General features: G+C 65.1%; 49 protein-coding genes (2 of these 49 only partly in view). 22 read left to right on the top strand and 27 right to left on the bottom strand.

Annotated elements, in window-relative coordinates; genetic code table 11:
- The 5 genes from fabD to KW832_RS14940 form a co-directional block, all read right to left on the bottom strand.
- Nucleotides 1-759 carry the 5' portion of an ACP S-malonyltransferase gene (gene fabD / locus KW832_RS14960; protein ID WP_121505748.1) on the bottom strand. 192 nt of this gene lie to the left of the window's left edge, so the window shows 759 of its 951 coding nt (coding positions 1-759); its start codon is at nt 757-759; its stop codon lies off the left edge, out of view.
- 60 nt (nt 760-819) lie between these two features.
- Nucleotides 820-1,797 carry a beta-ketoacyl-ACP synthase III gene (locus KW832_RS14955; RefSeq protein ID WP_121420773.1) on the bottom strand — a complete coding sequence of 326 codons (978 nt, stop codon included), beginning with the start codon at nt 1,795-1,797 and terminating at the stop codon, nt 820-822.
- On the bottom strand, nt 1,797-2,852 hold the full coding sequence (gene plsX / locus KW832_RS14950) for a phosphate acyltransferase PlsX (RefSeq protein ID WP_121505747.1): 1,056 nt from the start codon (nt 2,850-2,852) through the stop codon (nt 1,797-1,799). Before plsX ends, KW832_RS14955 begins: the two co-directional genes overlap by 1 nt.
- 108 nt (nt 2,853-2,960) lie before the next feature.
- A complete protein-coding gene (gene rpmF, locus KW832_RS14945) occupies nt 2,961-3,143 on the bottom strand; it encodes a 50S ribosomal protein L32 (RefSeq protein WP_005794249.1) in 183 nt (60 codons plus the stop codon).
- Nucleotides 3,144-3,254: 111 nt separating this feature from the next.
- Nucleotides 3,255-3,803 (bottom strand): DUF177 domain-containing protein, encoded by a 549-nt coding sequence (locus KW832_RS14940; protein WP_121420774.1) that lies wholly within the window; start codon nt 3,801-3,803, stop codon nt 3,255-3,257.
- Between the two features lie 25 nt (nt 3,804-3,828).
- Between KW832_RS14940 and KW832_RS14935 the strand changes: the two genes are divergently transcribed.
- The 3 genes from KW832_RS14935 to KW832_RS14925 all read left to right on the top strand — a co-directional run bounded on the left by KW832_RS14935 (nt 3,829) and on the right by KW832_RS14925 (nt 6,409).
- Nucleotides 3,829-4,428: a Maf family nucleotide pyrophosphatase gene (locus KW832_RS14935; RefSeq protein ID WP_218300545.1), complete on the top strand. Its 600-nt coding sequence runs from the start codon at nt 3,829-3,831 to the stop codon at nt 4,426-4,428.
- A complete protein-coding gene (locus KW832_RS14930; protein ID WP_218300544.1) occupies nt 4,425-5,228 on the top strand; it encodes an SAM-dependent methyltransferase in 804 nt (267 codons plus the stop codon). The genes KW832_RS14935 and KW832_RS14930 overlap by 4 nt, the downstream gene beginning before the upstream one ends.
- A gap of 80 nt (nt 5,229-5,308) precedes the next feature.
- The gene (locus KW832_RS14925; RefSeq protein WP_218300543.1) at nt 5,309-6,409 is read left to right on the top strand and encodes a toxin-antitoxin system YwqK family antitoxin; all 1,101 of its coding nucleotides are present in this window, start codon (nt 5,309-5,311) and stop codon (nt 6,407-6,409) included.
- 151 nt (nt 6,410-6,560) lie between these two features.
- Here the strand turns inward: KW832_RS14925 and KW832_RS14920 are convergent, their stop codons facing one another.
- From KW832_RS14920 to KW832_RS14905, 4 genes are all read right to left on the bottom strand, one after another.
- On the bottom strand, nt 6,561-7,607 hold the full coding sequence (locus KW832_RS14920) for a S49 family peptidase (protein ID WP_176886645.1): 1,047 nt from the start codon (nt 7,605-7,607) through the stop codon (nt 6,561-6,563).
- Between the two features lie 92 nt (nt 7,608-7,699).
- Entirely contained in the window at nt 7,700-8,077 is a 378-nt protein-coding gene (locus tag KW832_RS14915; protein ID WP_055395307.1) for a Rieske 2Fe-2S domain-containing protein, read from the bottom strand.
- Between the two features lie 27 nt (nt 8,078-8,104).
- Complete coding sequence (locus tag KW832_RS14910; protein ID WP_055395306.1) at nt 8,105-8,779, bottom strand: HAD family hydrolase; 675 nt, start codon at nt 8,777-8,779, stop codon at nt 8,105-8,107.
- 25 nt (nt 8,780-8,804) lie between these two features.
- Entirely contained in the window at nt 8,805-9,806 is a 1,002-nt protein-coding gene (locus tag KW832_RS14905) for an RluA family pseudouridine synthase (protein ID WP_176886646.1), read from the bottom strand.
- A gap of 600 nt (nt 9,807-10,406) precedes the next feature.
- Here KW832_RS14905 and KW832_RS14900 point away from each other — a divergent pair.
- The 4 genes from KW832_RS14900 (at nt 10,407) to queF (ending at nt 16,392) form a co-directional block, all read left to right on the top strand.
- The gene (locus tag KW832_RS14900) at nt 10,407-13,538 is read left to right on the top strand and encodes an Rne/Rng family ribonuclease (protein ID WP_218300542.1); all 3,132 of its coding nucleotides are present in this window, start codon (nt 10,407-10,409) and stop codon (nt 13,536-13,538) included.
- 217 nt (nt 13,539-13,755) lie between these two features.
- The gene (gene yaaA, locus KW832_RS14895) at nt 13,756-14,541 is read left to right on the top strand and encodes a peroxide stress protein YaaA (protein WP_218300541.1); all 786 of its coding nucleotides are present in this window, start codon (nt 13,756-13,758) and stop codon (nt 14,539-14,541) included.
- A 33-nt stretch (nt 14,542-14,574) separates the two neighbouring features.
- Complete coding sequence (locus KW832_RS14890) at nt 14,575-15,489, top strand: 2OG-Fe(II) oxygenase (RefSeq protein WP_176886649.1); 915 nt, start codon at nt 14,575-14,577, stop codon at nt 15,487-15,489.
- A 57-nt stretch (nt 15,490-15,546) separates the two neighbouring features.
- Nucleotides 15,547-16,392 carry an NADPH-dependent 7-cyano-7-deazaguanine reductase QueF gene (queF, locus tag KW832_RS14885; protein ID WP_218300540.1) on the top strand — a complete coding sequence of 282 codons (846 nt, stop codon included), beginning with the start codon at nt 15,547-15,549 and terminating at the stop codon, nt 16,390-16,392.
- Between the two features lie 25 nt (nt 16,393-16,417).
- Here queF and KW832_RS14880 read toward each other — a convergent pair whose 3' ends face one another.
- From KW832_RS14880 to KW832_RS14830, 11 genes are all read right to left on the bottom strand, one after another.
- Nucleotides 16,418-16,684, bottom strand: coding sequence for a hypothetical protein (locus KW832_RS14880; RefSeq protein ID WP_121505738.1), 267 nt, complete (start codon nt 16,682-16,684; stop codon nt 16,418-16,420).
- 100 nt (nt 16,685-16,784) lie between these two features.
- A complete protein-coding gene (locus KW832_RS14875; protein WP_218300539.1) occupies nt 16,785-18,344 on the bottom strand; it encodes a PAS domain-containing methyl-accepting chemotaxis protein in 1,560 nt (519 codons plus the stop codon).
- 240 nt (nt 18,345-18,584) lie between these two features.
- Complete coding sequence (locus KW832_RS14870) at nt 18,585-19,073, bottom strand: tetratricopeptide repeat protein (protein WP_121420787.1); 489 nt, start codon at nt 19,071-19,073, stop codon at nt 18,585-18,587.
- A 151-nt stretch (nt 19,074-19,224) separates the two neighbouring features.
- A complete protein-coding gene (locus KW832_RS14865; protein ID WP_218300538.1) occupies nt 19,225-20,007 on the bottom strand; it encodes an anti-sigma factor domain-containing protein in 783 nt (260 codons plus the stop codon).
- Nucleotides 20,004-20,639 (bottom strand): sigma-70 family RNA polymerase sigma factor, encoded by a 636-nt coding sequence (locus KW832_RS14860; RefSeq protein WP_218300537.1) that lies wholly within the window; start codon nt 20,637-20,639, stop codon nt 20,004-20,006. The genes KW832_RS14865 and KW832_RS14860 overlap by 4 nt, the downstream gene beginning before the upstream one ends.
- A 117-nt stretch (nt 20,640-20,756) precedes the next feature.
- Nucleotides 20,757-21,995: a DNA polymerase IV gene (locus KW832_RS14855; RefSeq protein ID WP_121505733.1), complete on the bottom strand. Its 1,239-nt coding sequence runs from the start codon at nt 21,993-21,995 to the stop codon at nt 20,757-20,759.
- Nucleotides 21,996-22,159: 164 nt separating this feature from the next.
- A complete protein-coding gene (locus KW832_RS14850; protein ID WP_218300536.1) occupies nt 22,160-23,845 on the bottom strand; it encodes a thiamine pyrophosphate-binding protein in 1,686 nt (561 codons plus the stop codon).
- Nucleotides 23,846-23,879: 34 nt separating this feature from the next.
- A complete protein-coding gene (locus KW832_RS14845) occupies nt 23,880-25,106 on the bottom strand; it encodes a pyridoxal phosphate-dependent aminotransferase (protein ID WP_218300535.1) in 1,227 nt (408 codons plus the stop codon).
- On the bottom strand, nt 25,103-26,020 hold the full coding sequence (locus tag KW832_RS14840; RefSeq protein ID WP_218300534.1) for an amino acid ABC transporter substrate-binding protein: 918 nt from the start codon (nt 26,018-26,020) through the stop codon (nt 25,103-25,105). Before KW832_RS14840 ends, KW832_RS14845 begins: the two co-directional genes overlap by 4 nt.
- Nucleotides 26,021-26,139: 119 nt before the next feature.
- Nucleotides 26,140-27,336 carry an FAD-binding oxidoreductase gene (locus KW832_RS14835; RefSeq protein ID WP_218300533.1) on the bottom strand — a complete coding sequence of 399 codons (1,197 nt, stop codon included), beginning with the start codon at nt 27,334-27,336 and terminating at the stop codon, nt 26,140-26,142.
- A gap of 23 nt (nt 27,337-27,359) precedes the next feature.
- The gene (locus KW832_RS14830) at nt 27,360-28,895 is read right to left on the bottom strand and encodes an aldehyde dehydrogenase family protein (protein ID WP_218300532.1); all 1,536 of its coding nucleotides are present in this window, start codon (nt 28,893-28,895) and stop codon (nt 27,360-27,362) included.
- A 244-nt stretch (nt 28,896-29,139) separates the two neighbouring features.
- Between KW832_RS14830 and KW832_RS14825 the strand changes: the two genes are divergently transcribed.
- The gene (locus KW832_RS14825) at nt 29,140-30,051 is read left to right on the top strand and encodes a LysR family transcriptional regulator (protein ID WP_218300531.1); all 912 of its coding nucleotides are present in this window, start codon (nt 29,140-29,142) and stop codon (nt 30,049-30,051) included.
- A 207-nt stretch (nt 30,052-30,258) separates the two neighbouring features.
- Nucleotides 30,259-30,969 carry a hypothetical protein gene (locus tag KW832_RS14820; RefSeq protein WP_255577762.1) on the top strand — a complete coding sequence of 237 codons (711 nt, stop codon included), beginning with the start codon at nt 30,259-30,261 and terminating at the stop codon, nt 30,967-30,969.
- A gap of 86 nt (nt 30,970-31,055) precedes the next feature.
- On the opposite strand, the gene KW832_RS14815 is transcribed toward KW832_RS14820, so the two are convergent.
- The 5 genes from KW832_RS14815 to KW832_RS14795 all read right to left on the bottom strand — a co-directional run bounded on the left by KW832_RS14815 (nt 31,056) and on the right by KW832_RS14795 (nt 34,878).
- Entirely contained in the window at nt 31,056-31,562 is a 507-nt protein-coding gene (locus KW832_RS14815; protein ID WP_370633151.1) for a hypothetical protein, read from the bottom strand.
- Between the two features lie 206 nt (nt 31,563-31,768).
- Nucleotides 31,769-32,437: a hypothetical protein gene (locus KW832_RS14810; protein WP_218300529.1), complete on the bottom strand. Its 669-nt coding sequence runs from the start codon at nt 32,435-32,437 to the stop codon at nt 31,769-31,771.
- A gap of 35 nt (nt 32,438-32,472) precedes the next feature.
- Nucleotides 32,473-33,156: a CPBP family intramembrane glutamic endopeptidase gene (locus KW832_RS14805; protein ID WP_218300528.1), complete on the bottom strand. Its 684-nt coding sequence runs from the start codon at nt 33,154-33,156 to the stop codon at nt 32,473-32,475.
- A 208-nt stretch (nt 33,157-33,364) separates the two neighbouring features.
- On the bottom strand, nt 33,365-33,997 hold the full coding sequence (locus KW832_RS14800; protein WP_055400642.1) for an N-acetyltransferase: 633 nt from the start codon (nt 33,995-33,997) through the stop codon (nt 33,365-33,367).
- Between the two features lie 32 nt (nt 33,998-34,029).
- On the bottom strand, nt 34,030-34,878 hold the full coding sequence (locus KW832_RS14795; protein WP_055400641.1) for an IclR family transcriptional regulator: 849 nt from the start codon (nt 34,876-34,878) through the stop codon (nt 34,030-34,032).
- Between the two features lie 285 nt (nt 34,879-35,163).
- Between KW832_RS14795 and KW832_RS14790 the strand changes: the two genes are divergently transcribed.
- From KW832_RS14790 to KW832_RS14755, 8 genes are all read left to right on the top strand, one after another.
- The gene (locus KW832_RS14790) at nt 35,164-36,270 is read left to right on the top strand and encodes an ABC transporter ATP-binding protein (RefSeq protein WP_218300527.1); all 1,107 of its coding nucleotides are present in this window, start codon (nt 35,164-35,166) and stop codon (nt 36,268-36,270) included.
- Nucleotides 36,267-37,139, top strand: a complete 873-nt coding sequence (locus KW832_RS14785; protein WP_218300526.1) for an ABC transporter permease — start codon at nt 36,267-36,269, stop codon at nt 37,137-37,139. The genes KW832_RS14790 and KW832_RS14785 overlap by 4 nt, the downstream gene beginning before the upstream one ends.
- Before the next feature lie 4 nt (nt 37,140-37,143).
- Nucleotides 37,144-37,938, top strand: coding sequence for an ABC transporter permease (locus KW832_RS14780; protein WP_218300525.1), 795 nt, complete (start codon nt 37,144-37,146; stop codon nt 37,936-37,938).
- 15 nt (nt 37,939-37,953) lie between these two features.
- The gene (locus tag KW832_RS14775; protein ID WP_121422813.1) at nt 37,954-38,250 is read left to right on the top strand and encodes a (2Fe-2S)-binding protein; all 297 of its coding nucleotides are present in this window, start codon (nt 37,954-37,956) and stop codon (nt 38,248-38,250) included.
- Nucleotides 38,247-39,647: an NAD(P)/FAD-dependent oxidoreductase gene (locus tag KW832_RS14770; protein ID WP_218300524.1), complete on the top strand. Its 1,401-nt coding sequence runs from the start codon at nt 38,247-38,249 to the stop codon at nt 39,645-39,647. Before KW832_RS14775 ends, KW832_RS14770 begins: the two co-directional genes overlap by 4 nt.
- The gene (locus KW832_RS14765) at nt 39,644-40,801 is read left to right on the top strand and encodes an FAD-binding oxidoreductase (RefSeq protein WP_121420802.1); all 1,158 of its coding nucleotides are present in this window, start codon (nt 39,644-39,646) and stop codon (nt 40,799-40,801) included. Before KW832_RS14770 ends, KW832_RS14765 begins: the two co-directional genes overlap by 4 nt.
- A 50-nt stretch (nt 40,802-40,851) precedes the next feature.
- Nucleotides 40,852-41,922: an ABC transporter substrate-binding protein gene (locus KW832_RS14760; protein ID WP_218300523.1), complete on the top strand. Its 1,071-nt coding sequence runs from the start codon at nt 40,852-40,854 to the stop codon at nt 41,920-41,922.
- Between the two features lie 180 nt (nt 41,923-42,102).
- Entirely contained in the window at nt 42,103-43,155 is a 1,053-nt protein-coding gene (locus KW832_RS14755) for a c-type cytochrome (RefSeq protein WP_121505719.1), read from the top strand.
- 434 nt (nt 43,156-43,589) lie between these two features.
- Here KW832_RS14755 and KW832_RS14750 read toward each other — a convergent pair whose 3' ends face one another.
- Nucleotides 43,590-44,909 (bottom strand): tol-pal system YbgF family protein, encoded by a 1,320-nt coding sequence (locus KW832_RS14750; protein WP_218300522.1) that lies wholly within the window; start codon nt 44,907-44,909, stop codon nt 43,590-43,592.
- A gap of 14 nt (nt 44,910-44,923) precedes the next feature.
- Nucleotides 44,924-45,463 carry a hypothetical protein gene (locus KW832_RS14745; protein ID WP_218300521.1) on the bottom strand — a complete coding sequence of 180 codons (540 nt, stop codon included), beginning with the start codon at nt 45,461-45,463 and terminating at the stop codon, nt 44,924-44,926.
- Between the two features lie 182 nt (nt 45,464-45,645).
- Here KW832_RS14745 and KW832_RS14740 point away from each other — a divergent pair, with 182 nt between their 5' ends.
- The 5 genes from KW832_RS14740 to KW832_RS14720 form a co-directional block, all read left to right on the top strand.
- Nucleotides 45,646-51,618: an MG2 domain-containing protein gene (locus tag KW832_RS14740; RefSeq protein ID WP_218300520.1), complete on the top strand. Its 5,973-nt coding sequence runs from the start codon at nt 45,646-45,648 to the stop codon at nt 51,616-51,618.
- 52 nt (nt 51,619-51,670) lie between these two features.
- Nucleotides 51,671-52,039: a hypothetical protein gene (locus KW832_RS14735; RefSeq protein ID WP_055400618.1), complete on the top strand. Its 369-nt coding sequence runs from the start codon at nt 51,671-51,673 to the stop codon at nt 52,037-52,039.
- Nucleotides 52,032-54,446, top strand: a complete 2,415-nt coding sequence (gene pbpC / locus KW832_RS14730; RefSeq protein ID WP_218300519.1) for a penicillin-binding protein 1C — start codon at nt 52,032-52,034, stop codon at nt 54,444-54,446. Before KW832_RS14735 ends, pbpC begins: the two co-directional genes overlap by 8 nt.
- A gap of 84 nt (nt 54,447-54,530) precedes the next feature.
- On the top strand, nt 54,531-56,816 hold the full coding sequence (locus KW832_RS14725) for a diguanylate cyclase domain-containing protein (RefSeq protein ID WP_218300518.1): 2,286 nt from the start codon (nt 54,531-54,533) through the stop codon (nt 56,814-56,816).
- A gap of 240 nt (nt 56,817-57,056) precedes the next feature.
- Nucleotides 57,057-57,423 carry the beginning of an L-lactate dehydrogenase gene (locus KW832_RS14720; protein WP_370628713.1) on the top strand. The gene runs 797 nt beyond the window's last position, so 367 of the gene's 1,164 nt are visible here — the first part of the coding sequence; the start codon lies at nt 57,057-57,059; its stop codon lies beyond the right edge, outside the window.

The following is a 57,423-nucleotide window of genomic DNA, read 5'->3' as shown; positions in this document are numbered from 1 at the left end:
GTAGAGCGCGTCTCGGATCGCATCAGCATCCTGTTGCACCGCGACATCCACATTGTTCAGAACCGGAGTCTGGGGCGCAGCAAGCGCCACATCCGCCAGCGCCAAGCGCAGCTTCTCAGCGGCAGGCTTCATCAGGCTGGAGTGAAAAGGGGCAGACACCGGCAATGGCAGTGCGCGCTTGGCACCTGCCGCCTTGAGCATTTCGCAGGCCTTTTCGACGCCGGCCTTGGTGCCCGCAATGACCGTCTGGACGGGGTCGTTGAAATTGACAGCCTCAACCACTTCTGCCGTTCCCACACCGAACGAGGCCACTGCCTCGGCACATCCTGCGATGACCTTGGAAGCCTCCATCCCCAAGATGGCAGCCATGGCGCCAGTGCCGACCGGCACGGCCTCCTGCATGGCAGCTGCACGCAGGCGCACCAGAGGCGCCGCCTGGGCCAGCGTCAACACACCTGCGGCAACCAGCGCCGAATACTCGCCCAGAGAATGCCCCGCAACAGCGACCGGGGCTGCACCACCTTCTGCACGCCAGACACGCCATGCAGCCACCCCAGCCACCAGCATCACCGGCTGCGTGTTGGTGGTCAGGGCCAGCGCCTCCTTGGGACCTTCCTTGATCAGCAGGCCGATGTTTTCACCCAGGGCATCCGAGGCTTCCTGCACGGTCTGGGCCACCACCGGGTGATCACCCCATCCGTCGAGCATGCCCACCGATTGCGAGCCTTGTCCCGGAAAGACAAATGCAAAAGACTTCATGAAAAATCCAGAAATATGATTGAAATTGATGCCTAGCGCTTATCCAGCAAGCGCCAAAAGCTATAACTTCAGGAGCACCGCGCCCCAGGTAAAGCCGCCGCCCACACCTTCGAGCAGCAGGGTCTCACCCTTTTTGACTTGGCCCGTACGCACCGCATGGTCGAGCGCCAGGGGAATGGAGGCTGCCGAAGTGTTGCCATGCTGGTCCACCGTGACCACCACCTTGTCCATGGACAGCTTGAGCTTGCGGGCCGTGCCCTGCATGATGCGGATATTGGCCTGGTGTGGAATCAGCCAGTCAATATCGGCCTCGGTCAGCCCCGCCTTGGCCAGCACCGCATGCGCGGCCTTCTCCAGCACGCCCACCGCCAGCTTGAAGACAGCCTGCCCGTCCATCTTGAGGACGGGGTCCCCCAGGACCTTGCCACCCGACACGTTGCCGGGCACACACAGGATGCCGACATGCTTGCCGTCGGCATGCAGGTCGCTGGACAGGATGCCCGGCGTTTCCGACGCCTCCAGCACCACGGCACCCGCACCATCACCAAACAACACGCAGGTCGTGCGGTCATTGAAATCCAGAATACGGCTGAAAACTTCTGCCCCAATGACCAGCGCGCGGTTGGCAGCACCCGTCTGGATCATGGCATCCGCCACGGACAGGGCATAGACAAAACCGCTGCACACCGCCTGCACATCAAACGCAGGGCAACCATTGGCTCCCAGCTTGTTCTGCAATATGCAGGCAGCCGAGGGAAACACCATATCCGGGGTGGACGTGGCCACGATGATCAGATCAATGTCGGTCGGCAGAAGGCCCGCCGCCTGCAAGGCATTGCGCGCAGCCTCCAGGCCCAGATCGCTGCAGGCAACATCAGGCGCTGCAAAGTGGCGCGCGCGGATGCCGGTGCGCTCCACGATCCACTCATCTGAGGTTTCGATGCCGCGCTGGGCCAGTTCAGCCACCAGATCAGCGTTGGTCAGCCGGCGCGGGGGCAGGTAGCTGCCGGTGCCGGTAATGCGGGAGTAGCGTCTCATCAATGTGTCATCGTCGCCGCAACGCCAGGCTGGGGCTGGGCATCCGCAGGCACCAGAAGCGGCGCTGCGTGCGCAATCCGGGTCCGGACGCGGTCGAGCAGGTTGTTGCGGGCTGCATCATACGCCCGGTTCAAAGCCTGCTCGAACGCCATTGTGTCAGCCGACCCATGGCTCTTGAACACCAGCCCGCGCAGCCCCAAGAGCGCCGCGCCGTTGTAACGGCGGTAGTCCATGCGCTTCATGAGCGCTTTTAAGATCGGATACGCGGTGATCGCAGCGATTTTAGTGAAAATGTTGCGGGAGAACTCCGTTTTCAGGGCGCCAATGATCATTGATGCCACCCCTTCACTGGCCTTGAGGGCCACATTGCCCACAAATCCGTCACATACCACGATGTCAACAGTGCCCTTGAAAATGTCATTGCCTTCAACATTTCCATAAAAATTCAAATCACCGGAATTGGCTGCAGATCGCAGCAATTCACCGGCTTTTTTGATTACTTCACTACCTTTGATCGCCTCTTCACCGATATTGAGCAAACCGACGGTGGGCTCCCCGCCATCCCGAAGGACCGATACCAAGGCAGAGCCCATCACGGCAAACTGCAACAAATGCTCGGCGGAACAATCCACATTCGCCCCAAGGTCCAGCACCGTGGTGGCACCACCTGCGGCGTTGGGCAATTGCGTCGCAATGGCGGGGCGGTCGATGCCGTCCAGCGTCTTGAGGAGATACCGGGCAATAGCCATCAGCGCGCCGGTATTGCCTGCCGAAACGGCCGCAGAGGCCGCGCCATCCTTGACCTGCTGAATCGCCACGCGCATGGAAGAATCTTTCTTCTTGCGCAGAGCCACCTCGACAGGATCATCCATGGCCACCACTTCGGTAGCAGGAATGATCGTGGCACGGTCGTGCGAAAACGATTGCAGACGATCCACCAGGCCGACGAGCAGCAGGCGGGCATCAGGGTGTGTATCGAGAAACTGGCGGCACGCCGCGAGCGTGACGCGGGGGCCATGGTCGCCCCCCATGCAGTCAACAGCCAGTGTGATCATGGGCGACTTGTCCGGCCGGCCAGGAGGGCCGGAAAAATAAATACGACGGTCAAAACAAAGGCCCGCGCTACGGTTTCAGTAGCAACGGGCCTTTGGATGGGGCGAAGATCAGGCTTCAGACTTGTTCTTCAGCACCTGACGGCCACGGTAGAAACCGTTGGGGCTGATGTGGTGACGCAGGTGCGTTTCACCGGTGGTGGGTTCCACGGCAATGCCTGGCACATTCAGGGCATTGTGCGAGCGGTGCATGCCGCGCTTGGAGGGGGACTTTTTGTTTTGCTGAACGGCCATGATGGCTCCTGATCTGGAATAGGTTGGTAAAAACGCGATCAGCCCAAAAAGACACGATGGGGTTCGCGTGAAGCCCACGATTATAACCCAAATGATTTTTGGGTCGTCCAATCAGCCCTTGTTGTCTTTGCGCAGTGCGGCCAACGCCGCAAAAGGATTGGGCTTTTCGTCGTTGGCTTCCTCAAAATCGTCGTCCGAAGAAGCCAGTGGTACTGCGGTAGGGCACTCGTCGTGTTTGGGCACCACGGGCAAGGCCATCAGCAACTCATCCTCAATCAGCTCGTGAAGGTCAAACTCGCGGCTCATGGCCAGCAGGTCTTCTTCGCTTTCGTCGTCCAGAGCCTCTGCGGTGGCCTCGTCGGCCACGAAGCGAAACTCACGGTCCACCTCCAGCGGCACATCCACCGGCGTCATGCAACGCTGGCATTCCATGGGGAAGCTCGCAGTAACCTTGATATGCAGCCAGACTTGGCCCATGCCGCCCAGCGCCGTGCGCACTTCGCCCACAGCCTCCCAGTCCACCATCAGGTCCGGGTGCAGGCCCTTGGCCTCCTGGGCCAGGCGTTCGTACTTCAGCAGTGAATCGTGGCCCGCCAGCCGACCGCCCGCCTGTGCAAAGGCTTTCACGTCGAGGCGCTGGGGGGAGAATTCCTTGGTCATGGCGGCAGTGTAAGAGAATCGGCGCATGCATCAATCCCCCCCCCTGAAACGCCCTCTGGTATTGGGCTCCACATCGCGGTATCGGCGTGAATTGCTAGAGCGGTTGAACCTGCCTTTTGACGTCACGGCCCCGGAGGTGGATGAGACCCCCCTGCCCGGCGAAGCCCCTCGCTCATTGGCCTTGCGCCTGGCGCTGGCCAAGGCACGCGCCGTGGCGCAACTCCACCCCGATGCGGTGGTAATCGGCTCCGACCAGGTTGCCGACCTCGCTGGCGAGCCCCTGGGCAAGCCCGGCCACCACGAGCGTGCGGTGGTGCAACTGCGCCAGATGCGCGGCCAGACCGTGGTGTTCCAGACCGCCGTGGCCGTGGTGTGCGCCGCGACGGGTTTCGAGCAGATCGACCTGGCCCCGGTGGAGGTGAAATTCCGTGAGCTGTCTGACGCGGAAATCGAGCGCTACCTGCGCGCCGAGCAACCCTACGATTGCGCCGGCAGCGCCAAGAGCGAAGGCCTGGGCATTGCGCTGCTGGATGCCATCCACAGCGACGATCCCACAGCCCTCATCGGACTGCCTTTGATCCGCACCTGCCGCATGCTGCGCGCGGCAGGCTTGGTGCTGCCATGACAAATCCCCCCACCGAACCGCGCTCTGGCGCTCGCAAGGGCACGCTTTATCTCGTGCCCGCCCCCCTCGACTTTGGCTGCGACACCCAGGTCCCGCTGCAGAATGCCTTGCCCTCGGCCACCCTTCAGACGGCTGCACGGCTGACCCAATGGGTGTGCGAGAACGCCAAGAGTACACGCGCCTACCTCAAACGCATCGACGCACTGCACCCCCTGGCAGCCCCCCTGCAGCAGCAGCAGATCACCGAGCTTCCCCGCGAAGTCCACAAAAAAGGCGACCATGGCGACAAGGGATCAGCCCCGTTCGACGCACGCCCGCTGCTCGCAGCGGCACTGAATGGGCACGACATGGGGCTGATCAGCGAGGCGGGCATGCCAGCCGTGGCCGACCCCGGTTCGTCCGTGGTGCGCGCGGCACACGACCTTGATATCCCCGTTGTGCCTCTGGTGGGCCCTGTGTCGCTGCTGCTGGCGCTGGCGGCCAGCGGATTGAACGGGCAAAACTTTGCGTTTGTCGGCTACCTGCCCCAGGACAGCCAGGAGCGCATCCAGCGTATCAAGGAGCTGGAAAGCCTGGCCCTCAAGACAGGACAGACCCAGCTTTTCATCGAAACTCCCTACCGCAACGCCGCCCTCTGGCAGGCCCTGGTGCAAACGCTGCAGCCCCACACCCGCCTGGCGCTGGCCAGCGGGCTGACGCTGCCCGACGCACGCATCCGCAGCCAGCTCGTGCGGCAATGGCGCCAGCAACCCACGCCCCCAGACAACCGCACCCCTGTCGTGTTTGCTATGGGCCGCTGAGCATGAACCGTCTATTCACTATATTTTTTATAGCTGTTAGCGCTTATGGTTCAGGCGCTGAGGCCATTATTCGTTGTGAATTGAATGGCAAACCCATCAATATTTCCAACGGTTCCGAAACCGCCGGCCAGTCCGGGCTGGTGCGCTGCCGCGAAGAAGACACCGGCCACCTCCAGCGCGAGCAGGAACTGCGCGACGGAAAGTTCGTGGGCCTGGAGCGCATGTTCGACCGCGAAGGCCGCCTGCAGCGCGAACGCACGGTCAACGAACGCGGCAACAGCCACGGCCGGGTGGCCGAGTTCTGGCCCAACGGCCAGGTGCGGCGCGAAGAAACCGCCGACAACGGCCGCACCCAGGGGGCCGTGAGGCGCTTTGACGCCACCGGCCGCGTGGAGCGCGTGTCGTTCCACGGCGGCGGGCAGGAGCTGTTCTATGTGGAAACCAACAGCAAGGGCCAGCCCACACGCCTGTTCTGCCCGCGCACCAGCGTGCTGCCCGACGACCGCAAACTCTGCGGCTTCGACGGTGCCACTGACACCCTGCTCCATGCAGACAACGGCGCCAAAACCGCGCAGCTGCACTACGACCAGGGCCGCCTGCTGAACGCGACCGAATGGACCCGCGACGGCATCGTCGCCGCCCAGCAACTCGTGGTGGACGGTCGGCGTGTGCACCGCAGCTTCACCACCGAGGGCGGCAAAAGTGTGCTGCGCGAGGAACGGGTGTTCGCACCGGACGAGCGCACACTGCGCGATACGCGGGGATCGCTGTTCAGCGCCAAGCGCTACGGCGCATCCGGCCAGCTGATCGAGCAGCGCAGTTTTGCCGATGGGCGGGAGGTGCAGGTCGAGCGCTGGTACCTCAACGGATCGGTGCGAGAGCGCAGTACCTGGACCGGCGCCGGTGAGCAGGCGCGCGTGCAGCGCGAGATGTACCGTGACGATGGCAAGCTGGCGCGGCGCGAACAGCTCAATGCCGAGCAATGGCCCGTGGGCACGCAGCAGGCCTTTCACGACAACGGCCGGCTGGCGATTGAAGAACAGTATTCAGCCCCCGATGCCCGGGGACGCACACGCCTTACGGCCCGCAAGCAGTGGGACGAGACGGGCAAGCTGGTGGCCGACGACACCATCCTGGAAGACGGCTCGCGCCAGCGCAAGGCGGGCGGGCTGGACAGCTAAAAAACACCCTCCTGCCAGCCCTCGGAGGCCCGGCACGACAGGATGCGTCACACCACGTACCGGCCACGCAGGCCCAGACGCAAAAAGCCCCGTGTGGAATCTCCACCCGGGGCTTTTTTTGTGCATGGCCCAAAGGCCACGTCGGACGGTGTCAGCGCAGCTGAGGTCCTGCCACGGCCAGTGACTTCACGGCGCCCACACCAATCGCCGCGCCAAAACGCTTGACCAGCCGTTCCGCCACGTTGTCGCGGCGGGTGTAGTCAATGATGTCTTCGGCCTTCACCACCTCGCGGGCCACATAGTCCAGGTTGCCCAGCTTGTCGGCCAGGCCCATTTCCACGGCCTGCTGGCCGGTCCAGAACAGGCCACTGAAGGTGTCGGGCGTGGTCTTGAGGCGGTCACCACGCCCGGCTTTCACCACGGCAATGAACTGCTGGTGGATCTGGTCGAGCATGGTCTGCGCGTAGGCACGCTGCTTTTCGGTCTGCGGGCTGAAGGGGTCGAGAAAGCCTTTGTTCTCACCCGCGGTGAGCAGGCGGCGCTCCACGCCCAGTTTTTCCATGGTGCCGGTGAAGCCGAATCCGTCCATCAGCACACCAATGCTGCCCACGATGCTGGCCTTGTCCACGTAGATGTCGTCCGCTGCAGCGGCAATGTAGTACGCCGCCGAGGCGCAGGTTTCTTCCACCACGGCGTAGATCGGCTTGTTGTGCTTGGCCTTCAAACGAACAATTTCGTCATTGATGATGCCGGCCTGCACCGGGCTGCCGCCGGGGGAGTTGATGAGCAGCACCAGGGCCTGCGAGCCTTCGTCCTCCAGTGCGCTGCGCATGGCGGCCACCACGAACTCGGCACTGGCCTCGGCGCCGCTGGCGATCTCACCTTTGATGTCCACCACCGCCGTATGGGGCGTGCTCTTGCTGGCACTGGGCGATGCCTGGCGCAGGGCCGCAAAGGCAACTGCGGCAATCAGCACCAGCCATGCCAGGCGGAAGAAGATCTTCCAGCGGCGGGCGCTGCGCTGTTCTTGGAGGGCGGAGAAGGCCAGCTTTTCCAGCGTGGCGCGCTCCCAGCCGGGTTCACGCGATGAGTCGCTCACAGATGCTCCTGAATTTGTAGCTGCTTGCGCCCACAGGTCGGGCGCGGGATTACTTTTTGGGTCAAAACCCGAAGAGCCGGGCTGCTGGGGGTCTGTCATGTCGTACGTCCTGGGCACTGCAACACTGCCGCCCGCGCACCGCACTGGCTGGCACCAGGCGACAGCACATAAGGGTAATTCATCTGGATTTTCTAGAACTCTACGGGTTGCAGGTTGTAGGCAGTATGCCAGTGCACCACACCATCGCTTTCGGACAAAGCAATTTTCACCAGCCCGCCGCGGCACGGGCCGCCCGCGCACTGGCCGGTGCTCGGCAGGTAGGCGGCCCCGTGGGTGGCACACAGCAGCCAGTGGCCCGTGTCGTCAAAAAAGCGGTCCGGCTGGTAGTCCATCTCCATGGCCACATGGGTGCAGCGGTTCAGGTAGGCATGCGGCAGGCCCTGGTAGCGGATCGCAAAGGCCCGGCAGGTCTGACCTGCGTACTGCACATCAAACGGAACCGCCAAGCCCCCATCGACGAGGTCGGCACTGTTGCACAGCGCAATGGGCTGATCGGGTGGTGTGGTCATGGGCTCGTCCCGCTCCAATATCCGGCGTCACGCGTTGTGCAGCAGCCAATCGTGCAGCTCGCGCACCGAATGCACGACCGCCAGCGGCTGGAGCGCGTGAAAGGCGTCGGGCTCATGGGCGCCATAGCTCACCCCCACGCTCGCACAGCGTGCGTTGACCGCCATCTGCAGGTCGTGGGTGGTGTCGCCAATCATCAGCAGGCGCTCCGGCGCCACGTCAAATTCGGCCATCAGCTCCTGTAGCATCAGCGGGTGCGGCTTGCCAGCGGTCTGGTCGGCGGTGCGCGAGCCGTCGAACACGCCGCGCAAGTCCACCGAGTGCAGCGCATCGTCCAGCCCGCGACGGCTTTTGCCCGTGGCCACGGCCAGCAGGTGGCCGCGTTCACGCAGGTCGTTCAGCAGGGGCAGTACGCCGTCGAACAGGCTCAGGTCGTCCTGGTGCTGGATGTAGTGGAAGCGGTAGCGGTTGCCCAGCTCGGTGTACTTTTCGGGTGGCACATCCGGCGCCGCATGGGCCAGGGCCTGCATCAAGCCCATGCCAATCACATAGGCCGCCTCTTTGTCGGTGGGCACGGTGCCACCCACGTCACGCACCGCCGCCTGGATGCAGCGCACGATGATGGCGGTGGAGTCGAACAGGGTGCCATCCCAGTCAAAGGCGATGAGGTCGAAGCGGCGCGGACGGAAGTTTTTGGCAGACATGGAGGGGGTTCTTCGCGCAGGATCGTCAGGCAGGGGACACAAAATCAGCCAGCTCGGGGGGCAGCTCGGCAATCAGCTGCACACGCTCGCCCGAAGCGGGGTGATTGAACTGTAACCGCCATGCGTGCAGGAACATGCGCTTCATCGAGAGCTTCTGAAGGCGCTTGTTGAGGTCAAAGTCGCCGTATTTGTCGTCCCCGACGATGGCGTGGCCCTGGCTGGCCAGGTGCACACGAATTTGGTGGGTGCGACCGGTCTTGATGGTCACCTCCAGCAACGACATGGCGGGCAGGCCCTGCGCAGCGCGCGCGGGCACGGTGCTGCGCACCTTGACCAGTGTGATGGACCGCATGCCATCCGGGTCGTCGGCCGTGGTCACACGCACGCGGCGCTCGCCGTCGGCCTGCAGGTATTTGTGCAGGGGCAGGTCGATGACTTTTTTGTTGGCAGGCCAGGTGCCCGTGACCAGTGCCAGATAGGTCTTTCCCGTTTCTCGCTCGCGGAACTGGTCCTGCAGGTGGGTAAGCGCTGACCGCTTCTTGGCCACCAGCAGGATGCCCGAGGTGTCGCGGTCCAGCCGGTGCACCAGTTCCAGGAACTTGGAGGCCGGCCGCGCCTGGCGCAGCTGCTCGATCACGCCAAAGCTCACCCCGCTCCCGCCATGCACCGCTACACCGGCAGGTTTGTCGATGGCGATCAGGTGCTCGTCTTCGAGCAGGATGGGGAATTCGCGCGCGGGCGCCGGGCGCTCGGCCTTCTCGGCCACCTTGTCTGAAATTCGAACAGGAGGCAGGCGCACCACGTCACCGGCTTCCACGCGGGTGTCGGCACTCACGCGGCCTTTGTTGATGCGCACCTCGCCGCTGCGGATGATGCGGTAGACATGCGTTTTAGGCACACCTTTCAAGTGGCGTATCAAAAAGTTATCGAGCCGCTGGCCTGCGGAGTCAGCATCCACTTCCACCAGGCGGGCTGCGGGAAGCCCCCCAGGGGCGGCGGGCGGTTTGGCCCCTATAATGTGTTTCACCTGCGCGTTGTTATGTAAGTGGTTGATTTGTCTGGAGTTTAGTCCACACAGCCCTTGCCCCTCGTGCAGGCAGGTCGATGCCAGCGGGCGTCGTGCGCGCAGATTGCAGGCCAGATGCCTGTGGTGGCCAGCACGCCGTGCGGCGGGCTGACAGATTGAAACACTGATACGGAATCCCCCAAGCTGGCAGATGTTCCCTACCCGGGCGCAGCCTGCCAGCGGATCTAAGCGAGCATGTGGTTGTTGATGGCATGGATGGTGACCCTGTGGCGGAGGCTGCGGCCTTTGGCTGCATGCTCAAAATCGCCCTCAGCGCACAGCCAGCAAGCGCAACCAGCTACTCTTTTGCTAGCAAAACTGCGTTCCTACCACTCGCCCCCATCCACGCGCCCCTGCCTCCCGATGCTGCGCTAGAGCGCGGCAGATCATTGGCATCCCCGGCAATTCCCTTCGTTTCGATGCGTCAGTCCAGGCATTCACAGCTCCTGTAGAGCTTGTTGTATTGGTTTGGAAACTGTGGGCGGCAGCCCGCGCAGCCCTCTCCGTGGGTCACGGTTGGCTGCTCCGCTGCTGTCCGCGAAACACTGAAGGAATCGCATCATGAAGCGGATGCTCATCAACGCCACGCAGCCCGAAGAACGGCGCCTGGCCATCGTCGACGGACAAAAACTCCTCGACTACGAAATCGAAATCGAAGGGCGCGAACAGCGCAAGGGCAACATCTACAAGGCCGTCGTCACGCGCGTCGAGCCCTCGCTGGAAGCCTGTTTTGTGGACTACGGCGAAGACCGCCATGGCTTCCTGCCGTTCAAGGAAATCTCGCGCAGCTACTTCACCCCCGGTGTCTCGCCCAGCCAGGCGCGCATCAATGAGGTGATCAAGGAAGGCCAGGAACTGCTGGTTCAGGTTGAAAAGGAAGAGCGCGGCAACAAGGGCGCGGCCCTGACCACCTTCGTCTCGCTGGCCGGCCGCTATGTGGTGCTGATGCCCAACAACCCCCGGGGCGGTGGCGTATCGCGCCGCATCGAGGGCGAGGACCGCGCCGAGCTCAAGGAGGCGATGGACCAGCTCGAATACCCGAACGGCATGTCCATCATCGCGCGCACCGCCGGCATTGGCCGCACCGCGCCCGAGCTGCAGTGGGATCTGAACTACCTGCTCAAGCTCTGGAATGCCATCGACGGCGCCGCCAAGGGTGGCAAGGGCGCCTTCCTGATCTACCAGGAATCGAGCCTGGTGATCCGCGCGATCCGCGACTACTTCAACAACGACATCGGTGACATCCTCATCGATACCGACGACATCTACGAACAGGCACAGCAGTTCATGGCGCACGTCATGCCCGAGCATGCCGCCCGCGTGAAGCGCTACCGCGACGACGCCGCCCTGTTCAGCCGCTTCCAGATCGAGCACCAGATCGAATCGGCCTACGCCCGCACCGTGCAGCTGCCCTCGGGTGGCGCCATCGTGATCGACCACACCGAAGCGTTGGTGTCCGTGGACGTGAACTCGGCCCGCGCCATCAAGGGCGGCGACATCGAGGAAACCGCCACCCGCACCAACCTGGAAGCTGCCGACGAAGTGGCCCGCCAGATGCGCCTGCGCGACCTGGGCGGCCTGATCGTGATCGACTTCATCGACATGGAGGAGAGCAAGAACCGCCGCGAAGTGGAAAACCGCCTGCGCGACGCGCTCCGCCAGGACCGCGCCCGCGTGCAGTTCGGCACCATCAGCAAGTTCGGCCTGATGGAAATGAGCCGCCAGCGCCTCAAGCCCGCCTTGAGCGAAGGCTCGTCCATCCCCTGCCCTCGCTGCGGCGGCTCGGGCCACATCCGCGACACCGAATCGTCGGCCCTGCAGATCCTGCGCATCATTCAAGAAGAATCGATGAAGGACAACACGGCCGCCGTGCACTGCCAGGTGCCGGTGGAAGTGGCCTCGTTCCTGCTGAACGAGAAGCGCACCGAGATCGCCAAGATCGAACTCAAGCAGCGCGTGGCCGTGCTGATGGTGCCCAACAAGACGCTGGAAACCCCCAACTATCGCCTGGAGCGCCTCAAGCACGACGACCCGCGCCTGGACCACATCGAAGCCAGCTACAAGCTTGCTGAAGAGGTGGAAGACCCCACGGCCGTGACGCGCCGCTCGCAAGAGCCCACCAACAAGCAGACGCCGGTGATCAAGGGCGTGTTGCCCGACGCACCCGCCCCGGTGGCCGAGCCCCGTGCCGAAGGCGCCGCCCGCCCACCACGCGCTGGCCAGCGCCCCGCCGCTGCGACCGCGCCAGCACCCGCCCCCGTGGCAACCCCGGCCCCGGCTGCGGCCGCCCCCCAAGAGCAAGGCTTCTTTGGGTGGATCAAGAGCCTGTTCGGCGTTGGCACCACACCGGCAGCCCCTGCCCCCGTGGCCGCGCCCGCACCAGCAGCAGCCCCGGAGACCACCGCCCGTGGCGAACCCCGCCGCGATGGCCGCAACGGTGAAGGCCGTGGCCGCCGTGGTGGCCGCGATGGCAACCGGGACGGCCAGCGCGAAGGCGCACCCCGTGACGGCAACCGCGAAGGCAACGGCGAAGGCCGGGGCCGCCGTGGCGAACGCTCGGCCGAAGGCCGCGCACCCCGCGACGCCGAGCGCCGCCCCGAAGGCGAGGCCCGCGAAGGCCAAGGCCGCGACGGTGGCCGCAATGGACGCGAAGGGCGTGAAGGAGGCGGCCGTGGCCGCCGCGACAACACCGAGCCGCGCAACCAGAACGCAGGCTTGAACGGTGATAACAACACCGCCGTGACCGCACAGGTGGAAGGCCCCAACGCTGGCAATCCCGGCAACAGCACAGAAGTCCAACCCACCCAGCAGCCCCGTGGCGAACGCGGCCCACGCCGTGAACGTGGGGATCGCGGCAACCGTGGCGAACGTGGCGAGCGCGCCCCCCGCGCGGTGGAAGCCCAGGAAACGGCCGCTGCCGCAGCGCCTGGCGACTTTGCCGACACAGCGCCACTGGCTGCCTTGCCCGATCTGGACCTGTCCGGCAACGACGCTCAGCCCAACGGCAATGGAGCCGCTGCAGAAGAACAGCGTCGCGAGCGCCGTTCGCGCGACCGCTACGGCCGTGACCGCCGCGAGCGTGGCGAACGCGGTCCGCGTGACAACAACGGCAATGCCGAAGCCGCCGCACCGGCGATGCTGGATTTCGACCCCACGCAGGCCGAGCCAGCACCCGCGCAGGACGAAGCGCCACGCCGCAGCTACTTCACGGCCCCTGCAGCGGAGCCAGCGGCAGCGGCACCCGCGCCAGCGCCTGTGGCAGCACCCGTGCCCGCCCCGGCCCACGCACCGGCCCCCGTTGCTGCACCTGTCGCCGCGCCGGTAGCAGCCCCGGTGGCGGCCGCGCCAGCACCTGTGGCGGCACCAGCGCCTGTTGCAGCACCTGCACCCTCTGCGGCACCCGTCGCACCGGTGGTACCCGCTGCGAACGGTCTGCCCCGCGTCCAGGCGTTCGCACTGCCCATCGACGAGCTGCAGCAAGTGGCTGCCGCGTCGGGCCTGCAGTGGGTCAACTCCGACATGGACAAGATCGCTGCTGTGCAAGCTGCGATTGCCGCCGAGCCCAAGCCCATCCGCGTGCCGCGCGAGCGCCCACCTGCAGTAGTGCTGGACGAAGGCCCGCTGGTGCTGGTGGAAACCCGCCGCGACCTGTCTGCCATGAAGCTGCCGTTTGAGCAGACTCCCTCGGCCTGATGCGCTGAAAACAGCTGCTGCCCCTCAGGGAGCCGCAGCTATGCAAAAAGAAGGCGGCCCAGGCCGCCTTCTTTTTTTGCGGGAGCCTGCGAATGCCCGCAAGCGCCCGAAGACAGTCCTTCAACAGGTACCATTTCGAGCCACCGCCTCCCCAGAATCGCAGCAGCCCACCCGGCCACCTGCTGCACCTTCCGAGATCCACGGACCTTCTGCCTCCATGCTGTTCCTGCTGTCTCCCGCCAAATCGCTCGACTACGACACGCCCTTGCCCGAAGGCCTGCCACACACCACGCCCCAGTTTGTGGCGCAATCCACCGCGCTCATTGAGGTGCTGCGCGAGCAATCTCCGCAGCAAATCGCTTCGCTGATGGACCTGAGTGACAAGCTCGCCGCGCTGAACGTGGCGCGCTACCAGGCCTGGCGCCCCCGTTTCACGGCCGCCAACTCGCGCCAGGCGCTGCTGGCCTTCAACGGCGATGTGTACGAGGGACTGGACGCCCGCACGCTCGCCCCGCAGGACCGGGACTGGGCACAAAGCCATGTGGCCATCTTGAGCGGCCTCTATGGCGTGCTGCGGCCGCTGGACCGCATGCAGCCCTACCGCCTGGAAATGGGCACGCGCCTGGCCACCAGCGCAGGCAGCAACCTGTACCAGTTCTGGGGCAGCCAGATTGCCGAGCACCTCAACACCCGCCTGCGCGCCGACACGACCCCCGTGGTGGTCAACCTGGCGTCGCAGGAATACTTCAAGTCCGTCGACCGCAAGGCGCTCAAGGCCCGTGTCATCGAATGTGTGTTCGAAGACTGGAAAGGCGGCGCTTACAAGATCATCAGCTTCCATGCCAAACGTGCGCGGGGCCTGATGGCGCGCTATGCGATCACGCACCGCGTGGCCACGCCGCACAAGCTCGAGGGGTTTGATCTGGACGGCTATGCCTTTGCCCCGGCATCATCCGAGCCCGAGCGCTTGGTCTTCCGGCGCAAGACCCCTCCCACCGCCTGAAACTGCTAACCCCATTCACGTTGAAGGACCGCCATGGCATCGCGTTCTGAGCAGCACCCCGACAGCAGCACCACAACCACCCACCAGCGCGCCAGCACCGCGCGGCAGGCCATCACGCCCGAGCTGCGCCGCTGGATCATCGAACAGGCCCAGGCCGGCTACGCCGCGCCTGTGGTGCTGCAGTCCATGCGCGATGCGGGCTGGGATGAAGACGTGGCCGCCGACGCCTTGGAGGTCACGCTGCAAGACCACCTGAACGAACTGGCCGTACAACAAGGCCAGCCCGCCGCCGTGCCTGTGCCCGAGCCCCAGCTGGATGCATCGCCCGCCCAGGTGGACTGTGGCGATCGCACCGTGAATGTGCTGCTGGCCATGGCCCAGCCGCGCATCGTGGTGTTTGGCAACCTGCTCTCGCCCGAAGAATGCGACGCCCTCATCGCGGACGCTGCGCCGCGCATGGCGCGCTCGCTCACCGTGGCCACCAAGACGGGCGGCGAGGAAATCAATGACGACCGCACCAGCGACGGCATGTTCTTCCAGCGCGGCCAGAGCCCGCTGATCCAGCGCATCGAAGAACGTATTGCGCGCCTGCTGAACTGGCCCATCGAGAACGGCGAGGGCCTGCAGGTGCTGCACTACCGCCCAGGCGCCGAGTACAAGCCGCACTACGACTACTTCGACCCCGCCGAGCCCGGCACACCCACCATCGTCCAGCGCGGCGGGCAACGTGTGGGCACACTGGTGATGTACCTGAACACCCCCGAAAAAGGCGGCGGCACCACCTTCCCCGACGTGCACCTGGAGGTCGCGCCGCAGCGCGGCAATGCGGTGTTCTTCAGCTATGAGCGCCCGCACCCGTCCACCCGCACGCTGCACGGCGGTGCGCCGGTGATCGCGGGCGAGAAGTGGATCGCCACCAAGTGGCTGCGCGAACGGGAATTCAAGTAAAAACAGGCTCTAGCGCTTATCCATAAAGCGCTATTAGCTATAAATTTAATAGCATTTATGAACACCCCGGAACAATCCCAACTCGGCAAGTCCTCCGCCTACGTGGACCAGTACGACGCATCGCTGCTGTTCCCCATCCCCCGCTCTGGCAAGCGCGCCGAAATCGGGATCACCGGCGCCGCGCCGTTCTTCGGGGCCGACCTGTGGACGGCCTTCGAGCTGTCGTGGCTGAACCTGCGCGGCAAGCCGCAGGTGGCGCTGGCGCACATCACCGTGCCGTGCGAAACGCCCAACATCGTGGAGAGTAAGTCGTTCAAGCTGTACTTGAACAGCTTCAACAACACCCGTTTTGCCGATGCGGCCGAAGTGCAGGCGCGCATCCGCACCGACATCAGTGAAGCCGCGTGGCGCGGCGCGGAACACCCGGCCACCGTGGGCGTGAGGCTCATCGCGCCGGATCTGTTCGACCAGGAACCCGTGCATGAACTGGACGGCCTGAGCCTGGACCGCCTGGATGTGGAATGCACGCAGTACCAGCCAGCCCCCGAATTGCTGACGGCCACGTTCAACGAAGCACCCGTGACCGAAACACTGACCAGCAACCTGCTCAAAAGCAACTGCCTGGTGACCGGCCAGCCCGACTGGGGCAGTGTGCAGATCAGCTACAGCGGCCCGCAGATCAACCAGGAAGGGCTGCTGCAGTACCTGGTGAGCTTTCGCAACCACAACGAGTTCCACGAGCAGTGCGTGGAGCGCATCTTCATGGATGTGTGGACGCGCTGCAAACCCATCAAACTGACTGTGTACGCGCGCTACACGCGCCGGGGCGGGCTGGACATCAACCCGCTGCGCACCAGCCACCCGCAAGGTCTGCCGCGCAACGTGCGCACGGCACGGCAGTAGGCCCAGCCGCCGTCAGTCGCGTCCATCAGCTCCGCGCATCGATCCAGTCGCACCGCAGGGTGTGGCGCAGGTGGGCACGCGTTCGCCAGGTGACATAGAGGCTGGGCCCGAAGATACCCATCAGGCACAGCGGCGCGGTCCACGGCTCGCCAAAAGCGATGATGGGAAACCAGCCCACCCAGCCCAGCATCCAGACCGTCAACACCAGGTCCCACAGGTGGTATTCGAGCGGGTGGTCTGCCTTGTGCGCGACATGCCACTGCTTGATGCGTTGCAGCTCGTTGAGGGTCATGGTGATCTCCCGGAAAACGGGAAAATCACTGTAAGTTACGAGTAAGCATTCGTCAAGGTCTGCGTGGCTGGCGGTCGCTCGCCACAGCACCCGTTACCCGTTACCCCAGCCGGAACACATCCACCGAGCGGCCCAGCGACACCGCACTTTCCTTGAGCCCCTGCGCCGCCGCCGCAGACTCCTCGACCAGCGCCGCGTTCTGCTGCGTCACGGTGTCCAGCTGCGTCACCGCCTCGTTGACCTGGGCGATGCCTTGCGACTGCTCTTTGGTGGCACTGCTGATCTGCTGCACCAGCGTGCTCACGCGCTCCACTGCATCGACCACGCCCTCAATGGTGGTGCCTGCATGGCCCATCTGCTGGGCACCGCTGGCGATCTGGTTCACCGTCACGCCGATCAGACCGCTGATCTCCTTGGCGGAGCTGGCGCTGCGCTGGGCCAGCGCCCGCACCTCACCCGCCACCACCGCAAAACCCCGCCCCTGCTCGCCGGCACGGGCCGCCTCGACGGCGGCGTTCAGGGCCAGCAGATTGGTCTGGAAGGCGATGCCCTCGATCACGCCCACGATTTCGCTGATCTTGGTGGACGACAACTTCATCTGCTGCATGGCGGCGCCCACCTCTTGCACCGCTTGGCCGCCGCGCTTGGCGATGTCGCTGCTCTGCGCGCTCTCGCGCGAGACCTTGGCGGCAGTCTCGGAGGTCTCCAGCACCGTGCTGGCCAGTTGCTCCATGGCCGCAGCAGTCTCTTCCAGACTGCTGGCCTGCGATTCGGTGCGGGCCGACAGGTCCAGGCCGCCGCGCGAGATCTCGTCGGCTGAGTCAATGAAGTTGCGCACCTCGGTGCGCACATCGCCCACCACTGCGCGCAGATTGACCTGGGTCTGCAGCAGGCGCTGCATCAGCGCGCCCAGAGGTTGGGGATAGTCAGTGCCCACCGACGTGGCCAGGTTGCAGGCCGAGATGTCGGACGCGAAGCGGGTGGCATCGTGCACGCCCTGCAACACGGTGGCCTGAAAGCGCCACAGCGTCCACCCCACCCCCAGTAACAGCAACACCAAGCGGGCTACCCAGGCGGTGGTGCCTTGCAGACCCATCACATCGGGCAACAAGGCCAGCAGCACCGTTACCAGCAGCAGGATCGCCATGCGGGGCAGCAACGCCATCTGCGCCAGGTGCTGCTGCCAGCCACGCACTCCCCGGTAGCGCACGTTGCCCGAGTCCAGGTAGAAGCTGCTCGCGCCCGATGCCGCCTCGCTGCGCATCTGGGCATACAGGGCTTCGGCAGCAGAAATTTCTGCCGCGCTGGGCTTGGTGCGCACCGACATGTAGGCGCGCGGCTTGCCGCCTTCCATGATGGGGGTGACGTTGGCGCGCACCCAATAGTGGTCGCCGTTTTTGCGGCGGTTTTTGACAATCCCTGTCCACGGCTCGCCCCGGCCGACGGTCCGCCACAGATCCCTGTAGGCCTCGGCGGGCATGTCGGGGTGGCGGATGAGGTTGTGCGGCTGCCCAATGAGTTCGTCGTAGCTGTAGCCGCTCACGCGAACGAACGCTGGATTGCAGTGGGTAATCTCGCCCTTGGTGTTGGTGCTGGACACCAGCAGTTCATCGCCGGAATAGTCGAAGTTCTGCTGGGTCACCGGCAGGTTGATGCGCATGTTGGCTCCTGATGGGCCTGCAGCAGAGGCAGGCAGCGCGGCACGCTATTCGTTACCGCTTGATACCGATCAAGTCTAACGGGCCAACAGCGCCTTACACACTAAAAATCAGGCGCCTGAAAACGATACAAAGCGGATAACAAAACCCAGCGCAGCGGTTCTGGCGAGGCGCTGCGTCGCAGGCAGTACGGGTAGTACGACCAGACGCAGCAACAACGCAGGAAGGGCTTTTAGCCGCTCTTACTGCGCCGGCTTGTAGGCCGCAATGGCCTTGGCCAGATCGGTGGTCTCCTCGCACTGCGCGCAGATGGCCTGCAGCTTGGCGAGCTGGGCTTCGGCCTGCGCCTTCTGGCCAACCTTGAGGTAGCCCATGCCCGAGTATTCCAGCGCTCCCTTGTGGCGGGGGTCCAGCGCCAGTGCCTTGTTGTAGGCCGCAAACGCCTCGTCGTATTTGCCGAGCCAACGGTTGGAGTAGCCCAGCAGGTTATAGGCATCGGCGTTCTGCGGATTCTGGGCCACCACCTTGCTGAAGCTGCTGGCCGCCAGCGCCCAGTTCTTGGCTTCGATGGCTTTTTTGCCCACGGCAAAGTCATCGATGCGTGCATTCTCCACTGGCGTGGTGGGCATATCGGCCGCGTGGGCCATGGGCAGTGCCAACACGGGCACCAGCACCAGCGCCAGGCTCAGCAGGGGCGCAGACATCAAGGGGCGAACAGGGAATGAAGGCATGGGAGGCTCCTGAAAACGTGAAGTTGGAATGGTCTGAGGCCGCGCTGGCCCCATGCCGGAGACCGGCACCTCAGATAAACGACACGGAATGCAAAACGGATGCAGCATCCGGGCAATTATTTATGCAAAGCCGATGGAGGCCTTGCGCCGCTCACCACAGCTTGGCGCAGTTGCCGGTGAAAAGCACGGTGCTGCTGGGCACCTGCGGCGTTGCCGATGTCTCCAGCGTCACCATGAGTTTGCTGACCTTGAGCAGCAGCTTCTCCGACGTATCGGACAACACCGACACCGCAGAACCCGCCACCGGCACCGTGCCCAACACAAACGGGGCACCGTCAGCTGGCACCGCCCACAGCACCAGCTGGGGGGCTGCACCCGCCATCGTCGCTGGCATCGCTGGCATCGCTGGAAGCGTGATAGGCCCGATGACCTTCACCGTCAGCGTGCGTCCATGGCGCAGCGAACTCACCAGCACCTTGCCGTTGCCCGCCTCGTCCGTCAGCAGGCCCACATAGGCCTGCGGCAGTTTGTCCCCTGCGCGCAAGGCCACCTGGTCGCTCGACACAAACAAGGTTGGCACCGCAGCCACCAGGGCCACGGTGGCCACCACACCCAACACCACACCCGCCAAGCCCTGCAACACACCATGGCGCCGCCACAGCACACCGGCCCAACCGCCCTGCGGGGCTGCGTCTTTCACATCGCGCGGCCGGGTGCGCGCCTCTATGGCGGCCCACACGCGCTGCGGTGGCTGTTGCACCGGCACCGAACTGGCCAGCATCCCCAGCCGCCCTTCCCACTGCGCCACCAGCAACTGCACGTCGCCGCGATCGCGCAGCAGCCGCTCGAAGCGGCGGCGCGCGCCACCGCCCAGCGTGCCCAGCACATAGGCAGACGCTAGGTGGTCCAGCAGCGCGGGGTGGGTGTACCTCATGCGCCCATCCCTTGCGCGGACAGGCAGCTTTTCAGGCGCTCCAGGCCCCGCCGGATCCACGCCTTGACCGAACCTAGCGGCGCGCCCATCTGGGCCGCCACTTCGGAATGCGACAGGCCTTGGTAGTAAGCCAGTGCCAGGCTTTGCCGGTAGCTCCCCTCCAGCGCATTCATGCAGCCGTCGATGCGCAGCGCCTGGGTGGCCTGCTCCAGCAGATGCATCGCGCTGGGTGCGGGGGCCAATGCAGACGCAGCACCCATCGCGTCGCGGCCATCCCCATCACTGCCTGCAAGCTCCGTGGTGTCGTTCCAGGCGCTTTCAGGCCGCCGGGCGCGGACACGCAAGGCGTCCAGCGCCTTGTTGCGCACGATGGCGATCAGCCATGTCATGGGCTGGATAGGCTGCCCGCCCACTTCGCTGCGGTAGCTCCCAGCGTTCTTCCAGATGCTCACATACGCCTCTTGCAGCACATCCTCGGCCGCCTGTCCTTGTCCCAACATACGCACGGCAACGCCGAACAGATGCACGTGGGTGCGCTGGTAGATCTGCGCGAAGGCGGCATGGTCTCCCCCGGCTGCGGCGCGGATCAACGCTTGCAGGTTGGCGGAAGGAACATCGGTGGCAGTGGCCATATGCGGGCGAGTATAGGAACGCAACAGGCGGTGCAGGCAGGTCCCACTCTGGGTGTTTACGCCGATTGCCACGACCCCACCGGGCCGTGAACTGGCAGGAAACGACGTCAACCCGCGCTAAAAAAGCTGCGCCGTGCCACCCACACCCTCTGCGCCATCTGCGCGATCTGCGGAGCCTGGCTTGCGTCGGCGCGCTTCTGCCGTTGCCCCAGCCCGTGGCTCCAGCACGGGCTCTTCGCCCCGCCGCGCCAGCGTGCTGGCCCGCACGCCCAGCAGCCGCAGGCGCTTGTCCAGCGGCACGCGTTTGAGACACTGCCCGGCCAGCTGGCGGATGGTGGCGCCGTCGGCCGTGTAGAGGTTCGCCGTGTGGTCGCGCGTGGCGATCTTGAAGTCGTCGTAGCGCAGCTTGATGCCGATGGTGCGCGCCACATAGCCCTTGCGCTGCAGGTCTTCTGCCAGGCGCATACACAGGTCGGTGAAGATCGCGCCCAGTTCAGCGCGGTCCCGCACTGCGTGCAGGTCGCGGTCGAACGTGGTCTCGCGGCTCATGCTCACGGGCTCGCTCTCGGTCACCACCGGGCTGTCGTCCCGCCCCCAGGCCACCCGGTGCATCCACGCCCCGGTGGACTTGCCAAAGTGGCCCATCAGCCATTGCTCATCCTGCGCCGCCAGCTGCCCGATGGTTTCGATGCCCAGCCGTGCCAGCTTCTCACCGGCCTTGGGGCCAATGCCATTGATTTTGCGCACATTGAGCGGCCAGATCCTGGTCTGCAGGTCTTCCTCGTAAACGATGGAGATGCCGTTGGGCTTGTTGAACTCGCTGGCCATCTTGGCCAGCAGCCGGTTGGGCGCCACGCCAATCGAGCAAGTCAGCCCGGTCACGTCAAAGATGCTCTTCTGGATGAGCCGCGCCAGCACCCTGCCCCCTTCGCGCTGGCCGCCGGGCACGTCGGTGAAGTCGATGTACACCTCGTCCACGCCCCGGTCTTGCATCACGGGGGCTATCTCCATGATGGTGCTTTTGAACAGGCGTGAAAACCGCCGCACCTCGTCAAAATCCACCGGCAACACAATGGCCTGCGGGCACAGCTTGGCGGCCTTCATCATCCCCATGGCCGAGCCCACACCAAACTGCCGCGCGGGGTAGGTGGCGGTGGTGATCACGCCCCGGCCCACATAGTCCTTGAGCAGCGGAAAGTCCTCCACCGGGATGAAATGCCGCTCGCGCAAGCCCGTGCCATCCGGGCCTTGCAACAACAGTTCATCCACCTTGCGCCGCCCGCCCCCAATCACCACGGGCAGGCCCTTGAGCTGCGGGTAGCGCAGCAGTTCGACAGATGCGAAAAAGGCATCCATATCGAGATGGGCGATGCGGCGCAGCCGCTGCCCCTGGCGCTGAGGTGGGGCGGCAGTTGCGGGCTCGTTATCGGGGAAATCGGGCGCTGAAACGGTCACGCCCGCTATTGTGCGCGGCACAGTGACAGACTGCTGCCACCGGGCATGACGGTGCTATCGCTTGGCTATCGCTTGGCCATCGCCGCGCTGCGAATGCCCTGCAGCGTGCCCGTGGGCGTGATGGCCTCGGGGTCGATCAAACAGTGCAACACGCTGGGCAGGCCGCTCGCGCGTGCACGGGCAAGAGCCGGAGCGAAGTCTTCGGTGCGCTCTACCCGCTCTCCATGCCCGCCAAAGGCCTGGGCGTAGGCTTTGAAGTCCGGATTCTTGAGCTGGGTGGCGCTGATGCGGCCGGGGTACTCACGCTCCTGGTGCATGCGGATGGTGCCGTACATGGCGTTATCGAGCAGCACCACGATGATGGGCAGGCCGTACTGCACAGCGGTCGCAAACTCCTGTCCGTGCATCAAGAAATCGCCGTCGCCCGCAAACACCACCACCTCGCGCTGCGGCCACAGGCGCTTGGCACCCACACCCGCAGGCAGGCCGTAACCCATGGAGCCACTGGTGGGCGCCAGCTGGCTGGCATAAGTGGTAAACGGCCAGAAGCGGTGCACCCAGGTGGCAAAGTTGCCTGCGCCGTTGCAGAAGATGGTGTTGGCCGGCAGCGTGGACTTGAGATGCTGCATGACCTGGCCCATCTGCAGCTCGCCGGGGATCTGGATGGGGTTGGTGTCGCTCCACAGGATGTACTCGGACCGTGCCATCTCCGCATGGGCATGCCAGGCCACCGCCCCCGCTGGCCGCACACCCGCCAGCGCCGCCGTGAATGCCTGCGGCGTTGCGTGGATGGCCTGCGCGGGCCGGTACAGCTTGCCCAGCTCATCGGCATCGGCATGCACATGCACCAGCGGCTGCGTGGGGTTGGGGATCGCAAACAGCTCGTAGCCCTGCGACGGGATCTCTGACAGGCGCCCGCCCACCACCAGCACCAGATCGGACTCGCGGATGCGAGCCAACAGGCGCGGGTTCACCCCCAGGCCCAGGTCGCCGCCATAGCAGGCGTGGTTGGCCGGGAAGAGCATTTGTCGCCGGAACGAGCAATACACCGGCAGCGACCAAGCCTCGGCAAACGCCACAAACTCGCGCACCGCCTGCTCGGACCAGCGGCTGCCGCCCAGGATTGCCACGGGCTGGTGCGCGGCTTTCAGGCGTTGGGCCAGCTCGGCCATCTGCGCAGCCCCTGGGTGCGTCTCCGCCACCTGGTAGGGCAATGCATCGGCCACGCTGGCGGCTTCGGTCAGCATGTCCTCGGGCAGCGCCACCACCACCGGGCCGGGGCGGCCCGAGGTGGCGACGTGGAAGGCGCGCGAGATCAGCTCGGGCACACGGGCCGGGTCGTCAATCTGCACCACCCACTTCGCCATGGTGCCAAACACCGCGCTGTAATCCAGCTCCTGGAACGCCTCGCGCCCCATGGCACCGCGTGCCACCTGGCCCACGAAGAGGATCAGGGGGGTCGAGTCCTGGTGAGCGATGTGCACACCGGCCGACGCATTGGTGGCGCCCGGCCCGCGTGTCACAAAGCAGATGCCGGGCTGGCCCGTGAGCTTGCCCTGTGCCTCGGCCATCATGGCCGCGCCGCCTTCCTGGCGGCACACCGTCACGGCAATGTCGGCATCGTGCAGGGCATCGAGCACGGCCAGATAGCTCTCGCCCGGCACGCAGAACAGCTGCTTCACGCCGTGGGTGATGAGCTGGCGGACCAGGATCTGGCCGCCCGTGCGGGAGGTGGTGGGTGCGGTAGTCATATCAGACGGTCATTTCACAAAACAGAACAAGAACTCAGAACAGTGCCTTACACGCGCGCTGGATGCGCGCGCAGGCCTCTTGCAGTTCGGCCATGCTGGCAGCGTACGAGATACGGAAGTACGGCGCCAGCCCCAGCACGCTGCCTGGCACCACGGCCACATGGAACTCGCGCAGCAGGTAGTCGCAAAAATCGGCGTCGGTGCGAAGCAATACACCGCCCGGCGTGGTGCGGCCCAGCACACCTTCGCAACTGGCAAAGGTGTAGAACGCGCCCTCGGGCACACGGCAACGCAGGCCCGGCGATGCGTTGAGGGCCGCCACCACCAGGTCGCGCCGCGCCTGAAACGCTCGGCAGCGCTCGGCCACCACGTCCTGCGGGCCGGTGAGCGCAGCCACCGCAGCGGCCTGGCTGATGGACGACGCGCACGATGTGGCCTGGCTTTGCACCACTGCCATGGCCGCGATCAATGCCTTGGGGCCTGCGCCGTAGCCCAGGCGCCAGCCCGTCATCGCATAGGCCTTGGAGACACCGTTCACCGTCAGCGTGCGATCGCGCAGCGAGGGCAGCACAGCGGCGGGCGTGGCAAAAGCGCGGCCGTCGTACAGGATGTGTTCGTAGATGTCGTCCGCCAGCAGCCACGCCTGCGGGTGGCGCTCCACCACTTCCAGCACGGGCAGCAGCTGCTCGGCACTGTAGGCGGCGCCGCTGGGGTTGGAGGGCGAGTTGATGAACACCCAGCGCGTGCGCGGCGTGATGGCCGCGTCGAGCTGTTCGGGCGTAATGCGAAACCCGTTGGCTTCGCTGCAGGGCACCACCACAGGCACGCCACCGGCAATCAGCACCATGTCGGCGTACGACGTCCAGTACGGCGCGGGCAGGATCACCTCGTCGCCGGGATTCAGGCTGGCCATCAGCGCGTTGTAGATGACCTGCTTGGCGCCCGCACCCACCGTGATTTCGTTGGTGGCGAACACGAGGCCGTTGTCGCGGCGGAACTTGAGCTGGATGGCCGCCTTGAGCGCGGGCGTTCCGTCCAGCACCGTGTAGTGCGTGTCACCCTGCGCCATGGCCTGCTGCGCGGCTTCAATCACGTGGGCGGGCGTGTCAAAGTCGGGCTCGCCCAGGCCCAGCACGATGACGGGCTGGCCCTGGCGCTTGAGCTCGTTGGCGGCCTGGGTGATGCGCACGATGTCGGACACACCGATGGCGCTGATGCGGTCGGCCGCGCGGAAGGCCGTGGCAGGAACGGCGGCGCTCATTGCTGGTAGGTCTCCAGGGGCTTGTCGTTGGGCGTGGCAAACAGCTGGCGCAGCGTGGTGCCCAGCGGCAGGTTCAGGCTCATGTTCTTGGGCGGAATGGGATTCACGAACCACTTGGTGTAGATCTTTTCCATCTCGCCGCTTTGCATGAGCTTGGTGAGAACACCGTCCACCGCCGCCTTGAAGGCGGGGTCGTCCTTGCGGAACAGCAGCGCAATGGGCTCGGCACCCAGCGGCTCGCCCACGATGCGGTAGGCCGACGGGTCCTTGGAGTTGGCGATCATCCCGGCGAGCAGGTTGTCGTCGAGCACAAAGGCATCGGCACGGCCTGTTTCCAGCAGCAAGAAGCTCTCATGGTGGTCCTTGCCCAGCACGGTCTTGATGGCGCCGCCGCCCAGTGCGCGCTCTTGCTTGCGCAGCAACTGCACTGCCGTGGTACCGGTGGATGCCGCGATGGTGCGCCCGGCAAGTTGGCTGATGGACTTCAGGTCCGAATCCTTGCGCACCGCCATGCGCACTTCGCTCACGTAGGTGGTCACCGCAAAGGCCACCTGCTGCTGGCGCGCCGTGTTGTTGGTGGTGGGGCCGCAGCCGATGTCCAGCGTGCCGTTTTGCACCAGCGGCAGCGTGTTCTGCGCCGTCACGGCCATGTATTCAAGCTTGGCGTCGGGCGCGACTTCTTTCAGCACGCGCTCGCACAGCTCCACGTGGTAGCCCACGTATTTTTCGTTGGCGCCGAGTGCGTAGGCCATGGGCGGCGAGGTCTCGCGCACGCCAAGCACCGCCTTGCCAGATGCCTTAATTTTCTCCAGCGTGGGGGTGGATGGGGTCTGTGCCTGAGCGGGTGCAAAAGCCGTGTAGGCCAGTGCCAGCCCTGCGGCGAGCGCGGTGAATGTCTTGCGGGAAATTGCCATGGTCGTTGTCTCCGGTGGTGTTGTGATTGGCAGGTTGGAAAGCGTCGAAAGCAGAAATACCAAAAAAGGAAAAATCGAACGGGCGGTGCGCCGGGGCATCGCCGCAGGGGGCTCAAGGCTCAGATGACGTTTTTCTCCAGCAACGGCTGGTTGCGCGCAATGCGCTCGATGGACAGCGGCGACAGGTCCAGGCTCTGGTAGCCGCCCGTCAACATCCACTCCGCTAGGCCGCGCCCCACCGCCGGGCACTGCTGCAGGCCGTGCCCCGAAAAGCCGTTGGCAAACACCAGGTTGTCGCACGCCGGGTGCAGGCCCACGATGGCGTTGTGGTCGAAGGTGTTCATCTCGTAGTAGCCCGCCCAGGCACCCTGCATGCGCAGCGCCTCAAAGCCCGGAATGCGCTCGGCCAGCGTGGGCCAGATGTGGTTGTCAAACGCGTCGTACTCGGGCTCCAGCGGGGCAAAGTCGGCGTCGTTGTCCGCATCCGGCGCAAAGCCGCAGATGAAGCCTTTGCCCTCGGGCCGGAGCCAAATGCCACTGGTGTCGATGAGCAGCGGGCAACCCGGCAGCGTCGCAGGGCTGGCCAGGTTGAAGACGGTGCGACGCTTGCCCACCACGGGCAAATCAATGCCCGCCCAGCCCGCAATGGCTGCCGCCCACGGGCCGCCCGCGTTCACGGCGTAGCGGCAAGGCAGCACGGTGCCGCTTTGCAGGCGTACTGCGTTCACATGCAGCACGCCGTCGCTGGCCGCAGTGTCGAGGCCTACCGCGTCATCGGCCACATAGCGCACGCCCTGGCTCAGTGCCTTCTTGCGCAGCGCCGTCAGCAGCAGGTAGCCATCAAACCAGCCTTCGCCCGACAAGCCCAGCGAGCCCAGCGCCACATCCTGCAGTGCCAGCCACGGAAATCGCCCGGCCAGCTGCTGCGGGCTGAGCAGCGCCACATCGGCACCGTACTGCCTTTGCAACGCATGGTTCTCGCGCAGCGTGACCTCGCCTGCCTGCGTGGCCAGGTACAGGTAGCCGCCTTCGTGCAGACCGATGTTGGGCACATCGCCGTTGCAGGCCAGGAGCGTGCCCACGTTGCGCAGAAAGCCAATGCCGTAGGCCGAAATCTGGATGTTGATGTCGGTCGAAAACTGCTGGCGGATGGAGCTGGCCGACAGCGCTGACGATGCACGTGCATAGGTCGGGTCGCGCTCAACCACCACCACCTCGCAGCCCGGTTGCTGCAGCGTGAGGAAGTACGCAATCGCACTGCCAATGACACCACCGCCGATGATGACGATGGGGTGTGATTCCTTAGCGATCAACATGAACAGGGCAACCAGCGCGTGGGTTACACGTCAAACGTCACGCCCTGCGCCAGCGGCAATGCGGTGGAGTAGTTGATGGTGTTCGTCGCCCGGCGCATGTAGGCCTTCCAGCTGTCTGAGCCCGCTTCGCGGCCACCGCCGGTTTCCTTCTCGCCACCAAACGCGCCGCCAATCTCGGCGCCGCTGGGGCCAATGTTCACGTTGGCAATGCCGCAGTCCGAACCAGCGGCCGACATGAACAGCTCGGCCTCGCGCACATTGAGCGTGAAGATGGACGACGACAGGCCCGCTCCCACGGCGTTGTTCATGGCAATGGCTTCGTCGATGCTGCTGTAGCGCACCACGTACAGAATGGGCGCAAAGGTTTCGTGCAGCGCGGGGCCTTCGTGTTTTTGCAGCTCCACCAGCGCAGGGCGCACGTAGTACGCATGGTCACCGCCCACGCCTTCCACGCGGCCACCACCGTGCACCGTAGCGCCCAGCGCGCGGCTTTGCTCCAGCGCTTTTTGCATGCCGTCAAACGCAGGGCGGTCTATCAGCGGGCCCACCAGCGTGCCGGGCGTGCGCGGGTCGCCCACCTGCACGTTGGCGTACACCTTGGTCAGCTGGGGCACCAGCTGGTCGTAAATGCTCTCGTGCACAAACAGACGGCGCAGCGTGGTGCAGCGCTGGCCCGCCGTGCCCATGGCGGCGAACGCAATGCCGCGCAGGGCCAGGTTCAAATCGGCCGAGGGCGCCACGATGGCGGCGTTGTTACCGCCCAGCTCCAGGATGCCGCGCGCAAAACGCGCTGCAAGGCGCGGGCCCACGGCGCGGCCCATGGCGGTGGAGCCCGTGGCCGACAGCACGGGCACGCGGGCGTCATCCACCAGCACCTCGCCAATGTCGCGCTGGCCCACGATCAGCTCCAGCAAGCCTTCGGGTGCGTCGGCACCAAAACGGGCGATGGCACGCTGCGCAATCGCGTGCGTGGCCAGGGCCGTGAGCGGGGTCTTTTCCGAAGGCTTCCACACCACTGAATCACCACACACCAGTGCCAGCGCGGCGTTCCACGACCACACGGCTACCGGGAAGTTGAAGGCCGAAATGACGCCGCACACGCCCAGCGGATGCCAGGTTTCCATCATGCGGTGGCCGGGGCGCTCGGTGGCAATCGTCAGGCCGTACAGCTGGCGCGACAGGCCCACGGCAAAGTCGCAAATGTCGATCATCTCCTGCACCTCGCCCAGGCCTTCGGACGGGATCTTGCCCGCCTCGATGGTCACCAGCAGGCCCAGGTCGGCCTTGGCGGCACGCAGCTCCTCGCCCAGCAGGCGCACCAGCTCGCCCCGGCGCGGTGCGGGCACATTGCGCCACGCTTGGAAAGCCGCATGCGCGCGGCCGATGGCAGCCGTGGCGTCGGCCGCGCTTTGCTGTGGCACCTGGGCCAGCACCTCGCCCGTGATGGGCGAGCGCGCCGCCAGCGTGCCGCCGGTGTACGCCGTGCGGGGCACGCCCAGGCGTTGCAGCAGTTGATCGACTTCGGACACGAGGGAGGTGGCGACAGGGGTGGCGGACATGGCGGCTCGCTAGCTTGGATGGAGGCAGAGAAAGGGAAACAGCGTGGGAAAACACACGCAGTGAATGCGCCAATATCCGCCAATCGCGCCGCGCTGGATAGCAAAAAAATGGAACTACTTAATCACAAATCAGCATGAAGTACCTGAAAATATCAGGACCGCCACCCTATACCCAATGAGCGACAGGGGCTCAAAAGGCTCAATTTTTGGCGTCACCCATCATTCCCCCAACGCATGACCCAGTATGACCCTGCTGCGCCGAACCTTCCTGCCCTCTACCGCCGACCTGCTGGCCTTTGAGGCCGCTGCCCGTCACCAGAGCGTGTCGCGCGCGGCCGAAGAGCTGCACCTCACCCAAAGCGCCGTGTCGCGCCAGATCCGTCAGCTGGAAGAACAAATCGGCACCGCCCTCTTCCACCGCGTGCGCCAGCGCGTGGTGCTGACCGACGCGGGCCGGGTCTACGCGGCCGACGTGCAAAACGTGCTGCAGCAGCTGTCAGCCAGCACACAAAAAGCCATGGCGTTCTCCAGCACCGACGGCCTGCTCAACCTGGCCGTGCTGCCCACGCTGGGCACCCGCTGGCTCATCCCGCGCCTGGGCGGCTTCATGGCACTGCACCCCGAGGCCATGGTCAACTTCTCGGCCCGCACCGAGCCGTTTGACTTTGCGGGCACGCCGTTTGACGCCGCCATCCACTTCGGCACCCCGCACTGGGCAGGTGCCGTATGCGAATACCTGATGCACGAAGAAACCGTGCCCGTGTGCAGCCCCACCTACCGCGACCGCAACAACATTCACACACCGCAAGACCTCACGCGCGTGGTGCTGCTGCAGCAGAGCACCCGCCCCACTCAGTGGGCCGAATGGTTTGAGCTGGTGGGCGTGCCCACGGCCCTGGCCCTGCGCGGTCCGCAGTCCGAGCACTTCGCGATGATTGCGCAGGCTGCTGTCTCGCACCTGGGCGCGGCGCTGCTGCCGCGCTTTTTGATTGCGCAGGAACTGGCTGCGGGGAGCCTGGTGGAGCTGTCGGACCAGGTGCTGACGAGCACCGATGCGTACTACTTGGTGTACCCGGAGGCACGGGCGCAAACACCGTTGGTGAAGGCGTTCAGGAATTGGGTGGTGGGGGAATGTGAGGGGCAGCGGCAAGGGTGAGGACCGATCGCTCATACCGAGAGACCGGGGCATATCGCCAAGAGGATGAGGCGGCAATCAAAATGGCCTGTAGCGCCATATTGCAAAGCGGCCACAGCTCATCAAAATTGGCACAAAACACCTGATGATCCATGCCCGGACCGGGAGCTCGCTCGGCTGCTATCGGCCAGAAGTGGAAGTTGGCAAGACGGTGCTAACGTCATATTCATGCTTGAAGACTATTTCTCCCTGCAATTGAAATTTGCCACGCACTACGCAGCGAAAGCGGCAGTGCCTCTCGACGTCGCCATCGACCGTTGTACCAACTTGCGACGCAGGCTGAATCTGTGGGGGGACACTGGCGCAAGTAGGTGGAAACTCTTTCTGAACAGGGTAAAAAGCGCGGTCGATAACCGTGCCGAGCAAGTCGCTTTATGTGCCGAGTTCCAACAATCTCTTTCCTACATCGAAGTCAAACGGTCGTTCGGCTGTTTTTCTTACGATCCGCCCGATGCATACGGTACCTTGCGCATCCACTTCGTTGCGCCAGATGGAATCAATTCCAGTCCGCTTGCTATTGAGAATTCCAGCGCAAGGAGGGCCGATTTACAAGAACTGATATTGCATGTTCAGCGCACGGAGCCACGCGCTACAACCGTGCGCGGCGTTTCTTGGCTCTACAACCTGCAGGCATACAAGCGACTCTTTCCAACGGCCTATAGCGCTTCAGTTCAGTCCGCACGGTTTCCCTTGCACTTGAACGGGAGTTCGACCTGGGGCCAAGTGCTGAACTGGCGGCAGGAGGTGAAACCGGATGTGCGAGATCAATTGTTAGTTCGCCTCAATGACATGGAGGTCGCAACTCCTTGGTTGGTCTTTCCGCTCCAAGCTTTGGTCGCTACCAGCCAGATTGAGGTGTTTTATGACCAGTTCACATGAAGGTTGTCAAATGTCGGACATGGGCCCGAAGCCGAAGTAGGCCTGATTGACCTGATTGCCGGAAAGCGGTCGAATGAAGAGACTGGTCAAGGTGAGACTGGGACGCCGTCCTCGTAGCGAAACCAGTAAGCTTGTTTATTGAAGTCAATGACTTCGATGAACTTGGGATGAAGGACAAAGCCTTCTGAAAAAATGTCGGCTCCTGACTGGCGCCAGAGAATTTCTCCGACCTCTGACAGTCGGGCAATTTCCAATTCCCCATGCGAAATGAGGGCAGTGTTGTTCTCATCAAAGTAGATGCCGAAGCAAGTCGCCAAGTCCACCTTAACCGACCAAATTAACTTGGCAGATTCGAGACTCAAGCACGCAATGCTGTCTCCCACAGCTAAATACAAGAGTCCGTCCTTGAAGACAGCCGAGTGCTGATGTACTCCGCTTGCGCCACCACCGTTTGAAATCACTGCGACTGGCTCATCATCCAGCAAGACGCCATGAACCGAAGTGGGCTGCGCCCCACCCGCGAGCTGCACTTCAAGCGGGTAACACCGGACGTTGTCAGTCGAGCCGAAGGAATAAGTCGGTTCGTTGACCACGTGAATGATGCCTGCTGGACTAGATAGATGCATCGTTGAAAGAGTCTAATTCTTGCGCGATCCCGGGTAGTTGTCGGGTGCGTCGCATGACGTGCCTGAAAGCGGTCGTTCGTGACGGACCGCTCCTAGCCGAATTCTGCCCTACGGTGAAGTGCGCCAGCGGGCACGAGGCAGTGCCCTATATCGAATTCGTTCTAACCAAACCCTCACAAATGCCTCAGCAGATACCCCAGTCCGGTATTCGCCACCAGTCCCATCAACACCAGCCCTCCAGCCACCACCGCTGCACGACCCGCGCCTAACCCCGCCCGCTCGCGCACCCAGTGCCACTCGGCGACAAAAAACCAAAGCAGGGACAACAGTGCAAGCCCCACTCCGAATGCAGAGAGCAGCACACCCGACAGTGCGAACGTGGTGCTGATCGACATGACCATTGCGAACGGTGCCACCAGGTAGCACTGTTCGTAAAACGGGTTGCGCAGGTTGACGCGGTGGATGGGCTGGCGGCTGTGGCACATGTACCAGACGGCGCCTGCCAGAGACCAGATTCCAAACGCCATGGTGCGGTACAGCAGCAGATTTTGCTCGGACTTGAGCAGTGCGGCCGCGAGCGTTCCCATCTCTTGCGCCGCTTGTTTGCGCAGGGCCAGGTCGAACACATGGGACACCAGCACGCACAGGATGAGCAGCAGCGGCGGGCTGATGGCGTCGCCGTAGCGGTCGTCGCCTTCGCGGGTTTGCTCGGCCTGCACGTAGGCCACCATCTGTCGCGGGCGCAGCACGATGCGCACCAGGGTTTTGGGCAGCAGGATCAGCCAGATCAGTGCCTCGTACACAAAGTCTTCAAATGACTTGAGGATCTTGAGAAAGTCCACAGGAGCTCCTTGCGGCGGTGGGCAGGGTCAATGGGTCAGGCAATGGTGCGGGTAGAGGCCAGCACAAAGGCCATGATCGTCCAGTCGTTGGCAATGTGGGCGATGGTGCTGGCCCACAGGTTGCGGGTGTAGATGAAGACTGCCGTCAGCGCCAGACGAGCGGCTCCTATAACGAGCAAGGCCTGGCCCAGATGCCATTGGTAGGTGGGCAGGTGCAGTGCGCCAAACACCAGCGCCGTAACCATCCATGCCAAGGCCACGGCCCAACGGGCGGGCATGCCAGCGCGGTGCAGCAAGGCCACGGTGGCCAGCAGTGGCAGGATGGTGACCAGCTCTTCGCCCAGCAGCTGCACGGCAACCAGTGCGAACCGCCCAGCCAGCTGCGCTGGGGACAAGCCCGCAACAGCATCGATGCTTGCGTTGGCACTGAGGTGAGACATGCCCAAACCATATGCAGCCACTAGCGCGGGCAAGCCGATCACCAGCGGCACAGCGGCCAGCCCCAGCGCCACATCGCGCCAGCGGGGACGCCTGAACAGCGCCCTCCATGCCGGGCCCACCGCCAATCGCAGGCCCGCCCACTGAACGCCCACAAACAGCAGCGCGGCCAAAGCGCCACCCCACTGGTCGGGCAACCAGCGCGGCACCGCCAGCAACAGGACGAAGGCGATTGCGCTGGCGGCCCACAGCATCACGCTGCTGCGAGTGCTCAATGGCACGGGGTTGCCAAAGCTGAATGGCAGACCGGATTCGATCGGCGACTGTGAATGAGGAAGTGGGTGGGGAGGCGACGTTGATGCGGATGGTGTGCGTTGCAAGGCAGCCTCCGTGGGTGTGCAGCAAGCATGCAGGCAAAGGCAAGACGGCAAAAGCGTTTTCGGGCGTTAGGTTACCTGGGCTTGGCAACAGCGGCGCCGTGAACGCTGGCTACCTGCCAAGCACGGCGGCACCGCGCACCAGCAGCCAATAGGTGCTGCCGGTGATTGGCTCCACACATTCCACCGACCGCGTGAAACCCAGGCGGCTATAAAACGGCACGCTCAAGGGGTTGAAGGTTTCCAGGAAACACGATGCACCGGCCTGGTCGGCCTTGGCCAAGGTGGGTGCCAGTAGCCGCTGCGCCAACCCGTGGCCACGCGCGGCGGTGTGCACACCCAGTATCGACAGGTACCACGCGCTGTGCAGATCGGCAGGCACCTGCGCTTCCATGGCGGCGCAAATGCGCTGGTAGTGGTCAAACCCGAGCGGACCCAGCAACTGGCGCAAGCTGCGGGTGCGCTGGGCGCTGTATTGCGCCTTGTCTGCGGCTGGCGCGTGGGGTGTGATCCACAGTGCGGCGCCGTGGGGGTCGGCCACCTGCACGTCGCCCACGGCGCGGGCTTCGTCCATGGCCAGCGCGCAGTAGTGGGCCAGCACCTGCAGGCGGCGAACAGTGTTGGCCGCATGGTCGATGGTGACGGCTTGGTAGAACGGATCGTTGAACAATGCCTCGGCCAGTGCTGCGCAAGCGTGCGGGTGGGCGTGCAGCGACGGCGAATTCGGTTGCGTTGTGGCGGACATGGGGTGTGGGCCTGCGTGTCGTGTCTAACTCTTCAATCCTGCTCTGCGGGTTGAATGGCGTGGTCGTTGCGCACGCTCGACAGGCTTTGCGCGGGCCGCCGCAGGGTGGCATCAAATGGATTGATCTTGGGCCCAATGGCTGCTGCCTCGCGCTTGAGCAACTCCACCACCGTCGGCAGCCGGTCATCGTTCAATCGTGCAGAGATGGTGCCCACGCTCAGCGCCGCCACTGCACGGCCCTCACGGTCCAGGATAGGCACAGCCACACCAGCCATGCCTTCGAGCAAGCCGGTGTTGCGGCCGGCGTAGCCCAGCTGGCGCACGCGCTCGATCTCGGTGCGCAGATAGACCTCGTCAAACACGCCGTACTCGCGCACGCGGGAGAGGTTGAAGCGGATGACCTCTTCGCGCTCGGCCTCGGGCAAGAAGGCCAGGATGGCCAGCGCACCCTGCCCCACGCCCAGGGCCACGCGGCCGCCGATGTCGCCGGTAAAGGACCGGATGGGGAACGGGCCTTCGCTGCGGTCCAGGCACACGGCATCGAACCCGCTGCGCACCAAGAGAAAGATGCTGTCGCCCAGGCTGGCGCACAGGCGCAGCAGCGCGGGGCGGCACAGGCTGCGCAGGTCGCCGGGGTTGCCCGCTTTGGCGGCCAGGGCGAAGAAGTCCATGCTCAGGCGGTAGAGCTTGCTGCGCTCGTCCTGCTCGACCATGCCCTCTGCCACCAGCGATTGCAGCAAACGGTGCGTGGTGCCTTGCGTCAGGCCCACGGCACGCGCCAATTGGGTGACTCGCCCGCCCTCGGCCTGCACGGCCGACAGGGCCCGGATGACGGCAAACACCCGGGGTACGCCGCCGGTGGCGGTGGATGCGGCTTCCATACCTCGCTCCTGTGGAATTCGTTGATCAAACTGAAGGCATTATATTTCATTGAACGGAATAAATTCAATAAAAATTCTGTTTAATGGAATACCCGAAGCATTCTGGTTTGTTTATTGCAATAGATTCAATTGAATCGAGCGGCTGTTCCAGCCTTTGTGCGGCACTTGCACCACCCCGGTGCAAGCACACCGAAGGCCCGCAGCCCATCCATGCAACTCCACAGCAGGTGGCACGCACGGCCCCCAGGCAAACCGTGCGATGCCACCACCGGAAAGGCTTTCGCCATGTCGTTTCTCAAGCTCACGGATGTGACCAAGTTCTATGGCAGCACCTGCGCGGTGCAGTCCATGAACCTCACGGTGCAAAAGGGTGAATTTGTGTCGCTGCTGGGCCCGTCGGGCTGCGGCAAGACGACCACGCTGCAGATGGTGGCGGGGTTCGAGGCGGTGACCAGCGGGCGCATCGAGCTCGATGGCAAGGACATCACCCACGCCAAGGCCAACACGCGCGGGCTGGGCATTGTGTTCCAGAGCTATGCGCTGTTCCCGCACATGACGGTGGCGGCCAACGTGAGCTTTGGGCTGGAGATGCGCAAGGTGCCCAAGGCCGAACGCGCCGAGCGCGTGGCCCAGGCGCTGGCGCTGGTGCACCTGGAAAAGCATGCCACGCGCTACCCGCGCGAGCTGTCGGGCGGCCAGCGCCAGCGGGTGGCACTGGCACGTGCGCTGGTGATCGAGCCGCCCGTGCTGCTGCTGGACGAGCCCCTGTCCAACCTCGACGCCAAGCTGCGTGAGGAGATGCAGTTTGAGCTGCGGCAGATTCAGCGCAAGGTGGGCACCACCACCATCATGGTCACGCACGACCAGAGCGAGGCCATGTCCATCAGCGACCGCGTGGTGGTGATGGAGGCCGGCCGCGCCACGCAGATCGACCACCCGCATCGCGTGTACGAGCACCCGCGCACGCGCTTCATCTCCACCTTTGTGGGCAAGGCCAACCTGCTGCCCGGCCAGGTAACGCATGCCAATGGCACGCACACGCAGGTGAAGGTGGGCGCCCTCACGATGGAGGTGGACGGTGCCCGCTACCGCCCCGGCGCCGCCGTGCTGCTGAGCGTGCGACCTGAAAAAGTGCAACTGGTGCCCGCCGTGCAGGGACGGATGGATGGTCAGGTGTGCGAGCGGTTCTTCCTGGGCAGCCAGTGGCTGTACCGTGTGGGCACCCCCGTGGGCGACCTGATGGTGCTGGTGCCCAACGACGGCCGCGCTGCGCTGGCCGAGGGCGAGCGCACGGGCGTGGACTGGCCCGACCACTGCATGCGCCTGCTGCCCGCCGATGAAACCGCCATGGCCGAGCTGGAGGCCGAAGACGCCGCCGAGGTGGCGCCATGAGCCTGGCCACCACCTTGCTGCACAAAAAGGCCGCGCCCTGGTGGCTGTCGGGCCCGGCGCTGCTGCTGTTCACAGTGCTGCTGCTGGTGCCGCTGGCACTCACGGCCGTGCTGTCGTTCAACGCGTTCGACCCGGCCACGGGGGTGAAGGCGGGCGAGTTCACGCTGGAGCACTACGCCCATGTGTTCACCGATTCTTACTACCACGCCATCTTCTGGCGCACGTTCTGGATTGCGGGGCTGGTCACGCTGATCTGCGTGCTGATTGGCGCGCCCGAGGCCTACATACTGAGCCGCATGGGCAACCCCTGGCGCTCCATCTTGCTGCTGGTGGTGCTGGCACCGCTGCTGGTATCCGTGGTGGTACGGGCCTTTGGCTGGAGCATGCTGCTGGGGCCTGAGGGACTGGTGAATGGGCTGTTCGGGCTACTTGGATTTGGCCCCGTGAAGATGCTTTACACCGAGATCGCCGTGGTGATTGCGCTGGTGCATGTGATGCTGCCCTTCATGGTGATCCCCGTGTGGACCTCGCTGCAGAAGCTAGACCCCGGTGTGGAAAACGCGGCACTGTCTCTGCAGGCCTCGCCCTTCACCACGCTGCGGCGCATTGTGTTGCCGCAGGTGCTGCCTGGCATCCTATCCGGCAGCCTCATCGTATTCGGCCTGGCGGCCAGCTCGTTTGCCATCCCCGGCCTGCTGGGCGGGCGGCGGCTGAAGATGGTGGCCACGGTGGTGTACGACGAGTACCTGCACGAGCTGAACTGGCCCCTGGGCGCAGCGATTGCGCTGACGCTGCTGGTGGCCAACCTCGTGGTCATGCTGAGCTACAACCGCTTGGTTGAAGGCCGCTACAAGAAAGCGTTGGGCTGAAACTATGCAGAAGAACGGACCTTTAGCCCTTGCGTTCAACGCGCTGGTCATCACCTTCATGCTCGCCCCCTTGCTGGTGGTGTGCATCGTGGCGTTCACGCCGCACAACACGCTGACGCTGCCCACCACTGAGTTCTCGCTGCGCTGGTTCAAGGCAGTGTTCGCGCATTCGGACTTTGTGCAGTCGTTCTGGAACAGCCTGTGGCTGGCGCTGGCATCGGCCACGCTGGCCACGGTGCTGGCCGTGCCGGCGGGCATTGCCATCACACGCTACGAGTTTGCGGGGCGCGGCTTTCTCAACGGCCTGTTCCTGTCGCCGCTGATCATTCCGCACCTGGTGCTGGGTGTGGCCCTGCTGCGCCTGTTTGCGCTGCTGGGGGGCACGGGCAGCTTTGGCTGGCTGGTGTTTGCGCATGCGCTCATCGTTACGCCCTACACGCTGCGGCTGGTGGTGGCTGCGCTGGTGGGGTTTGACCGCAGTGCCGAGCATGCAGCCCTGTCGCTGGGCGCCAGCCAGGCCACGGTGTTCACGCGCATCACGCTGCCGATGATCCTGCCCGGCGTGACGGGCGGGTGGATGCTGGCCTTCATCAACAGCTTTGACGAAGTGACGATGTCGATCTTTGTCACCTCGCCCAGCACGGTGACGCTGCCGGTGCGCATGTACATGTACGCCACCGAATCCATCGACCCACTGATGGCTGCGGTGTCGGCACTGATGGTGGCCCTGACGGCCTGCGCGATGGTGATTCTCGACCGGGTGTACGGCTTGGACCGAGTCCTGGTCGGTCGGAAATAAATGAGTACCGCAACCATGGTTTCCAGCCAACCTCTGCTCCATCGCGTGGCCGAAAAAGACCGGGCCTCCGTGCCCTTCATGCTCGATGGCGAACCCGCCGCTGCGCTCGAAGGCGACACGGTGCTGACCGCCATCCTCACCCACCGCGCCCAACTGCGCCGCAACGAGTTCAGCCACGAGCCGCGCGCAGGCTTTTGCCTGATGGGCGCGTGCCAGGACTGCTGGGTGATGACGGCTACCGGCGAACGCCTACGGTCTTGCGCCACCTTCATCCAGGCGGGCATGCAGCTGACCACCGGAGGGGCCGCATGACCGCCCCCGCCTTACAACCCGTGATCGTGGGCGCTGGCCCTGCGGGCATTCGCGCTGCGAAAACGCTGGTTGCGCATGGCGTGCGTCCTGTTGTGATTGACGAATCCTCGCGCGGCGGCGGGCAGATCTACCGCCGCCAGCCCCCCCACTTTGCCCGCAGCCCGCAAACGCTGTACGGCACCGAAGCATCACGCGCCACGGCATTGCACAGCACGCTGGATGGCTTGGCCGCCCACATCGACTACCAACCCAACAGCCTGGTGTGGAACGCCCAGGGCGGCCAGCTCGATGTGCTGCACGGCCCCACACAGACCACGCGCACGGTGCCCTACGGCCAACTCATCGTGGCCAGCGGCGCCACCGACCGCGTGCTGCCCATGCCGGGCTGGACGCTGCCCGGCGTGTACACGCTGGGCGGCGCGCAAGTGGCGCTCAAGTTCCAGGGCTGCACCATCGGCCGCAACGTGGTGCTGATGGGCACCGGGCCGCTGCTGTACCTGGTGGCGTACCAATATGCCAAGGCAGGCGCCAAGGCGGGCGTGAAGGTGGCTGCAGTGCTAGACACCGCCCGATTTGCCGACCAGCTGGCCGCCATGCCCGGCATGCTCACCCAGCCTGCCGTGCTGGCCAAAGGGATGTACTACGTGGGCTGGCTGCGCGCGCATGGCGTAGCGGTGCACACCGGCGTGCGGCCTTTGCGCGTGGAGGGCGAAACACGGGTGAATGCCGTGGTGTGGACTGACGGCCAGACCGAACACACCGCGCCCTGCGATGCCGTGGGCTTTGGCTATGCGCTGCGGTCCGAAATCCAACTGGCCGACCTGCTGGGCTGCCGCTTTGCCTGGGCCCCCATGCACCGCGCCCACCTGCCTGAACGCGACGCAGCAGGCCGCACCAGCGTTGCCGGTGTGTACCTGGCGGGCGATGGCGCGGGCATCATGGGCGCCGATGCGGCCGAGTGGGCGGGCGAGCGCGCTGCGCTGGCGCTGCTGGCAGACCATGGCGTGAAGGTCGATGCGGTACGCACTACTGAGCTGGAACGCAAGCTGATGAAGCTGATGCCGTTTCGGCAAGGGCTGGAGCGCGCCTTTCCCTTCCCCAGCGACTGGGCCGCCCACGCACCCGATGCGCTGGTGGTGTGCCGCTGCGAGAACATCACGGCCGGCGAGCTGCGCGCATGTGCCCGCGATGCGGGAGCCGATGAGATGAACCGCCTCAAGGCCCTGACCCGCGTGGGCATGGGCCGCTGCCAAGGCCGCATGTGCGGTGTGGCCGCTGCAGAAATTCTGGCCCACGCCACAGGCAAGCCGATTGACACGGTAGGACGGCTGCGCGGACAGGCGCCGATCAAGCCGATTCCCATCCACCTGCAACCCCAGGCGGAGGCCCGCGCATGACCGCCACCCCAACGATCGACACCGACGTTGCCATTGTGGGCGGCGGCATCATGGGCGCATCGACCGCGCTGGCACTGCGCCGCAAAGGCGTGGCCGTGGTGCTGCTGGAACGTGACCTGTGCGGCTCGCGCTCCAGTGGCGTGAACTATGGCGGCGTGCGCCGTCAGGGCCGCCCGGTGAGCCAGCTGCCGCTGGCGCAGCGCGCTCACGAGGTGTGGGCCGACCTGCCCGCGCTGATTGGCACCGATGGCGAATACCAGCGCAGCGGGCACTTCAAGATTGGCCGCAGCGAGGCGGACATGGCTGCACTGGAGGCCTATGCAGCAATGAGCCGCGACTTTGACTTGGGGCTACAGCTCATCTCCGGCACCACACTGCGCGAGCGCTGCCCCTGGCTGGGCGGGCGCGCTGTGGGGGGATCACTCTGCCCGGATGACGGCCAGGCCAACCCGCGCCTGGTGTCGCCCGCGTTTGCACTGGCGGCCAAGCGCGCGGGCGCGCAGATTCTGGAGCGCACTCCAATGACCTCGGTGGAGCACGACGGGCAGCTGTTCACCGTGCGCTCGGGCACCACCGTGGCGGTGCGTGCACCCGTGCTCATCAATTGCGCAGGAGCCTGGGCCGGTGCGCTGGCCGCGCAGTTTGGCGAGGCCGTGCCCATTCACTCCGGCCACCCCGCCATGGCGGTGACCGAGCCCCTGCCCTTCTTCATGCACTGGAGCCTGGGTGTGGAAGGCGGCGGCATCTACTGCCGACAGGTAGCGCGTGGCAACCTCGTGCTGGGCGGCGGCGCAGGTGTGGCGCTGGATGCCGACCGCGCCCGCTCCGAGCGCAGCGCCATCGCTACCTTGGCAGTGCAGGCCGTAGAGCTGTTGCCCGCCCTCAAGAATGCGCATTTCATTCGCACCTGGAGCGGCACCGAAGGCTATCTGCCTGACCGCCAGCCGGTGCTGGGCAAGAGCCACACCACGCCCGGCCTGATCCATGGCTTTGGCTTTGCGGGTGCGGGCTTTCAGATCGGCCCCGGTGTGGGCGAGGTGCTGGCAGAGCTGGCACGCGATGGCCGCAGCACCACGCCGATTGATGCCTTTGCGATTGAGCGATTTCTCCCAACGACGGTGGCTGACGTGGCCAGCACTGCCGCTGCCCACTGACCCCGTTTGCCACCGAAAAAACTCCCCTCCCCACCAGAAAGGAAACCACCATGACCTTCTCCCCCCGCTTTGCCAGCCGCACCCGCCGCGCCCTTGTGGCGGCCGCTGCACTGGCCACCGTGGCCGCCACAGGCACTGCCACCGCGCAGACCAAAACGCTGTACATCGGCATGAACGGCGGCACCATGGAGAAGGCGTACACGCAGTACGTGTTCCCGGCGTTTGAAAAGCTGCATGGTGTGAAAGTGGTGGTGGTGCCCGGCACGTCCTCGGACATCCTGGCGAAGGCCCAGGCCAACAAGGACAAGCCCCAGATGCACGTGATGTTTCTGGACGACGGCATCATGGTGCGCGCCATGGGCATGGGCCTGTGCGAAAAGCAAAAGCCCAACCCGCATCTGAACGACATCTACCCCGCCGCGCGCTTCAAGGACGACCTGGCCAGCGGAGTCAGCGTGGGCATGACGGGCATCGCCTACAACACCAAGATGTTTGCCGAAAAGGGCTGGGCCGCACCCACCTCGTGGATGGACTTTGCCGACCCCAAGTACAAGGGCAAGGTAGTGTTCCAGTCCATGCCGTCGTCTTCGTTCGGGCTGCACGGCTTCTTGATGTTCAACCGCATCCAGGGCGGCAACGACAAGAACGTGGAACCCGGCTTTGCCAACTGGGCCAAGACCATCGGCCCGAACGTGCTGGAGTACATCCCGAGCTCGGCCAAGATTTCGGAGATGGTGCAAACGGGCGAGGCTGCGATCTTCCCGCTCACGCCCACGGCCGTGGCTGCGCTCAAATCCAAGGGCATTCCGGTGGAATACGCCCAGCCCAAGGAAGGCTCGGTGGTGCTGATGACAGGCCAGTGCGTGATCGCCAAGAACAGCGAGCCCGAGCTGGCGCAAAAACTGGCCGAATTTCTGCTGAGCCCCCTGGCCCAGGCCAATGTGCTGCAGTTTGGCGCGCAGATCCCCACCAACCCCAAAGCCCCGGCCGTGGGTGAAGGCGCCGAGCAGGTGGCCAAGATCAACCAGTGGATGAAAAACGCCGTGACCCTGGACTGGGACAGCGTCAACGCCAACCGCCCAGCCTGGAACACGCGCTGGAACAAGACCATCGAGCGCTGAGCAACGGGGCCGTTGACGCGCGCCGCACCACACTGGCGGCGCGTTTGTGACAAATGTCACCGGCTGCGCCACGCCCTGCGGCAGGAGGGTGTCACAAACCGCTTCTTCGAATCCAGAATCCGGCGCCTGAACACGCTGATTCGTTCAGTTGCCATTCATTCGAAGAAGAGGGATACCACCATGAAACGCTGGATCAAATGGACCGCAGGCGGCGCGCTGCTGCTGGGCGTGGTCGTTGTGGCCACAGCCACCAGCGGCCTGTACCTGGCCGAGCAAAAGCGCAACCGCTACATCGACATCAAGCCGCGCCCCGTGGCCTACACCACCGACGCGCAGACCATTGAGCGCGGGCGGTACCTGTATGCGTCGCGCGGCTGCACCGACTGCCACGGCGCGCAAGGCACGGGCCGCGAGTTTGTGAACGATGGCAAGGGCACGCGCATCGTGGGCCCCAACATCACCCCCGCTGGCGTGGTGGCCCGCTACCAGCCCGAAGACTGGAACAGCGTGATCCGCCACGGCGTCAAGCCCAATGGCCGCCCGCTGCTGGTGATGCCGAGCGAGGACTACAACCGTTTTACCAACGACGACCTGAATGCCCTGGTGTCCTACGTGCGCCAGTTCAAGCCGCAGGAGGGCACGCAGGCCGTGGTGGAACTGCCCCGCCCTGCCTGGGTGCTGTACGGCCTGGGCGCGATCCCCGACGCAGCCGCGCGCATCGACCACCAGCTGGCGCCATCGCGCCCCGTGCCTGCGGGTGTGACGGTGGCCAACGGCCAGTATGTGGCCAACATGTGCATCGGCTGCCACGGCGCAGACCTGTCGGGCGGCAAGATCCCGGGCGGCCCGCCGGACTGGCCCGCCGCTGCCGACATCCGCCCCGGCGCCAACAGCGCCATGGCCCGCTACCCCAATGCCGCCAGCTTTGTGGCGATGCTGCGCACTGGCAAGCGGCCGGATGGCACACCGATCCAGGTGATGCCGTTTGAGTCGCTGGGGCAGTTGAGCGACGTGGATGCGAAGGCGCTGTATCTGTTCTTGACAGCCCCTGGTGCCCTTGCCAAGGCGGGGGGCGCCGGGGCGGGCGTGGGCCATGCACCGGCGAGTGGGGAGGTGGGGCTGAACGATGGAGTTGCGGACGCGCATCTGGTGCGGGTGGAGCAGCCAAAGGGGCCGCAGCATCGGCCGTCGAACGTGCCTTCGGTGTCTTCGGGGTTGCGGATGCCGGGGTGATGTTTGGTTTTTGATGTTTTAGGCCGCTAGCGCTTATTCATCAAGCGCTAGCAGCTACTATTTTTGTAGTAGACATGGGGTTTTTGCCCCACCCGCTCGGGCAGAACTTGCCGAAGCCTGGGCTGGTTTGCTGGCTTGCTGGTGTGTGAGGCATGCCTGTTCAGAGAAGAGGCCCGGCCGGTTCATGGAACACTCGGCAATCACTATCAATACCATAGCAGCTCGCGCTTTATGGATAAGCGCCAGGGCGCAGAAATCCCCAAAACCCCTTAAGGATGACCTGCATAACTCCCTGCGGTCTGTGATAGCGCGGTCTCGGGCGGGCCACTGCGTTGCTTTTCTTGCCAATAGCGCGGCTATTGGCAAGAAAAGACGCCTTGTGCCCCATCCCGATCCGCACTACCACCGCCTCGCGAGGGTTATGCAGGTCATCCTTAACCCCCCGCAGCCCCCTGCGGCACATGGTTGCGCAGCAGCCACCGCGTTTCCCGCGTGGCCTCGGTGTCCGGGTGGCGGGACTCCAGCGTGGCCAGCACGCGCAGGGCCATGTCGGCGCGGTTCATGCCTTGCAGCAGCACGCGGGCCACCAGTTCATAGGCGGCGGGCACGCTGTCGTGGTTCTTGAAGCGGCGGTCAAAGCCCTGCAGCAGGGCCAGCGCGTCTTTGGCGTTGTTGGCATTCCAGGCGGCTTTGGCCAGGTTGAGGGTGGCGTTGGCGTCCTGCAGCGCAAACTGGGCGTCCTTGGCCCGGCAGGTTTGAAAGACCTTGAGCGCTTCGCCGCCCTGGCCCGAGCGCAGCAGCAGCGGGATGTAGCGCTGGGCATGGTCCAGCAGGGTGGCGGTCTTGCCTTCGGCCAGCGTCAGCACACGGTGGTAGCGGCGCTGTGCGGGCACTTCGTCGCTGCGGGTGCGCTGGTCTTCGTAGGCTACGCCCAGGGCGCCGACCATGTCGCCCGCGGTGATCAGCGCGGCCACGTGTGCGTCGGTGGCGTCTTGCTCGATCTGGCGGGGGCTGCGGCGGTCCACAGGGGTGCCGTCGTCGTCCAGGCCCGCGCCGGGCAGCAGGTCAATGCCAAAGGCTGCATGGTTCTGGTACATCGCGTAGCCCAGCAGGCTGGCCATGACCCAGCTGAAATAGATCAGCAGCCAGTTGACGATGGGCAGCAGGATCCAGCCCTTGAAGATGGGCACCAGCATGCCCAGCGCAATGAAGGTGCCCTGGCTCAGCAGGAAGAGGAACAGGCACAGCAGCAGGTAGGGCCAGCCAATGGTGCGCACGGCGTTCCAGGCGTTGGCGGGGTTCAGGGTTTCGGTAAAGCTGCAGGTCTGCACCAGCACGATCTGCGTGGCGGGCAGCAGGAAACACATGGCCAGCCAGGCCAGCGTGCCCAGCACGGGGTTCAGGCGCTGCAGCCAGCCCACGGCCATGGCTTGCACGATCAGGATGGCGAACAGCTTCCAAGGAAGGTTCTTCCAGTCCGGGTCCAGCTCGGAAGGGTAGTCTGCGGCCTTGTAGATGCCGCGCGAGCCCAGGGCCGTGACTTTGAATCCGTAGCGCGATGCGGCCAGCAGGATGCCGATCTCCACGATCAGGATGCCCAGGGCGTCGGGCACAAAGAAGATCAGCTTGAACAGCAAGCTGGAGAGCGCCAGCAGCACGCTGTACATCAGCGGCTTGGGTTGCAGCGGAAACGCGAAAAAGGTGTTGATCTGGTGCCAGAACGGGCGGGGCGTCTTTGCGGTTTCGCGCTGCATGGGGTGCCCCGGGCTTATTTGGAGAAGAAGTCGGACTGCGACATCCCGCGCCCGCCCGCCATGCGCACCACGGTGCGCTGGTCGGAGCGCAGGAGCTTCATTTGCCCCATTTCGCGCACGAGTTGCTCGTTGAAGGTGGAGCTGAACTGCATGACGGTTTCTCCCATCTTCAGCAGGCTGGTGCCTTTGACCTTGGCGCTTTTGCGGCCCGGTTCGATCTCGATGCTGTCGATGTGGAATTCGAACTCGACCGTCAGGATGCCGCCCATGCGGTCACCGATCTGTTCGAACATCTGCATGCTGGCCTTGAAGGCCTCGCACTGCTGGTCGTGGTTGAGTGTGGCGCGCTGCGTCTGGCCGTTCATCACCGTCTCGTCCTGGATGATGGCCTTGCTGCTGAGCTGTTTGCACATCAGCTCAGCGTCTCGCTTGTAGAGAGCGTGCGCGCTCTGGTCGTAGTAGGCGCGCACCATTTTTTCGTCCAATGTGCGCCCACCGACAAAGTAATACCAGGCGCCCGCGCACAAGGCCGCCAACAAGACGATCTTTTTCATGATTCCCTCTCTCCCGCTTTATTTTGCGGCGCAGTATACCGGTGGGGTTTGTGCGCACTGCCCGCCAGCCTTGGCGCGCGGGGGCTGCGAACGAGTTGTTACCTTCCGTGTCATCGCAGCAGGGGGCGGTCCCCGGCATATCGGCTACCCTCGCGGTCGAGTCGGATAGAGGGATGTCAAAAATGAATGTCTTGCAACGTGCCCTGGTGTTGTTGTCGGGGGCTTTGGTTTCGATGGGCGCACACGCCCTTCAGATCACCAGTTTTTCACCGCAGGGCGAAGTGGCCCGGGTGCGGCAAGTGGTGGCCAAGTTCGATGCGGCGGCCGTCAACTTCGGCGACCCCAAGGCGCCTGCGCCCATCAACCTGAGCTGCAGCGATGCCAGCGCCACCAAGGGCACGGGCCGCTGGACAGGCGAGCGCGAGTGGGTTTTCGACTTTGAAAGTGACCTGCCACCCGGCGTGCGCTGCACCGCAACGGTCAAACCCGGGTTCAAATCGGCCTCTGGCGCTGATCTGACGGGCGTCAAAAGCTATCAATTCAATAGCGGTGGCCCGTTTGTGCAGACCATCCGCCCCAACCCCTACCAGGCCATCGACGAAGAGCAGTTCTTCGTGCTGCAGCTCAACGGGCCCGCCACCACCGCCAGCGTTCAGGCGAATGTGTGGTGCACGGTGGAAGGCGTGGGCGAGCGCGTGCCGGTGCGGCTGATTGAGGGCGCGCAGCGCGCCGAAATATTGAAGACGCTGGGCCTGGAAAAAAGCGCGGCGAAAGAACCCCTGCAGTACGCCACGCTGGCCTGCAACCGGCGGTTCACCTCGGGCTCACGCATGCAGATCGTGTTTGGCAAGGGCGTGGCCACACCCAGCGGCGTGGCCAACACGGTGGAGAAGCGCTTTGACTTCAAGGTGCGCGAGCCGTTTGCGGCCGAGTTCAGCTGCGAGCGCGAGAACGCGCAGGCGGCGTGCCTGCCCATCCGGCCGATGCAGCTGTCTTTCAACGCCCCGGTGCCGCGCAGCCTGGCCACCGCCATTCGCCTCAAGTCCGCCAAGGAAACCCTGAAGCCCCAGACCGATGGCGGCATCGAGGGCCAAAAAGGGGATGCGCTGGTCAACAGCGTGCAGTTTGCGGCGCCCCTGGCTGAAAACACGTCCTTCACACTGGAGTTGCCCAAGGACTTCAAGGACGCCTCGGGCCGCCCGCTGCGCAACGCGGACAATTTCCCGCTCAAGGTGGCCACCGGCGGCATGCCGCCCCTGGCCAAGTTTGCGGCAGCGCCCTTTGGCATCGTCGAACGTTTTGCCGAAGGCCCGCGCTCTGACAACCCCCCAGCGCTGTTGCCCGTGACACTGCGCAACGTGGAAGCCGCCCTGCGCGTGCAGGGCCTGCAGCCGGGCACCGTGAGCACGCTCAAGCCGCGCACCGACGCCGACATCATTGCGTGGTTCAAGAAGGTGCAGCGCTACGACAGCTACGTGGTGGATCGCAAGCAGGCGCGGCGCGACGTGACCGGCCCGCTGCCCAAGGTGCTGGACGAAGACAAGGAGTATGTGCAGTCACGCATGCTTTCGCTGCTGGCGGGCAAGGGTGGCGTGAAGACGCTGGACTTGCCCAAACCAGCGAGCAACGACCCGCGCCCGTTCGAGGTGGTGGGTATTCCGCTGCCGCCCGGCTTCCATGTGGTGGAGATCGCCTCGCAAAAGCTCGGCGCTTCGCTGCTGGATGAGCGCCACGGGGACGCCCGCACGATGTTCGTGCGCACCTCGGCTCTGGTGACCAACCTGGGCGTGCATTTCAAGCTTGGCCGCGAAAACGCCCTGGCCTGGGTGACCACGCTGGACAAGGGCCAGCCGGTGCAGGGCGCCACGGTGCGTGTGAGCGACTGCAAGGGCAATGAGCTGGCCAACGCGCTGACCGATGCCCAGGGCGTGGCCCGCATCGAAGGCCTGTCGTCCGACCCCACCCGCTGCGGCGATGGCGGCGACTACGGCGACGGCGGCAACGCCTACTTCGTGAGCGCGCGCCACAAGGACGAGGGCGGCGTGGAGGACATGGCTTTTACCTGGAGTGACTGGCAGCGCGGCATCGAGCCCTGGCGCTTCAACGTGCCCACCAGCAGCGACCCGCGCCCCAGCGAACGCGCCCACACCATTTTTGACCGCACCTTGTTCCGCGCGGGCGAGACCGTGTCGATGAAACACGTGCTGCGCTCGGAAACCCGCCAGGGTTTTGCGCTGCCCAAGGAACGGCCCGAAACCCTGGTCATCACCCATGTGGGCAGTGGCCAGCAGTTCACCCAGCCCGTCGCCTGGCGCGACACGGCCACGGGTGGCATCAGTGCGCTGAATAGCTTCGCCATCCCGCCCGCCGCCAAGCTGGGGGTGTACCAGGTGGAGCTGCGCAAGGATTCCGGTGATGAACGCAGCTTCGGCTCCGGCGAGTTCCGGGTGGAGGAGTTCCGCCTGCCCGTGCTGGAGGGGCGCATCACCCCGGTCGAGAAGAAGGCCCTGGTGCGCGTGCGCTCGGTGCCCACCGATGTGCAGATCAACTACGTGGCGGGCGGCGGGGCCGCCAACCTGCCGGTGCGCGTATCGGCCATGGTGCGCGGCAAGGCGCTGCAGTACAGCGACTACGAGGCCTTCCGCTTCACACCGCCCCGCAAGCGCGAGCAGGAAAGTGCGAACAGCGACGACGAAGAAGCTGCGGCCCGCCAGGATGCGCGCGTGATTGCCGACAAGCTGCCGCTCACGCTGAACAAGGACGGTGCGGGCAAGGTCACCATCGACAACGTGCCCCAGGCCCGCCAACCGCAGGAGTTGCTGCTGGAAGCCACCTACGCCGACCCCAATGGCGAGGTGCAGACCATCCGCAGCACGCAAGCGCTGTGGCCCGCCGGTGTGGTGGCGGGCATCAAGACCGAGGGCTGGGTGTCTGCCCGACAGAAGATCCGCTACCAGGCGCTGGCCTTGCAGCACAACGGCAAACCCGCCGCCGACACCTCGCTGCAGGTGCAGGCCATTGCCCGCATCACCACCAGCACACGCAAGCGCATGGTGGGCGGCTTCTACAGCTACGACAACCAGACCGAAACCAAAGACCTGGGCACGCTGTGCAGCGGCAAGAGCGATGCACGCGGCCTGCTGCTGTGCGAATCCAAGCTCGACGAACCCGGCGAGGTGGAACTGGTGGTGACGGCCACCGACAAGGACGGCAACACCAGCGTGGCCGCATCCTCCGTATGGGTCACGCGCCAGGGCGAGCTGTGGTTTGGCGGTGAAGACCACGACCGCATCGACCTGCTGCCCGAAAAGAAAAGCTACCAGCCCGGCGAGATCGCCAAGTTCCAAGTGCGCATGCCGTTCCGTTTTGCCACGGCCCTGGTGGCCGTGGAGCGCGAAGGCATCATCGACACCCAGGTGGTGCAGCTCAACGGGCAAGACCCCACGGTGAGCCTGAAGGTGCAGCCCGACTGGGGCCCCAATGTGTACGTGAGCGTGCTGGCCCTGCGTGGCCGCCTGCGCGAAGTGCCGTGGTACAGCTTCTTCACCTGGGGCTTCAAGGCGCCGCGTGAGTGGTGGACGTCGTTCTGGTACGAAGGCAAGGAGTACCAGGCGCCCACGGCGCTGGTGGATTTGTCCAAACCCGCGTTCCGTCTGGGCATGGCCGAGATTCGCGTGGGCACAGCGGCCCACCAGATCGACGTGAAGGTGACCACGGACAAGGAAAGCTACGCCGTGCGCGGCAAGGCCCAGGTCACCATCACCGCGACCCTGCCGGGCGGCAAGCCCGCTGCCAATGCAGAGGTGGCTTTGGCCGCTGTGGACCAGGCCCTGCTGGAGCTGATGCCCAACACCAGCTGGAACCTGCTCGAAGCCATGCTGCAGCGGCGCAGCTGGGGCGTGGAGACATCGACCGCGCAGATGGAAATCATCGGCCGCCGCCACTACGGCAAAAAGGCCGTGCCTGCAGGCGGTGGTGGTGGACGGGCGCAGACGCGCGAGCTGCTCGACACCCTGCTGTTGTGGGAGCCCTCCATTCAGCTCGACGCCAACGGCCAGGCCAAGGTGACGGTGCCGCTGAACGACGCACTCACCACCTTCAAGATCGTGGCCGTGGCCGATGCGTCCACCGGCCTCTTCGGCACCGGCAGCACCAGCATCCGCGCCACGCAGGACTTGCAGATCATCAGCGGCCTGCCGCCACTGGTGCGCGAGGACGACCAGTTCCGCGCCCAGATCACGCTGCGCAACACCACCAAGACGGCGATGAAGGTGGAGGTATCGCCCCGCGCCACGCTGCTCGACCTGAAACCGCAGACCATCGACATCCCGCCCGAAGAAGCGCGTGAAGTCGCCTGGAACGTGACGGCGCCTGCGCAACTGGCGCAGACCCGCGCCGAGTCCATCCTGTGGGAGATCGAGGCAAAGGACACGGTGGGCGGCGCGCGCGATGCGCTCAAGGCGCGCCAGCGCATCATCCCGGCCGTACCGCTCACGGTGCAGCAGGCCACGCTGGTGCAGGTGGACGGCAGCTTCAACCTGGATGTGAACCCGCCAGCGGACGCCATCCCCGGCCGGGGCGGCCTCAAGATGTCGCTGCAGCCCAAGCTGGCCGAAGGCCTGCCGGGCGTGCGCGACTGGTGGGCCCGCTACCCCTTTGCCTGCCTGGAGCAAAAGACCAGCAAGGCCGTGGGCCTGCGCGACGGCGCGCTGTGGCAGACCGTGGTGGCGCAGCTGCCCACCTACCTCGACAGCGACGGCCTGGCCAACTACTTCCCGCCGCGTGATGGGGATGGCAACCGGGGCAGCGACACGCTCACGGCTTACGTGCTGGCCGCTACGCACGAGGCCGCCAGCATCAACCCCGCGTTTGCATTGCCCGACGCCGCCCGCGCGCCCATGGAGCGTGGCCTGATTGCGTTTGTGGAAGGCCGCATCCAGCGCAGCTTCTGGAGCCCCCGCAAGGACCTGGACATGCGCAAGGTGGCCGCGCTCGAAGCCCTCTCGCGCTACGGCAAGGCCCAGGGCCGCATGGTGAGCAGCATCACCATCGCGCCCAACCAGTGGCCCACGCACACGGTGATCGACTGGGTCAACGTCTTGAAGCGCGTGGCCGATGTGCCCCAGCGCGACCAGCGCCTGGCCGAGGCCATGCAGATCCTGCGCGCGCGCCTGTCGTTCCAGGGCACCAAGCTCATCTTCAGCACCGAGCAGGACGACTACTGGTGGTGGCTGATGCAAAACGGCGACGTGAACACCGCGCGCCTGATGCTCGCGGTGATGGACGACCCGGCATGGAAGGACGATATGGGCCGCCTGGCCAATGGCTTCATCAGCCGCCAGCAGGCGGGCGCCTGGCACACCACCACCGCCAATCTGTGGGGCGGGCTGGCGCTGGAGAAATTCAGCGCCAAGTTCGAGGCCGTGCCAGTCTCGGGGACCACCAAAGCCGCGATGTCTGGCAACACCGCCAGCGTGGACTGGAGCAAGGTCGAACGCGTGAAGGCCAGTGACGCCACGGGCGCCGCGCACCAGACGACCTGGTTCGGTGCGCCCGCATCGCCCGGCAACCTCAAGAACAACGACATGTTCCTGGCCTGGGGCAAGGCCGGTGGCAAGGAGAACCTGGCGGTGACCCACCAAGGGCCCGGCAAGCCGTGGCTCACCCTGCAATCCGTCGCCGCCATCCAGCTCAAGGCGCCCTTTGCTGCGGGCTATGCCATCACCAAGACCGTGACACCCGTGGAGCAGGCCAACAAGTCGCTGCCCGCAGGCCAGTACACGCGCGGCGACGTGCTGCGTGTGACGCTGGAGGTGAACGCCAGCGCCGACATGACCTGGGTGGCCATCACCGACCCGATTCCGGGCGGTGCCACCATCCTGGGCAGCGGCCTGGGCCGGGATTCGGCCATTGCCACGCAGGGCGAAAAGGCCCGCAGCGGCGCGGGCTGGCCCGCGTTCGAGGAGCGCAGCTTCGAGGCCTTCCGCAGCTACTACGAGTACCTGCCCAAGGGCACGGTCAAGATGGAATACACCGTGCGCCTGAACAACGTGGGTGACTTTGCCTTGCCGCCCAGCCGGGTGGAAGCCATGTACGCGCCCGAGATGTTTGGCGAAGTGCCCAACGCGCGGGTAAAGGTGGAGGCGGCTCGGTAAACCGCAGCGCCATGCAGCCTTCCGTTTTGAGCCTGCCCTTCAGAACAACGCCATGAGCCTCAGTGTTTTTGTGGAACTGCGGTTCTGGGTGCTGGTGGCGTTTTCGCTGGTTTTGCCTGCGGGCATTTACGGGTTGCTGCTGGCGACCCGGTCCATCTCCCGCGTGGCCGTACTCGGCTTTGGTGTGGCGCTGGTGCTGATCGCAGGGGTGGACGTTTACCTGCTGCAGTCGCTCGCGTCCCTGGCCAAAACCACGCCGTCGCTGGCCGACGACGCGGTTTTCATCTCCGAGCTGTCCATCGCGCTCTATGTATTGCCCGTGGTGTTTGGTGGCATTGGCGTCAACCTGATTTCGCACGTGCTGCTGCGCCACCTGAGCGAGGCCGAAACCCGGTTTGACCGGGAGCATCCCAATGGCTGAGCGCCGGGGGGGCGGCGTTCGCCGCTGGTACGCTGGCTGGACTCTCTGGATGGTCAGCGCATCGGCCGCCTGGGCTATTCCGGCGTTTGACGAGGTGCGAGCCGACTTCAAGCCCTCCGACACCCTCATCCTCTCCCGCGAAGGCGAGGTACTGCAGCGCCTGCGCACCGATGCCACCGTGCGACGCGGCCAGTGGGTGCCTTTGGCCGAGGTGTCGCCCGCCCTGCGCACGGCCCTGGTGCTCAGCGAGGACAAGCGTTTTTTTGAGCACAGCGGCGTGGACTGGCGCGCCGCATCGGCCGCTGCCTGGGGCAACCTGTGGAACCAGCGCACGCGCGGGGCCAGCACCATCACCATGCAGCTGGCGGGTTTGCTGGACGGTGACTGGCGCCAGGGCCCTGGCGGGCGCACCGTGGTGCAAAAGCTGGGGCAGACGGTGGCCGCACAGGTGCTGGACCGGCGCTGGCGCAAAGACCAGATCCTGGAGGCCTACCTCAACCTCGTGCCGTTTCGCAGCGAGCTGGTGGGCATTGATGCCCTGAGCCGCACGCTGTTTGGCAAGGCCGCGCACGGGCTGGACGACCGCGAGGCGGCGGTGGCTGCTGCGCTGGTGCGCGCGCCCAATGCCCGGCCCGCGCTGGTGGCGCAACGGGCGTGCGGGGTGCTGCGCGATATGCAGGCCACCAGCGGCGCGCGCCCCGCGCAGCGCGCCACCCCAGCCCCGGCCCGTGTGGATTGCGATGCGCTGGACCTCTTCACCACCGCCGCCCTGCAGCGCCGCGCATTTGATGCGAGCGAAGGCGTGGCGCCGCACTTCGCCCGCTACCTGCTTCGCCAGCGCTCTGGCAAAGACGGCGCAGCGCCCGAGCGTGTGCCCAGCACCCTGCGCGCGCCGCTGCAGCGTTTTGCCGTGCAGAGCCTGCAGCAGCACCTGCGCGAGCTGCGCGGGCGCAATGTGGAAGACGGCGCCGTGCTGGTGCTCGACAACGCCACGGGCGCGGTGCTGGCCTGGGTGGGATCTTCAGGGCAACTGAGCCAGGCCAGCGAGGTCGATGGTGTGCTGGCGCTGCGCCAGCCGGGCTCCACACTCAAGCCGTTTTTGTATGCGCAGGCGATTGCCGAGCGGCGCCTCACGGCGGCTTCGCTGGTAGAGGACTCGCCCGCGCAGATCACCACTGCCAGTGGCCTGTACATCCCGCAGAACTACGACCGGCAGTTCAAGGGCTGGGTGTCGGTGCGCACGGCGCTGGCGGCGTCGCTCAACGTGCCGGCGGTGCGCACGCTGGTGATGGTCACGCCCGACGCATTCCACCGCCAGCTCGGCGCCGTGGGACTGCCGCTGCGCGAAAGCGGCGATTATTTTGGCTACAGCCTGGCGCTGGGCAGCCCCGAGGTGCCGCTGCTGCACCTGACCAACGCCTTTCGCACGCTCGCCAATGGCGGGCGGGCCAGTCCTGTTGCGGGCACGCTCGCCAACGGCGGGCGCGCAAGTCCTGTTGCGGGCACCCTGGCCAACGGCGGACGGTCGAGTGCTGTAGCACTCTCGGATGTTGCCAAGCCGCGCTTTGCCCCTGCGCTGGACGCCCGTGCCGCCTTCATCGTGGGCGACATCCTCTCGGACGGCAACGCACGCGCCCGCACCTTTGGCACCGACAGCGTGCTGGCCACCCGCTTCTGGACGGCCGTGAAAACCGGCACCAGCAAGGACATGCGCGACAACTGGGCCGTGGGCTGGTCCGAGCGCTTCACCGTGGGTGTGTGGGTGGGCAACGCCAGCGGCGCGGCCATGCACGACGTGAGCGGTACCAGCGGCGCGGCCCCCATCTGGTCGGCGGTGATGGGGTTTTTGCATGCCCGCGAGCCCAGCCGCGCCCCCAAGGCCCCCGTGGGCCTGGCCCGCACAGCGGTGCGATTTGGGCCCGTGGCGCCGCAGCCTGGCAGCCCGGACCCACGCGGCGGCGGCCAGCCGCTGGAGGCCGCGCGGGACGAATGGTTTGTGCAGGGCACCCAGCAGGCGTTTTTTGCTATTGATTCGGTAGCTATTAGCGCTTACCCATCAAGCGCTAGTGGCCAAAATGATGCTAAAAAATCTGCGCCCGATGCGGCCGTATCTCCTGCGGGTCTGCCCCCGCGCATCACCGCCCCCGCCCCGGGCACCATCATTGCGCTGGACCCGGACATCCCCCCGGCGCGCCAGCGCCTGCAGTTCACCGCCACGGGCAATGCGGTGCAGTGGCGGCTGGATGGCAAAACCCTGGGCCGAGGCCCTCGGGTGGCCTGGTTGCCCTGGCCCGGGCGCCATGTGATACAGCTCACCGACGCGCAGGGCAAGGTGCTGGACGAGGTCCGTTTGGAGGTGCGCGGCGCAGGTGTGGTGGCCCAGCCTCTCCGGGCAGGTGCGCATTGACGCTGACAAGTCCGAGGAATACGGTGTGACTTGGGGCCAAGTCCCTGTCAAGGCGGCTGTTTAAAATAGTTACAAACTATCCCTATGCCCTCCCTTCGCCAGTTTTTCTCTCACCGCCTCATATGGCTGGCTTTGCTGGTGGCTCTGGGCATTGGTGCCTTGTTTGCCCGCACCATCTGGACCATTCGCAACGACGAATGGAGCTACGCGGTGCAGACCAACTCCAACCTGGCCCGCACCATGGAGCAGGGCCTGGCCTGGTCGCTGGACTCGTTCGACAAATCCCTGGAGGGCGTGGCCCGCGAGGTGGCACGGCCCGAGGTATGGGCGCTGCCCCCCGACCTGCGTGCGCGGGTGGTGTTTGACAACTCGCTGCGTGCGCGCGGCGCGGGCGATGTGCTGGTGCTGGACGCTCAGGGCAACGTCATTCTGGACTCGGGCTCCCTGACCCCTCGCCGCACCAACTTGGGCGACCGCGACTACTTTCTGGCATTCAGTGAGCGGGGCGAGCGGGAGCTGTTCTTCGGCAAGCCCGTGCCTTCACGGGTGACGGGTCTGAACATCCTGCCCATTTCTCGTCCGTACTTCCATGCAGACGGCAGCTTTGCCGGGGTGGTGGTCGGCGCTATCCGCCTGAGTTATTTCAACGAACTGTTTGGTTCGCTGGACCTGGGCTCTAACAGCGGGGTCAACATGTTTCGGCGGGACGGGGTGGTGATCTCCCGCTTTCCGTATGGTGATGCTGATGTCGGCAAAACCATCGCTGGTACGCCTAACCTGCTGCGTTTTCAGGCCGAGGGCACAGGCTCTTTTGTCGGTAAGGCCGCGCTCGACGGCGTGGAGCGTCTGTACTCCTTCCGGCCTGTGGGCAACTACCCGCTGATTCTGAACGTGGCCCAGTCCACCGACACCATCTTGGCCAAGTGGAGGAGCAGTGCCTGGGTCCTGGGTGGTTTTGCTGCGCTGTTGATGGCTGGCTGCCTTGGGTTGGCGCTGCTGTTCGTGCGTGAGCTGGTGCTGCGCCAGCAGGTTTCGGCGCGTTTGGCCGAGGCTGAGCATGACCTGCGCACCATCCTCGACAACGTGCCTTCGATGATTGCCTACTGGGATGCCAGTATGCACAACCGCTTTGCCAACCGGGCGGCACTCGAGGAGTTCGGCACCTACCCGGTGCCTGTGCGCGGCCGGCATATCAGCGAGCTGCTCAGCGAATCCCGCTACGCGGCCAGCAAGCCCTACTACGACCTGGCGTTGGCGGGTGCACCGCAGCGCTTTGAACGTACGGACCAGAACCCGAAAGGCCAGCCGCGGCACAGTATCGTCTCCTACCTGCCCGACGCAGACGCGCGCGGCGTGGTCACCGGGCTCTTCGTGCAAGTGACGGATATTACCGAGCGCAAGCACATGGAGAACGAGCTGTTCGACGAGAAAGAGCGCGTGCGCCTGATGCTGCAAGCCATTGGCGAGGCAGTGGTCTGCTCGGACGCGAAGGGCATGGTGACCTACCTCAACCCCGTGGCAGAACGCCTGACGGGCTGGCAGGCGTTTGATGCGGCAGGCCACACTGTGGACGAGGTGGTGAGCCTGCGCAGCCCTGACAACGATGAGCCTTTGACCAACACGCTGCGTGCGGCCATCCAGTGCGGCATGGCGACTCCCCCCGTGCGGGGCGTGCTGTTGCACCGCACCAATGGTCAGCGCTTTCAGGTGGAGGAAACCGCCAGCCCCATCACCGACCGCCATGGCACGGTGACCGGCGCCGTGGCCGTACTGCGCGACGTGACCGAATCGGTGGTCATGGCCGAGCGCATGGCCCACCTGGCCCAGTACGACGCACTGACCGACCTGCCCAACCGCGTGCTGCTGCAAGACCGCGCCCAGCTGGCCATCTCGCAGGCCCGCCGCGAAGGCAAGTGCCTGGCCGTGATGTACCTGGACCTGGACGGCTTCAAGGACGTGAACGATACCCTGGGCCACGATGTGGGCGACCTGCTGCTGGTGCAGTTTGCGCAGCGCCTGAAGGCTGCCGTGCGCGCGTCCGACACCGTGTGCCGCCAGGGCGGGGATGAGTTTGTGGTGCTGCTGCCGGGGCTGGACGGCGCCGAGGCCGCCTGCCACGTGGCGCGCAAGATCCTTGCGTCGTGCGACGCGCCCTTCGCGCTGGCGGGGCGTTTTCTGCAGGTGGGGCTGAGCGGCGGCATCGCACTCTTCCCTCAGCACGGCGATACGTTCGATGCGCTCTCGCGCCATGCCGACAGCGCCATGTACGCCGCCAAACGCGGCGGGCGCATGCGCTTCATGCTCTACCGGGGCCCGGACGCCGAGCCCGAGGTGGTGCTGGCCGCTGTGGAGGCTGGGCAGGATCCATAAGTCGCCAGAGTTCTGGTGTGGTATTTTGCTATAACTTTTATAGCCATTAGCGCTTTCCAAATAAGCGCTAGCAGCCAATTTCTTTGAAATTCTTGCCCCTCCAAGGCCCCCGCTCTCCCACCGCCTTGGAAATTTGTTGCAGCCCGCACAAATAATTTTGATGGCCCACCCGCAGGCAAGTGCCTACCATTCGGCGCAGTCCTGTCTGCCCCCTGTGCAACCCCTTTCTGGAGTGTCCGCGTGCCCGATCTGTCCAAAATCACCTGCATTGAAGACCTGCGTGTCATTGCCCAGCGCCGTGTGCCGCGCATGTTTTATGACTACGCCGATTCGGGTTCGTACACCGAGGGCACCTACCGCGCCAACGAAAGCGACTTTCAGCGCATCAAGCTGCGCCAGCGCGTGGCCGTGAACATGGAGGGCCGCAGCACCCGCACCACCATGGTCGGCCAGGACGTGGCCATGCCCGTGGCCATTGCACCCACGGGTCTCACTGGCATGCAGCATGCCGACGGCGAGATCCTGGGTGCCAAGGCGGCCAAGGCCTTCGGCATCCCGTTCACGCTCTCGACCATGAGCATCTGCTCCATCGAAGACGTGGCCCAGC

Source organism: Acidovorax sp. sif0632, assembly GCF_019218805.1.
In the GTDB taxonomy this organism is placed as follows: Bacteria; Pseudomonadota; Gammaproteobacteria; order Burkholderiales; family Burkholderiaceae_C; genus Acidovorax; species Acidovorax facilis.
Note: the sequence above shows the minus strand (reverse complement) of the source record. Positions and strands in the feature narration are given on the sequence as shown.

Excerpts from the sequence above, each read along its gene's own strand:
- KW832_RS14955 (WP_121420773.1), bottom strand. The coding sequence starts at position 1,797 with ATGAGACGCTACTCCCGCATTACCGGCACCGGCAGCTACCTGCCCCCG.
- plsX (WP_121505747.1), bottom strand. The coding sequence starts at position 2,852 with ATGATCACACTGGCTGTTGACTGCATGGGGGGCGACCATGGCCCCCGC.
- rpmF (WP_005794249.1), bottom strand. The coding sequence starts at position 3,143 with ATGGCCGTTCAGCAAAACAAAAAGTCCCCCTCCAAGCGCGGCATGCAC.
- KW832_RS14940 (WP_121420774.1), bottom strand. The coding sequence starts at position 3,803 with ATGACCAAGGAATTCTCCCCCCAGCGCCTCGACGTGAAAGCCTTTGCA.
- KW832_RS14935 (WP_218300545.1), top strand. The coding sequence starts at position 3,829 with ATGCATCAATCCCCCCCCCTGAAACGCCCTCTGGTATTGGGCTCCACA.
- KW832_RS14930 (WP_218300544.1), top strand. The coding sequence starts at position 4,425 with ATGACAAATCCCCCCACCGAACCGCGCTCTGGCGCTCGCAAGGGCACG.
- KW832_RS14920 (WP_176886645.1), bottom strand. The coding sequence starts at position 7,607 with ATGACAGACCCCCAGCAGCCCGGCTCTTCGGGTTTTGACCCAAAAAGT.
- KW832_RS14915 (WP_055395307.1), bottom strand. The coding sequence starts at position 8,077 with ATGACCACACCACCCGATCAGCCCATTGCGCTGTGCAACAGTGCCGAC.
- KW832_RS14910 (WP_055395306.1), bottom strand. The coding sequence starts at position 8,779 with ATGTCTGCCAAAAACTTCCGTCCGCGCCGCTTCGACCTCATCGCCTTT.
- KW832_RS14900 (WP_218300542.1), top strand. The coding sequence starts at position 10,407 with ATGAAGCGGATGCTCATCAACGCCACGCAGCCCGAAGAACGGCGCCTG.
- yaaA (WP_218300541.1), top strand. The coding sequence starts at position 13,756 with ATGCTGTTCCTGCTGTCTCCCGCCAAATCGCTCGACTACGACACGCCC.
- KW832_RS14890 (WP_176886649.1), top strand. The coding sequence starts at position 14,575 with ATGGCATCGCGTTCTGAGCAGCACCCCGACAGCAGCACCACAACCACC.
- queF (WP_218300540.1), top strand. The coding sequence starts at position 15,547 with ATGAACACCCCGGAACAATCCCAACTCGGCAAGTCCTCCGCCTACGTG.
- KW832_RS14880 (WP_121505738.1), bottom strand. The coding sequence starts at position 16,684 with ATGACCCTCAACGAGCTGCAACGCATCAAGCAGTGGCATGTCGCGCAC.
- KW832_RS14875 (WP_218300539.1), bottom strand. The coding sequence starts at position 18,344 with ATGCGCATCAACCTGCCGGTGACCCAGCAGAACTTCGACTATTCCGGC.
- KW832_RS14870 (WP_121420787.1), bottom strand. The coding sequence starts at position 19,073 with ATGCCTTCATTCCCTGTTCGCCCCTTGATGTCTGCGCCCCTGCTGAGC.
- KW832_RS14865 (WP_218300538.1), bottom strand. The coding sequence starts at position 20,007 with ATGAGGTACACCCACCCCGCGCTGCTGGACCACCTAGCGTCTGCCTAT.
- KW832_RS14860 (WP_218300537.1), bottom strand. The coding sequence starts at position 20,639 with ATGGCCACTGCCACCGATGTTCCTTCCGCCAACCTGCAAGCGTTGATC.
- KW832_RS14855 (WP_121505733.1), bottom strand. The coding sequence starts at position 21,995 with ATGGATGCCTTTTTCGCATCTGTCGAACTGCTGCGCTACCCGCAGCTC.
- KW832_RS14850 (WP_218300536.1), bottom strand. The coding sequence starts at position 23,845 with ATGACTACCGCACCCACCACCTCCCGCACGGGCGGCCAGATCCTGGTC.
- KW832_RS14845 (WP_218300535.1), bottom strand. The coding sequence starts at position 25,106 with ATGAGCGCCGCCGTTCCTGCCACGGCCTTCCGCGCGGCCGACCGCATC.
- KW832_RS14840 (WP_218300534.1), bottom strand. The coding sequence starts at position 26,020 with ATGGCAATTTCCCGCAAGACATTCACCGCGCTCGCCGCAGGGCTGGCA.
- KW832_RS14835 (WP_218300533.1), bottom strand. The coding sequence starts at position 27,336 with ATGTTGATCGCTAAGGAATCACACCCCATCGTCATCATCGGCGGTGGT.
- KW832_RS14830 (WP_218300532.1), bottom strand. The coding sequence starts at position 28,895 with ATGTCCGCCACCCCTGTCGCCACCTCCCTCGTGTCCGAAGTCGATCAA.
- KW832_RS14825 (WP_218300531.1), top strand. The coding sequence starts at position 29,140 with ATGACCCTGCTGCGCCGAACCTTCCTGCCCTCTACCGCCGACCTGCTG.
- KW832_RS14820 (WP_255577762.1), top strand. The coding sequence starts at position 30,259 with ATGCTTGAAGACTATTTCTCCCTGCAATTGAAATTTGCCACGCACTAC.
- KW832_RS14800 (WP_055400642.1), bottom strand. The coding sequence starts at position 33,997 with ATGTCCGCCACAACGCAACCGAATTCGCCGTCGCTGCACGCCCACCCG.
- KW832_RS14795 (WP_055400641.1), bottom strand. The coding sequence starts at position 34,878 with ATGGAAGCCGCATCCACCGCCACCGGCGGCGTACCCCGGGTGTTTGCC.
- KW832_RS14790 (WP_218300527.1), top strand. The coding sequence starts at position 35,164 with ATGTCGTTTCTCAAGCTCACGGATGTGACCAAGTTCTATGGCAGCACC.
- KW832_RS14785 (WP_218300526.1), top strand. The coding sequence starts at position 36,267 with ATGAGCCTGGCCACCACCTTGCTGCACAAAAAGGCCGCGCCCTGGTGG.
- KW832_RS14780 (WP_218300525.1), top strand. The coding sequence starts at position 37,144 with ATGCAGAAGAACGGACCTTTAGCCCTTGCGTTCAACGCGCTGGTCATC.
- KW832_RS14775 (WP_121422813.1), top strand. The coding sequence starts at position 37,954 with ATGGTTTCCAGCCAACCTCTGCTCCATCGCGTGGCCGAAAAAGACCGG.
- KW832_RS14770 (WP_218300524.1), top strand. The coding sequence starts at position 38,247 with ATGACCGCCCCCGCCTTACAACCCGTGATCGTGGGCGCTGGCCCTGCG.
- KW832_RS14765 (WP_121420802.1), top strand. The coding sequence starts at position 39,644 with ATGACCGCCACCCCAACGATCGACACCGACGTTGCCATTGTGGGCGGC.
- KW832_RS14760 (WP_218300523.1), top strand. The coding sequence starts at position 40,852 with ATGACCTTCTCCCCCCGCTTTGCCAGCCGCACCCGCCGCGCCCTTGTG.
- KW832_RS14755 (WP_121505719.1), top strand. The coding sequence starts at position 42,103 with ATGAAACGCTGGATCAAATGGACCGCAGGCGGCGCGCTGCTGCTGGGC.
- KW832_RS14750 (WP_218300522.1), bottom strand. The coding sequence starts at position 44,909 with ATGCAGCGCGAAACCGCAAAGACGCCCCGCCCGTTCTGGCACCAGATC.
- KW832_RS14745 (WP_218300521.1), bottom strand. The coding sequence starts at position 45,463 with ATGAAAAAGATCGTCTTGTTGGCGGCCTTGTGCGCGGGCGCCTGGTAT.
- KW832_RS14740 (WP_218300520.1), top strand. The coding sequence starts at position 45,646 with ATGAATGTCTTGCAACGTGCCCTGGTGTTGTTGTCGGGGGCTTTGGTT.
- KW832_RS14735 (WP_055400618.1), top strand. The coding sequence starts at position 51,671 with ATGAGCCTCAGTGTTTTTGTGGAACTGCGGTTCTGGGTGCTGGTGGCG.
- pbpC (WP_218300519.1), top strand. The coding sequence starts at position 52,032 with ATGGCTGAGCGCCGGGGGGGCGGCGTTCGCCGCTGGTACGCTGGCTGG.
- KW832_RS14725 (WP_218300518.1), top strand. The coding sequence starts at position 54,531 with ATGCCCTCCCTTCGCCAGTTTTTCTCTCACCGCCTCATATGGCTGGCT.